Source organism: Neobacillus sedimentimangrovi (genome assembly GCF_010614825.1).
In the GTDB taxonomy this organism is placed as follows: Bacteria; Bacillota; Bacilli; order Bacillales; family Cytobacillaceae; genus Neobacillus; species Neobacillus thermocopriae.
This window is the reverse complement of sequence record NZ_JAAFZF010000012.1, coordinates 1-57,671: the sequence shown is the minus strand read 5'-3', so window position 1 is coordinate 57,671 and position 57,671 is coordinate 1. Positions and strand designations below refer to the sequence as shown.

The window sequence follows — 57,671 nt, the reverse complement described above, 5'->3', positions numbered from 1 at the left end:
ATGAAGATTTTACGCCGATTGGTGGATGATCTTGGTAAAACAGTTGTTATTGTTCTCCATGATATCAACTTTGCTTCGGTCTATTCTGACTGGATTATCGCGTTAAAGGACGGCAGGGTAGTGAAGGATGGTCCGACAGAAGAAATCATTCAATCGTCAGCATTAAAGGAAATATACGATATGGATATTCCGATTCAGGATATGGGTAACTGCCGTATTTGTGTGTATTTTAATTCTTAAATATTTTGAACCTGGTTAAGTAAGCAAATTAACATACAAAATTCTTAAGGAGAGAATTGTAATGAAGAAGTGGAGTTTACTAGGAGTTATATTTTCTATCATTCTTGTATTAGCCGCATGTGGTGGTGCTAAGGAGACATCTCAGCAAGAAAAGTCTTCCGGTAGTAAAGGGAGTGAAACAACGGAAGCAAAAGAAGTTTCGATCCAACATAAATTTGGGGAAGTAGTTGTTAAGAAAAATCCTGAAAAAGTAGTTGTTTTTGACTTTGGTGTCTTAGATACCCTAGATGAATTAGGGGTTGAGGTTGCAGGTGTGCCACAAGCTATGATTCCTAGCTATTTGGAAAAATATGCAGATAAAAAATATACGAATGTCGGAAGCTTGAAAGAGCCTGACTTTGAAGCTATTCATGCCTTACAGCCGGATGTCATTTTTATCTCTGCACGCCAAGCTGAATTATATGATCAATTTGCAGAAATTGCCCCAACTGTTTTTATTGAATTAGACTTTACAAAATATATGGAATCTTTCGAGAAAAACATGAACTTAATTGGACAAATCTTTGGAAAAGAAGAGAAAGTGGCTAGTGAATTAAAAGAAATTAAAGCTGACATTGAAAAGTTAAATCAAAAAGCTACATCTTCGAATCAAAAAGGTTTAATTGTATTAACAAATGAAGGAAAAGTGAGTGCGTTCGGTCCAAATTCTCGTTATGGGTTTGTTCATGATGTATTTGGATTCGGTGCAGTAGATAAAGATATTGAAGTATCTACACATGGCCAAGTGGTAACATTTGAGTATATTATGGAGAAAAATCCAGATGTATTGTTTGTCATCGACCGTAATGTAGCCGTTGGTGGTGAAGCAGGTGCGAAAAAGACAATTGAAAACGAGCTTGTTCAAAAAACCAATGCATATAAAAACAACAAAATCGTTTACTTAGATGCAAATACTTGGTATTTAAGTGGCGGCGGATTAAAATCTATTAAATTAATGGCAGATGAAATTGAAGCAGCCCTATAAGATTACAGGCCAGGCATTTTAGCCTGGCTCTTGTTGTATGTTGATTTGCTACAGTGTAGTGATATTTTATAGTGAAAAAAACACGGAGGGATTTTCATGTTTTATCAAATTAAGAGGATTGTTGTAAAAGAAGGATTTGCCAATCAAGTGGTAGAGCGATTTTCAAAGCGAGGTGGACTATTGGAACAACAAGTCGGTTTTATTGATAAACAAGTTTTGGTGAAAAAGGTGCGTCGCGGTGATGAGGAAGTGATGGTCGTAATTCGCTGGGAGTCTGAAGAAGATTGGAAAAACTGGGAGATGAGTCCTGAACATATTGCTGGTCATAAGGCAAATCGTGGAATCCCTAAACCAGAATATATTCTCGAATCGAGCCAAGATCTTTATTATACAGCAACTAGTGAAGGACAGAACCAATAAAAGATCCCTTACTAATAAGTAGTGTTTTTTCAGATGGTGGGGGCAAAGTTGAAAATAGAAATCATCCATTGAAATAGTGAACAAAAGCTTGGAAGCTCATTATTCCAAGCTTTTTATACATAACAAAAAATGCTTGTTACCATTTGATTGTGCTGGAGATTGTTTTTATTTTGTGTAGCGGTTGGCATAGCTAGAGGCGACGAAGGCGTCTGGTTTGATTTTCGGTTCGACACCCATGGATTCCATTCTTGTAACCATTTCTTTCACAAATTCACTTGTTTTATTTCTTTTTCCTGCTCCGATGTCGATATGACCTTCGATCGTAAAGGAGGCCCCATCATAAATATGTGGAAGAACGAGGTTAATTAATGTATTTTTTCTTTCCGAGGTAAATAAGGAAACGATTTCTTCGGTCAATGACAGTTCTAGAGAAATTCGCTCATGTAATTGCGTCATTTTCCTTGGAACAATGACCTTTCTTATACAGGCCCATACGCCCTTTCCCACATTCTGAATGACAATTCCGGTAATAAATGTGGTTTGGGATTTATGAACCTGTGAATCTGTTCCAATCATTAGGCGATAATTCCCGCATGGGTCACTACTTATAAATTCTACAATTCTCTCAAAAACCTGTTCAAAGGACATCTGTGTTTCTTGAAGATTTTTAAATAAAAGGCCGGTGGCCCTGGGATGATTCATAAGTGATACACCACATCTTTCCCTTTGATGTTTATTACTTTATTTTATGGAAAGAGATTGTTTAGCGTGCAGAGTGATTATCATAGTGCTTGTCCTTGATGATTACTTTAGAGAGATATTGACTAAGTTTACGGAGCAGTAATCGTTTATCTACCCACAATTGTTAACCAATATTAAAATTTGGTTGACAAAATATCTTTCTATTATTATGTTAAAAATATGAAAATTGAATCTGAAGTGGGGTATGAATTATGAAGTTTAGGGCTCTTGATCTAACACTTGTCAGTTTATTTGTTGCACTTATGGCCGTTGGTGCAAATATTACTACGATTGCACCATTTTTACAGGTTGGTGGTGTTCCAATCACCTTGCAAACGTTTTTTGCTATTTTATCAGGGTTAATTTTGGGTAGCCGCTTGGGTGCTATTGCTATGATCGTTTACGCGATGCTTGGAATGGTAGGAGCCCCTGTTTTTGCTGGGTTTTTTGGTGGAATTGGGATTATACTGAGACCTACCTTTGGCTTTATTATTTCATATATATTTGCGGCATATATTACAGGAAAAATTGTCGAAAAGAAAAAAAGTCTACCAGCATTTATTTTGGCAGCATTGATTGGAACAGCCATCAATTATGTGTTCGGTACAAACTGGATGTACTATGCCTACAAGCTTTGGGCAGCTGCTCCAGAAGGTTTTAGCTATAAATTGGCATGGCTATGGATGGTTCCCCCACTGCCAAAGGATATTATTCTATCCATCGTTGCGGGAACTGTAGCGTTCAAACTCGAAAAAAACCTCCTTTCAAAAGGACATTTCAAAACATTAAAAAATGCGTCATAATAAAAGGGGCTGTCCAGAAAGTCGTTTTTTCGTCTTCTGGAAGCCCCTTTTCATCGGAAAGAATGTTTTTCGATTTCTAGATAGGTTTAAGCACCATTTTCCTAGCGGTGTAATCCCCCAATAATCATCATCCCAGTCTCTTTGTATTTCCATTGGACAGAATACAAGCCAAACGTTGCTGTTTAGGATGTGATTTTTGATAATTCTAAAATTTGGTATATTAACATACTTTTTTTACTATATTGGACATTTATACTTTTTGGACATTTTTTAGTAGATAACGCCTAATTGGAAAGTCTATACATTGCCATAATTAAAATAATTTGATAAATTATTACGGTATTTACTAAATAGAGCAAGGGGGAGATGGAATGAAAGTAATAGAAACGTTCATTGGTGAAGCAAACGCGTTACTATGGTCCTATATCTTGATTATTTTGCTAGTCGGTTCGGGTCTTTATTTTACTATAAGAACAAAATTTGTCCAATTTGGGATGATCGGTGAAATGTTTCGCCTGATGGGCGAAGGTTCTAAAGGGGACAATAAAGGTATATCATCTTTTCAGGCATTCTGTATTAGTACGGCTTCTCGTGTGGGAACTGGTAACTTGGCCGGTGTAGCTATTGCTATTACAACTGGGGGGCCTGGGGCCGTTTTTTGGATGTGGCTCATTGCGATCATCGGATCTGCTTCAGCCTTTATCGAAGCAACACTTGCGCAAATCTATAAAGTAAAGGATGGAGACACGTACCGCGGTGGTCCAGCCTATTATATGGAAAAGGCTTTGAATGCTCGCTGGATGGGGATTACATTTGCTGTCTTAATCTCGTTAACATTCGGATTGGCCTTTAACTCAGTACAGGCAAATACGATTACTAGTTCATTAAATAATTCTTTTGGGATTGATAAAGCTTTAATCGCTGTTGTATTATCCATCATTACTGCTATCATCATTTTCGGTGGACTTAAAAGAGTAGCTAAAGTGGCAGAATGGATGGTGCCAGTCATGGCTGGAGCCTATATTCTTTGTGCACTTTATATTATGATTACGAATATTACAGAACTTCCAGGCGTTCTAAAATTAATCTTCGAAGGTGCCTTTGGGTTTAACCAAGTTGCAGGTGGAGCTTTGGGAGCAGCGATGATGAACGGAATTAAACGCGGGCTGTTCTCGAATGAAGCAGGTATGGGTAGTGCACCTAATGCCGCAGCTACAGCAGAAGTTAGCCATCCGGTTAAACAAGGATTGATTCAAGCACTAGGTGTTTTCTTTGATACACTTGTGGTCTGCAGTTGTACAGCATTTATCATCCTTTTATCAGGTTTATATACATCTAAAGAAAGTGACGGTATCGTCTTAACTCAAAACGCTCTTGAAGGTTCATTAGGTTCATGGGCTGGAATCTTCCTTGCTTTTATCGTTTTCTTATTTGCGTTTAGTTCTGTAGTAGGTAACTACTATTATGGAGAATCAAATATTGAATTTATTAAAAATAATAAATTGGTTCTAAATCTTTACCGCACAGCTGTTGTTGGTATGGTAGCATTTGGTTCCGTGGCAGAGTTAAGCTTTGTATGGAATCTAGCTGATTTATTCATGGCACTTATGGCTATTATCAATTTAATTGCCATCTTGTTGCTCGGAAAAATTGCCTTTGCTGCTCTAGCTGACTATAAAAAACAAAAGGCTGCAGGGAAGAATCCTGTATTCTATACAACGAATATAAAAGGTATTAAAAATGTGGAAGCGTGGGAAAACGCTCCAGCTCAGCAGGGCAATAAACAGAACCTGGGTTAAGGACAAAAGAATCTTAGCTACTTTACAAAACTAAAAAGGCATTTCTACCTTTGTTAGGTGGAAATGCCTTTTTCCTTTTTGGCGGGTATGTTGTGGTTGTTTTGCTTGATTTCCTGCTTATTTTTCAGATAGAAGATGGAAGTCATGATTATGGTCAAGCCTCCGTAAAGGGCACACATGAGCTGCAAGCCAATTAGATCTAACAAGAACCCGGTGATGAGAAGAACGATTTGAAAGATGATTCGGTCAAGCATATTACGGAAGGAGAAAAATCTCCCGTGAAAATCTTTAGGAACTTTCGTTTGAAAAATGGTGGCAGCTGTCGGGAAAAAGCAGCCAACCGAAAACCCAAATATGACAAACGCTATTATTGTTATGATTGGGATGTTGGCCAAATATAAAAGAAACTGAGATAACCCAATCAGAAACGCACTGCTAAACAAAATGGTATACGGGGAACTTTTGCTACTAATTTGCTTGATCATAAATGCCCCTAGCATAAAGGATATCCCTTCTGCGGTATAGATCCAGCCCTTGATTGCGGAACTTTCCTGGAGTTCACTGATATTGATGACCAACAGGTTAAAGCCCCCTAAAAATAGTAGAGGAATAAGTGACAAGAGAAGAGTCATAAAGACAATCGGAAGTCCTTGAATAACGGGAAATACGTCTTTAAAGCTCGTTTTCTCTTGAGGACTTGTTTTTTCAAGACGGCTCTCTTCCTTCATCCTTTCAGCTTTTTTCGTTTCTGTCGATAGTGCCTGTTTGGTATTCGGTTCATCAATGTTTAAAAAACAAGTAAGAATGAATAGAATGATATAAGCCACCAAAGAGCCCGTATATATCATTGATAAGGGAAGAGCTACAAGCAATACCCCTGCAAGTGCAGTTCCGATAATCCGTGATAATGTTGCTACATTCATATGAACTCCATTTAACTGAAGTAATTCTCTGTCAGCCACAATAAGAGGGATTGCTGCTTGCAATGCAGGAAAATAGAATGCGGCAGAAGTTTGAATTAAGACAGAAAAGACGAGCATCCACCAAATGGAGCCGGTTGAAATCGCAATAAACATAAAAATGACACTAATGATTCGGACAAATCCGGAAATTAGCATCACCATTTTTTTGCTGATTTGATCTGTCAATCTGCCTGCATATGGTCCAACAGCAATACCAGCAACCAATCCCCCTGCAAGAAGAAGTGATTTTATAAAATCAGAAGGCACCTTCTCCTGCATAAACTCCAAATTCCCAATCACCCCAAGCCATAAACCAAGACCAGCCACAAATTCCCCCGTTAATATAATCCACACATTCCGATTTCTCCACATATCTAGCGCCTCACGTTCATCTATTCTATAACCCTATGCCTTTCAAAGATACAACAATATTCGAAATAATACAATAAAGGTGTCTGGCAATGCTCAGGGACATTTCCTTGTTTTGTCTGTCTAAGGTGGACATGGACTGCCAGTCCAAATCATACATACTATAAAATAATTTGTATTTAGGTTGTTATGTTTTGTCTAATGACATTTGTTGGATAAGAGGTATAATCGGAAGTATCTGAATATTTTTACATCTGAGTAATGGGGTTTTAGTTGGTACTTCAATGCTGGTAAGTTGTCTCCCTGCTGCTTCAGTTCTTTCAGGTGCATGTCTATATGAACTCCTAGAGATTACATGGTAAGAGATAAACGCAGTTTTTATTACCTTATTAAAAAAAGGAGTGTTTTAATCATGCAAAAACAAAAGTTGTTAATTAATGGGGAAAGATTGAAAAAGGAACTGGAACGATTTGCTGAATTTGGAAAGACAGAAAATAATGGTGTAACTAGGCTGGCATTATCAGAAGAAGATCGTAGGGCAAGAGATTATTTCCGCTCTTGCTGTGAGGAATTGGGAATGTCAGTCAAGGTCGATGATATGGGATGTATGTACGCCACGCTTGAAGGGACTGAAAATAAACCACCAATTCTGATTGGCTCCCATCTCGATTCTGTAAAAAAAGGCGGACGGTTTGATGGGGTTCTGGGAGTAGTTGCTGGTTTGGAAGTTGTTAGAACCCTTGTTGAAAACAACATTAAACCCAAAATCCCTATTACTGTTGTGAACTTTACCAATGAAGAAGGTGCGAGGTTTGAGCCGTCAATGATGGCCTCAGGTGTGCTCGCTGGTAAATTTGATAAATCAGTCATGTTGAAAAAGAAAGATGCTTCAGGGACTACTTTTGAGGAAGCTTTAAAAGCCATTGGCTACGCTGGAGAAGAGGAAAATCGTCTAAAAGAGGCCACAGCCTTAATCGAAATGCATATTGAACAAGGTCCAATTTTAGAGGCAGAAGGACTTTCCATTGGTGTGGTTGAGTGTGTGGTAGGTATGGCCTGCTATGAAATTGAAGTGACCGGAGAATCGGATCATGCTGGTACCACTCCTATGCATATGCGTAAGGATGCGCTTTTTGCAGCAAACAATCTTATCAATGATATTCGCAAACGCTTAGGGTCTCTGGATAAAGATTTGGTGTATACCATTGGCCGGGTTAATGTCTATCCAAGTATCCATACGGTAATTCCAAATAAGGTAGTGTTTACACTTGAAGCTCGTCATAAAGATATGGAAATTGTCAACACCGTTAAGGATTTCATTCAAGGGCTTCCAAACCTGGGGATTAACGAGGGCTGTGAGGTAAAAACAACGAAACTATGGGAACGCGATACCGTGTGGTTCAAGCCAGAACTATGTGACCTCGTAGAACAGTCAGCTCAGTCGCTTGGGTACTCACACAGAAGAATGGTCAGTGGAGCAGGACATGATGCACAGTTCATTGCTAGTTTGGTCCCTTCTGTCATGCTATTCGTTCCAAGCATAAATGGTAAAAGTCATTGTGAAGAAGAACTGACCACATGGGAAGACTGTGAAAAAGGAGTAAACGTCGTATTGGATTCCGTTCTAAGTCTTTTATCTAAATAAAATCAATTAAAATTACCAGAATATTTAATGTGTCTAAAGATCGTTTGGGTATTACTCTCAAATAAATATAATAAATAGGTGAATGCGTTTACAGAGATTTTGGGAGTATATTGTGTTTTTTTACAAAATGTTTAAGATGAATCTTGTAATTAGTTTTGCCAATCGTATTTTCAGGAGGATCAACATGATTACAAATATTGCAACAGTAGCTGTTTATGTGGACGACCAACAAAAGGCAAAGAATTTTTGGACAGAAAAGGTTGGATTTGAAGTTAAGGCAGAGTTTCCAATGGGCCCTAATGCCTTCTGGCTTGAGGTCGCGCCTCCTAACGCAGAGTCTCATTTAGTCCTTTATCCTAAATCCATGATGCCGGGTCATGAAAATATGAAAGCATCGATTGTTTTTAAATGCAAAAACATTATGGAACTGTATGAAAACATGAAAGCAAAAGGTGTTCAGTTTAAGGGTGAACCGCAAACGATGCAATGGGGTTCATTCGTCCAGTTTATTGACGAAGACGGAAATGAGTTTTTATTGAAAGAATAATCACTAGAACAGAGGATCAAAGAAACTACAATTCTTTGGTCCTTTTTTTATAAAAAATAATCAAACGTTTGATTAGATAACGGTAGTCTGGGGAATTAAGGATTTTTTATGGTTAATCAAATGTTTGATTAAATTGTTCATTAACCAAACGTTCGATTAAGTTTTTCTTTGCTAATCAAACGATTGATGAAAAAAACTAATAGCCTGTTACTATTAGGCTTAAAGTTGGGAAATAAAAGATATTAAAATTGCGAATTGACAAAAAATGCATTTAATAATACTATAAAATTATTAAGTAAATTAACTTAATTAACTATTAATTGAATTTTGAAAACGTTTCCTAAAAATGTCGTTTTTATCAAAGGGGGAGAAAAATGAAGAAGTGGCTTGGTATTGCTGTGACAGCGGCACTTACTCTTGGTTCATTGGCAGGGTGTGCAAGCGGTAAAGAAGAAACAAACAAAGTCGTTGGGAGAAATGGTGAAAAGATAACTTATTGGGCTCCTTTCTCTGGTGCAGACGGTCCACGTATGAAGCAGATTGTGGAAAACTATAATCAATCTCAAGATAAGTATAATGTGGATTTACAAATTGTTCCACAGTCAGAATATTATAAAACAGTAGACCTTGCCTTGTCTGGTCAAAAAAATGCTCCTGATCTACTAATTATGCATACAGACCAGTTAAAGAATTATGCAGATAAAAATTTGTTGAAAGACTTAAGCGATACGATAGAAAAAACGGGCGTTAAAGAAGAAGATTATTCTGAAACGGCTTGGAATGCTGGAAAAATTAATGGCAAACAGTATTCGATTCCATTAGATATCCATCCATTAATCATGTATTACAATAAAGATTTATTTAAGGAAGCAGGACTAGATCCAGAGAAGCCACCAACCAATCGGGAAGAATTTGTGGAAGCTGCTAAAAAGTTGACAGATCCATCTAAAAATCAATACGGATTTGTGGTACCAACGCTATGGCCAAACCAATTTATTTTTCCAACCATTTTATTTCAAAATGGTGGTGAGTTAATGAAGGATGGAAAGCCAAACTACAATAGTCCGGAAGCAGTTGAAGCATTAACATTCTATCGTGATTTGATTTATAAAGAAAAAGTCTCTCCTAAAAATGTACAGCAAGATGGTGAAGTAACTTTATTCCTTCAAGGGAAAAATGCGATGCATTTAAATGGCCCTTGGATGATGGAACAATGGGATAAAGCTGGTATCAACTATGGTGTTGCGCCTGTTCCTCAATTAGGAACAAAGCAACAAGCTGTTTATGCTAATGGACATAATTTTGTGATCCCTGCCTCTGTAAAAGATGCGAAAAAGTTAAATGGTATTACTGACTTCTTAAAATACGTAGCTGAAAATACGATGGAGTGGGCGAAATCGGGACAAGCTCCAGCCTCCAAAGCGATCTATGAACAAAGTGAAGAATTTAAACAAATGAAGCAACAGCCTATTGTGGCTTCTGAATTTGAATATGCTAAGTTTGCTCCTGTTATTTCTAACTGGGGACAATTATCAGATCCGCTTTGGGCAGAAATTAACCTTGCACTATTAGATAAGAAGGATCCACAAAAAGCATTAGATGATGCCAATAAAAAGGCTGAACAATTATTAAATAAGTAAATCTAAAAGGAGGCGGACGGGTGGTATGAAAACCTGCCTGTCTCTTTTTATTTATTATGAAAGCAATTTTTATCGCAGTTGAAAGGAGGAAAATGAATGAGGAAATCAAGCTGGAAATCCCAATTGACATCAAGCCTTTTTGTTCTCCCTTATTTGTTTTTATTTATTGTTTTTCTTTTAATTCCTATTGGTTATGGTGCTTGGATTAGTTTGCATAATTGGGATTTATTAAATCCAGTTTACCAATTTGTTGGATTCAAAAATTACACTAAAATCTTTGATTCAGATTCCTATTTAAATGACTTATTTTTTGAAGGACTAAAAAATACCTTTCAATTCGTTGTGTATAGTGTTCCTTTATTAGTGGTTGTAGGCTTAGGACTAGCATTATTAGTAAATGCACTGCCTAGTAAAATCAAGGGATTTTTCCGAACGGTTTATTTTATCCCTTATGCTGTTTCTGTTTCCATCGTTGCAATTATTTGGTTATGGATCCTTGATACAAACAGTGGATTAATTAATCAGTACTTGCAAAAATGGAATATTCCGATGATTCCTTGGCTGACGGAAATGCCTTGGGCTTGGGTTTCACTAGTCATGGCAACACTCTGGTGGACGATTGGTTTCAATATGGTCATCTTTATCAATGCATTAAATGATGTTCCAGAGGAGCTGTATGAAGCAGGATCACTTGATGGGGCATCACGCTGGCAGCGATTGATTTATATTACATTGCCAAGCATTAAACCGACCATGTTGTTTGTTTTCATTACATCTACGATCGCCTCCTTTAATATATACGGTCAACCATTCTTGATGACACGAGGAGGTCCTGGCACTGAAACAAAGGTGCTATTAATGAACATAGTAGACGAAGCATTTGAACAGCGACAATTGGGAAATGCAGCAGCTATGTCTATATTAATGGCATTAATCATGATAATTATTTCAGTTTTACAATTTAGAATCTCGAATCGAAAGGAGTAGAACAGCATGGAAAATAAAATGTTAAAGCTTATTATAGTCATTGTTGCAATTATTGTGGGCTTGATTTTTATCGTACCTATATTCTGGATGCTGGCTACTTCCTTTAAAACGGATCAGGAAGCATTTACAGCAGGTGTAAAGTGGTTCCCCAAAGTATTTACTCTTGAAAATTATCAATACATATTGGAAGGAAATACCGATACACCTGTACTGAAATGGATGGGTAATTCCATTTTTGTAGGGATTGTAGGTACTTTAATTGTTCTCTTTGTGGATACACTGGCAGCATACGGCCTTGCTCGCTTAGATGTACCATTTAAGAAAACTCTTATTAGCATTTTTATTGGGTCGTTGACAATTCCGTGGGTTATTACATTTTTACCATTATATATGGAGTTTAGCACTTTAGGGCTATTAGATACTTATGCAGTCTTAATTCTTCCTTACTCGGCTAATGCTTTTGGAGTTTTTCTACTTTATCAATATTTTCGTGGTTTCCCAAAGGAACTGGAAGAAGCAGCATTTCTTGACGGGGCAAATAAATGGCAAGTTTTTGTGAAAGTCGTTCTGCCTTCAGCAAGGCCGGTTATCTGGACGTTAGCAATTTATACGTTTATGAGTATCTATAACGACTTCCTGTGGCCGCTTGTCACAACAAATTCGCCAGAAATGAGAACCATTACAACCGGAATTGCCATTATGCAGCAAGGAAGCTTTGTATCATCTCCTGGAAGGCTGATGGCTTTAACCTCTATTGCAACGATCCCAGCTGTACTATTGTTCATAATTGGACAACGCTCTTTCATTAAAGGTGTCAATCAAACAGGAATTAAATAGGATTAGGAAGGATGAAAAACGTGTCAATACCCCGTAATGAATATCCAAGACCTCAATTAGTTAGAAAAAATTGGTTGAATTTAAATGGTGAATGGCAATTTGCTTTTGATGATGAAAATATAGGTGTAAAGGAAAAATGGTTTCAGATAGTTCATCCGTTTAAACAAAAAATTATAGTTCCCTTTGCCTACCAAACAAAACTAAGTGGAATTAATGATCCATCATTTCATGACCATGTCTGGTACCGTCGTGAATTTACGGTTCCAAAGGAATGGAGCGGTCAAAAAATAATTCTCCATTTTGGAGCAGTGGACTACCGTGCTTGGGTATATGTAAATGGTCAGTATGCCGGATACCATGAAGGCGGTCATGTTTCTTTCTCTTTTGATATTACTGAACTATTAACTTGGGAAACTGAAACAATTGTAGTTAGAGTTGAGGATCCATCAAGGGATGAAACCATTCCTAGAGGAAAACAATTCTGGTTTGAAAAATCTGATTCGATTTGGTATACCCGGACAACTGGGATTTGGCAGACAGTTTGGTTAGAGCCCGTCAGTTCCACGAATATATCAAAATTAAGATTGACACCGGATATAGATCGTGGTGATATCATTGTCGAATTTGAGGTGAAAGGAAACTATTTAAATAAAAAGGCTGAAATTGAAATTGGTTTTAAGGGTGAAAAGGTTGTATTAGACACTATTGAAATATTTGAAGCTTACAATAAGCGTTCTATTAATCTTTATAACCGCCAGATTTTTAGAACATCTTTCCACCATGTGGGTTGGAATTGGACACCTGAATCTCCGAATCTTTTTGATATAAAAATTACTTTAAAAGATGACCAAGAAGTATTTGACGAGATAGATTCTTATTTCGGTATGAGGAAAATTCATATTGAAAATGGGATGGTCTATTTAAATAACAAGCCATATTATCAGAAATTAGTGCTTGACCAAGGATATTGGCCGGATGGATTGTTAACGGCTCCTACTGATGAGGATTTAAAAAAGGATATTGAACTAGCATTAGAAATGGGGTTTAATGGCTGCCGAAAACATCAAAAAGTAGAGGATCCACGTTTCTTTTATTGGGCAGACAAGTTAGGCTTTCTTGTTTGGGGGGAATGTCCCGCATCACCATCCTATAGTGAGGATGCTGCCTCCAGATTAACAAAAGAGTGGATTGAAATTATTGAAAGGGATTATAATCATCCATCGATAGTTGCTTGGGTACCGTTAAACGAAAGTTGGGGAGTTCCTTTTATTAAATTCAACAAACAGCAGCAGCACCATTCGTTAGCCATGTACCATTTAATTCACTCTCTTGACCCAACCCGTTTAGTCATTTCCAATGATGGCTGGGAACTCACGGTGACAGATATTTGCGCGATTCATAATTATAATCATGGATCGAGTGATGAAAAGGAAAAATATGAAGCGTTTAAAGAATCCTTGGCTACTAAGGAAAATCTTCTAAGGTCAAAGCCAGCAAATCGTGGAATTTATGCGGATGGCTTTGAACACAATGGAGAACCAATATTACTTACCGAATTTGGTGGTATTGGATTTAAAGTGGGAGAAAATAATGGCTGGGGTTATACATCTGTTAAGGATGAGCAGGAATTTATTGCTGACTATCGCAGAGTAATGGAAGCTGTCTATGCCTCACAAGCATTGCATGGTTATTGCTATACACAATTAACCGATGTAGAGCAAGAGATTAACGGTTTATTAACTTATCATAGAGAACCAAAATGCGAGTTGGAAAAAATTAGAGAAATTAATGAAATGTGGCATCCAAATGTAGTGAAGTTCTAAAAATGTTCTATCAAAGATTTTTTATTAAGAAAAATTTCTAATAATCCTTTCTCAAAAGCGTTCAGAAATAATCTTTTAATAAAGAGCGTTTTTGGAAAGAATGTTCTTTTGTATTTCTTCTCTAAACGATGGTTTTAACAGGTATTTTTTCATTTTGTGCTATGATGGTCTAGAACGAAACACAGACAGTTTTTTTAAATGAAACTAATTTCACAATACAATAAACAAGGAGAAAAGGGTTGAAGAAATTTGAGTTTCGAGGCAAAAACCGGCAGCTTTGAAAAAATGAAGCAGCTGAATCAATCAACGGTTTTGAACATGATACGTATGAGGGAACCGATTTCAAGGGCAGAAATTGCTAAGTTAACAAAGTTAACTCCCCCAACCGTTAGTTCTTTAGTGAATGAATTGATTCAAAAAAATCTTGTTACAGAAGAAGAAGCCCCTAGTTCCAAGGCTGGAGGCAGAAAACCAATCATGCTTCGTATCAATTATTCTGCCTACTATATCGTAGGTGTCTATGCGGCAGCCGAGATTATTCGTGTCATTTTGACTACCATGGATGGGAAAATTATATCTGATTATTGTAAGGAAATGACTGAACTTCCTTCTAAACATGAATTTTTAAATTTGGTCATAGAGAGTATCCATTATGTGCTTAATCATACAACAATCGATAAAAGTCTAATTTTAGGAATAGGTTTTGCCATGCATGGTTTAGTGAACCCAAATGAAGGTTTAGCGATCTTTTCACCGCATTTGCAATTAGAAAATATTCCAATCAAAGATTGTTTGGAAGAAGAATTTGATATTCCTGTTTTTGTTGAAAATGATGTTCGGGCGCTAGCTTTAGCAGAAAGCTGGTTTGGCCAAGGAAAAGATGTTTCAGACTTCGTCTGTATAAGTGTAGGACGGGGTATTGGTTCTGGCATTTTTATAAATAGTGAAATTTATAAAAGTTCCTTTAATACGGGAGGGGAAATTGGACATACGATTATAGATGTGAATGGACCGAAATGCCAATGTGGAAATCATGGGTGCTTAGAGGCTTATGCATCGGAAACGGCTATTCTTAGTAAGGTTAAAAGTGAACTAAACAATTATCCCGATTCCATTCTTTTTCAATGGGTTAAGAACGGTAAAAAGGAACTTTCTTTAAATTTGGTATTTGATGCAGCAAGGTCAGGAGATGAATTAGCAGCTTCTATTTTGGTTGAAACGGGTCGCTCTTTAGGTTTAGCGGCAGCTAATATGATTAATATTCTTAAACCATCAAAACTAATCTTGGAAGGAAATATTTTTTTAGAGGATAAATATGTTTTAGATCCACTTAAACAGATGATTAACAAATATACCTTTAAAAGTCCTCATGAGGAAATTTCAGTTGTTTGTTCAAAATTAGGGAAAACGGGAATGCCTCTAGGGGCAGTGACTCTAGTATTAAATAAACTTTTTAAGCCGGAAGAATAAAATTAGAAAGAGCTTAATGAGAATAGATTCATTAGCTCTTTTTTTGTGATTTTAGTAAAAGTTTTACTAAAATTATTGAATGATTTTACTGAGGGAAGTAGAATATATGTATAATTAATAGATTGTGAGGGTTGAAAAATGAACATTCTCCCCCTGAACAAAACATTTTTAGACTTATATGGAGTTTTACCAAAACAGGCGTTTTTTGCTCCAGGCAGGATTAATTTGATTGGTGAACACACTGACTATAATGGTGGTCATGTATTTCCTTGTGCCATTACTTATGGAACTTATGCAGTTGTACGGAAAAGGGAGGATCAGCTCGTTCGTTTATACTCAGAAAATTTTCCAAACAAAGGAATTATTGAGTTTCAACTAAACGAGTTGGATTATGACAAAGATCATGATTGGGCCAATTATCCTAAGGGGATGATCCGATATATCATCGAGGCGGGTTATCAGATCCCCAATGGTTTTGAATGTGTGATTAAAGGAAACATTCCAAACGGTGCTGGCCTATCATCCTCTGCTTCGATTGAATTATTAACGGGTGTTCTACTGGATGGTTTGTTCCAATTAGGAATTCCACGCCTTGATTTAATTAAAATTGGCAAGCGGGTTGAAAATGAATTTATCGGTGTTAACAGTGGAATCATGGATCAATTCGCTATTGGAATGGGAAAAGAGAAGGCGGGTATTTTACTAGATTGTCAGACACTAAAATATGTATATGCACCAATTCAGCTTGATCACCACAAAATCATTATTATGAATACAAACAAGCGCAGAGAGTTGGCGGATTCGAAATACAATGAACGCCGTAGCGAATGTGAAGAGGCGCTGAGACAGCTTCAGCAAAAGCTTTCTATTGAAGCACTTGGACAGCTATCTGAACAAGAATTTGAAGACAATAAACATCTTATTACGAATGAAGTGGTTCGCAAGCGTGCTAGGCATGCAGTTTATGAAAATAGAAGAACGATAAAAGCGCTTAAGGAATTAAAAGCAGGGAACTTGGTCGGGTTCGGTCAGCTGATGAACCAGTCGCATCTTTCGTTACGCGATGATTACGAGGTGACAGGTGTCGAATTGGACAGTTTAGTTGAAGCCGCGTGGCAACAACCGGGCGTCCTTGGTGCACGAATGACCGGTGCTGGTTTTGGTGGCTGTGCCATCGCGATTGTAGCTAATGAAGAGGTAGAAAATTTTATCGCAAGTGTAGGGGCGGCATATCGAGAAAAGATTGGCTATGAAGCTGAGTTTTATGTGGCTAATATTGGTGACGGTGCCAAAGAAATCGAAATGGAGGCTGTTGATGAATGAGTATTCTTGTTTTAGGCGGAGCAGGCTATATCGGCTCACATGCTGTATATCAATTAATCGATCAAGGACATGAAGTGGTAGTGATTGATAACTTGCAAACTGGCCACAGGAAAGCTATTCACCCAATGGCTCATTTTTATCTAGGAGATATCCGTAACCGTGAGTTTATGAGGTCTGTTTTTGAAAAAGAAAAGATAGAGGCCATTATGCATTTTGCTGCTAATTCCCTTGTCGGAGAATCGATGATAGAGCCGCTGAAATACTTTGACAACAATGTGTATGGAACACAAATTGTTCTCGAAATGATGAAGGAATATGGCGTGAAGTTTATTGTATTCTCGTCAACAGCTGCTGTTTATGGAGAACAGGAAGTGATGCCAATTTCAGAAAACGCTGTCACACTTCCAACCAATACCTATGGAGAAACAAAACTTGCGATGGAAAAAATGATGGCCTGGTGTGAAAAAGCATTTGACCTTAAGTATGTTTCACTAAGGTATTTCAATGTAGCTGGGGCAAGAGAGGACGGACAAATCGGCGAAGATCACAACCCTGAAACCCATTTAATTCCAGTTGTGTTGGAAGCGGCTTTAGGAAAGAGACCAGCGATAACGGTGTTTGGGGAGGATTATGACACTCCAGACGGTACATGCATCCGTGATTATATTCATGTGGAAGACTTGATTGCTGCCCATATTTTAGCGCTCCAGTACTTACAAAATGGCGGAGAAAGCAATATTTTTAACCTCGGATCAAGTCAAGGGTTTTCCGTAAAAGAGATCATTGAAACGGCAAAAGAGGTTACGGGTATAAATATTCCAGTTCAAGTGGGGGAACGTCGTGCCGGTGATCCAAGTACTTTAATTGCTTCATCTGAAAAGGCGAGACAAATTCTTGGTTGGAATCCGAAAAAGACTTCTATCAATCAAATCATTCGTGATGCCTGGAACTGGCACCAGCACCATCCGAATGGTTATGAGGGGTGAGGAGTATGATTCACGGTCTCATTCAACAGCTCATAAACCAGGCACTTGCCACCCAATTAATCGAGCGGGAAGATGAGATTTATGCAAGAAACCAAGTTTTGGCACTATTACAGATGACGGAGTTTATCGAAAATGATGGAGAAACCAATCTAGAGATTCCCGAATTGTTGGAGAAGATCACGGATTATGCCTGTGAACAAGGAATAATCGAAGATATCTTTGATGAAAAGGAAATTTTCTCAAGCAAAATTATGAATTGTTTCCTTCCTCGACCATCTGAGGTGAACAAGCTTTTTTATGAAAAATATCAGCAGAATCCTGAAGCAGCAACAAAGTTTTTCTATGAACTAAGCAAAAATAGCAACTACATTCAAATGAAGCGGATTCGCAAAAATATGGAGTATCAAGTGGCAACAGAATTCGGTGAGCTGGATATTACCATTAATCTTTCTAAGCCGGAAAAAGACCCGAAAAGCATTGTCCGCGAGCAGGAGGTACAGCAAACAGCTTATCCAAAATGTCTTCTTTGTATTGAAAATGAAGGCTATGCCGGGAGAATGGGACATCCTGCCCGCTCCAATCATCGAATGATACGAGTGAATCTGTTGGACCAGACTTGGTATTTGCAATATTCACCATATGTGTATTACAACGAGCATTGTATCGTCCTATCTGAAAACCATTCTGAAATGAAAATTAATGAAGAAACCTTTTTGCAGCTGTTAACCTTTGTTGAACAGTTCCCGCATTATTTCTTAGGTTCTAATGCGGATTTGCCGATTGTGGGTGGGTCGATTCTTTCTCATGATCATTATCAGGGCGGGAATTATGAATTTGCGATGGCGAAAGCTCCGGATGAGTGGCATTTTGAAATGGCTAGGTTTCCATCTGTTCAATGTGCTGTTGTAAAATGGCCGATGTCTGTTATTCGCCTTCGTTCTAGACAAATAAACCCGCTTGTCCAGGCGGCCGGACATATCCTTTCAAAGTGGAAAAATTATAGTGATGAAGCACTGGATATTATCGCATGGACTGGTGAGACACCACATAATACGATTACCCCGATCGCACGCAAAAAGGGAGAACGATATGAGCTGGACTTGGTTCTTCGCAATAACCGGACGAGTGCCGAGCATCCGTTAGGTATTTTTCACCCTCATGCGGATGTTCATCATATTAAGAAAGAAAACATCGGTCTAATTGAGGTAATGGGGCTAGCTGTTTTGCCTGCGCGCTTAAAGGAGGAGCTAGCAGAAGTCGAAAATTACATCCTAGGAAAATCAAGTTTGGTTGCCGATTATCATAGGGAATGGGCGGAACAGTTAAAAGCTCGTTTTGGTGCATCTGTGAATGAATTCAATGTACAATCCATTGTCAGAGAAGCAGTCGGAAACAAATTTTTAAGAGTGTTGGAGGATGCGGGGGTATTTAAAAGAGATGAAGCAGGAACCGCAGGATTTAAACGGTTTATTCAAGCATTATCTTGATTAAAAAATGGGGTGATAAATCAGTGAAATTGGTAGAGCGGGAATTTGGTCATTACTATGGTGAGCCGGTGATGGAGTATACATTAACGAATGATTCAGGAATGTCCGTTTCTTGTTTGAATTATGGATGTACCATTACAAAGATCATCGTACCTGACCGCAATGGTAAGTTTGAAAATGTAGTTCTTGGTTTTGATACTTTGGAAGAGTATGTAGATTTCTCACCTTACTTTGGGTCAGTGATAGGACGTGTAGCAGGACGGATAAAATATGCTGCGTTTGAGTTGGATGGGGTAGAATACAAACTGGCAGCAAATGAGTTTCCGAATCATTTACATGGCGGAAGAAAAGGGTTTGATAAAAGGATCTGGAAAACTGAACCGGTTGAACAAGAAGATGCGGTTGGCATACGATATACTTACTTAAGTCTAGATGGAGAAGAAGGCTATCCCGGAAATTTGGAAATAAATATTCTTTATCTTTTATCGAATACGAATGAGTTGTGCATTACCTATGAGGCTAGGACGGATCGAAAAACATTGGTAAACTTAACGAATCATTCATATTTTAACCTAAGCGGCAATTTAAAACGAGACTGTACGGATCATATTCTTCAATTAGATAGTGAACGTTTTTTAGAGCTTGGTTATGATTTGATTCCTACAGGGAAAATTATCGAATCAAAGAATACCCCATTTGATTTTAATCAAGGACGCCTATTAAAGTCAGGGATAAAATCTTCCCATCCGCAAAATGTACTGGTCGGAAACGGCTACGACCACCCGCTTTTTTTTGCAAAAAAAGGGGAAAATACCATCACGCTAAGTGAGAAAGAAAGTGGAAGGTCACTTATGATTACAACGGATCAACCATGTGTGGTTCTTTATACAAGTAATCAGCTGAGTGGCTCATTTTCCATATCAGGTGTCCCTGCGAGGAATTATCTTGGGGTATGTCTTGAAACACAAGGTCTTCCGGATGCGATCCATCATCCGAATTTTCCATCCATCATATTAAATCCGGAAGATGTTTATCAATCTACAACAAGGTATCGTTTTTTTGCTAATACAATAGGAGTTTGATTATGGCGACCATTAAAGATATTGCTAAAAAAGCAGGCGTGTCAATTGCTACCGTATCAAGGGTGCTGAATTATGATACGACGCTTTCTGTCAGTGATGAAACGAAAAAAAGAATTTTTGAGGCGGCAGAAGAACTAAATTATAAGAAAAAATCCGGTGTGCGCAAATCGGAATTTGGAAAAATTGCGCTCATTCAATGGTATACCGAAAAAGAAGAGCTGGAAGATTTGTATTACATGTCGATTCGGCTTGGGGTGGAAAATCGCTGCCGTCATCATGGTATACAATTGGTAAAATATTTTTATGACAGCCTTGAAGAATTAAAAGAGGAAGAGATTCAAGGTCTCATTGCAATCGGAAAATATAGTAGAAAGCAGGCCGAAGAACTATTTGCCTTATCGAGAAATCTAGTGTTTGTTGATTTTTCACCGGATGAGGATCAATATGATTCCGTAGTTACTGATTTGGATAGAGCTGCTGTGAAGGTTTTACATTATTTTCTGGAAAAAGGTCACAAACAGATTGGCTATATTGGGGGAAGAGAAGAGTTTAAAGACCAAACCTCTATGATTGAAGATCCAAGAGAACGGGCATTTAAGCGTTATTTAACAGAAAAAGGGCTATGGAATAACGCATTTATGTATGTAGGAACTTTTTCAGTGGACCAAGGCTATTCCCTTATGAAAAAAGCGATTCAAGATCATGGGGACAACCTTCCAACGGCATTTCTGGCTGGAAATGACCCGTTGGCCATCGGGGCGCTTAGAGCACTGTTGGAAGAGCAGATACCAGTACCTGAACGTGTAAATATTATTGGTATCAATGACATAAGTGTATCAAAATACGTGTTTCCTTCTTTAAGTACAGTAAAAGTTCACACGGAGTTAATGGGTGAGACAGCTGTTGATACACTGTTAGAAAGAATCGAAGGAAGGAAAATAGTCAAAAAAATCAATATCGCCACAGAGCTAATGATAAGAAACAGCAGTTTTTGAGTTAGTTTACTTTAAGATCTAAACCAAGTTAATAAGATAGAACCAACAACAAACCAATTTAAAACCTGAACGATGAAGGCTGACTTAAAAGGTCCTTAAAAAAACGACTTTATTAGGGTTCAGCCTATTTTTTTAGAAGATGTATTGGATATTTATCGGTAAATCTCGGGCCTCTTTGCAGGAGGCAATTTGTCAAGGGACCCCTAAAATTTATCTTTTTGTTCGGGTTTTTCCAACATGGACAATACGTATGTCAAAGCTTCTTTTTTCGGTTATTATCCTCTTCCTTCCATTGTTGGCGTTAATGATGTTCTGTATAATATTGGTATTCATCTGAGAGTGGGGGATACTTATGAGCAGATTGTCGATTACAGCCTATGTTGTAGGAATTGTGTGTTTTATAGTTAGCTGCTCGTTTGCGGTTTTTTACGGATATAAAGTCGTTACCCATCAGCTTCCAACTGAAGAAAAAGAGCTAAATAACGATCGATACCATTTTGTTTTGATTCCAGAAGAGTTAGATAATGATTATTGGAGATTAGTAGAAGAAGGAGCTAGGGCTGCTGCAAAGAAGTATGACGTTTTACTTGAATACACGGGACCACGTCAGGCAAATTTTGATGATCACCTTAAAACGATTGAAATGTCAGCAGCTGCAAAAGTGGATGGGATCATGACTCAGGGATTAAGTGATGAACAATTTAGTCCATTAATTAATCGAATTGTGGAAAAGGGGATACCCGTTATTACGGTTGATACTGATGCTGCTAATAGCAAGCGTTTGGCCTATATTGGAACGGATAATTATTATTCTGGATTTTTGGCTGGGAAAGCGCTGATTGCTGATACAAATGGACAAGCTAATGTAGCGATCATTACGGGGAGTTTTAATAAGAACCATCAAAGGCAGCGAGTCCAAGGCTTTAAAGATGCCATCCAATCGGAAAAGGGAATTCGAATTGTGGCCATAGAGGAATCTCAAATCAGCAGGGTACGTGCTTTTGAAAAAGCATATCAAATTCTTCAGGAGCATCCAGAGGTCACCGCCTTTTTCGGGACGAGTGCTTTAGATGGGATTGGTGTAGCAGAAGTAGTCGAAAAATTCAATAAACAAAAACGAATTTATATCATAGGATTTGATTTGCTGAAAGAAACACAGAAATATATCCGGAAGGGGACCATCCAGGCTACCGTTGTCCAGGAACCATTTGAAATGGGATATCGTGCTGTAAAGATGATGATTGAACTACGTGAAGGGAAAAAAGTGCCTTCAATCATTCATACAGCTACACGGATTTTGAGAAAAAATGATTTACCTCCTTATATGAACAATATTAAGGGGGTCAGATAAATGTTATTCCAAATTCGAACGAAACTACTCTTTTATTTTATCATTCTAGTTATTTTATTAACCTCTGTTGGTTTATTTTTTTACAAAAGCAGTGAAAAATTAGTGACAGAGTATGAAGACAGCTTTGAGCGTTTTCTATTACTTAATGATATTTCTCAAAGAACCAATTTCATAACCGAAAAATTGCATGCATATATTCTAGATCAAGATATGACTTATCTAGAAGGCTATCGAAAAGAAAAACTAAGATTGATTAAGGACCAGAAACGCCTTGAGAAAATTATGGATTCGAATGATTTGACATTAAAAAATTATAAAAATTTAATTGATAGTTTCTTAGATGAATGTGATGCAACACTTGGCACTTTTCAAAAAGGTGAGATCAATTTATATTCGGAACATTATAATGAAGTGTTGAAAATTGCCTCTTTTCTTCATGAAAGCACATTAGTTCTATTAAATAATAAACTTACTGATTATCAAAAGTTCTTCAATCAAATGGAGCAGCAAAATGAATATTATCGGCGAATGTCTTTTTCTCTGTTTGCGGCAGCGTTTTTTCTAAGTGCCTTACTAGCATTATGGATCTCCGGAGGGATTACAAAACCTATTCGCTTACTATCTGAAGCGGCAAAGGAAATTTCAACAGGGAATTTGGCTGGGGAAGATATTAAAGTCACCACCAAAGATGAATTAAAACCGTTAACAGAGACGTTTAACCAAATGCGAGCAAACCTTCGTCGGCTTGTATTGGAAATTAAACAGCAATCGGAATTGGACCAGCTGCTGAAAGAATTAGAATTAAGAAACTTGCAAAATCAAATTAATCCGCATTTTTTGTTCAATACATTGAATACGGTTTCAAAAATGGCTTATTTGGAAGAAGCGGAAGAGACATCACGATTAATTGAAGCAGTAGCAGCGATTCTTCGATACAATCTTGGTGACATTAATCAGGCTACTTCCCTCCGCGAAGAAGTGAGAATTGTAAATGAGTATTTTTTTATTCAAAAAACAAGATTTGGGGAACGGATTCAATTTAAAACAAGTATTGAGGAAGATTGTTTGGATTTTGAGATTCCAAGACTAATATTGCAACCTCTCGTTGAGAACGCCTTCATTCATGGAGTAGAGTCCTATGAAGAAAATGGGGAAATTCATCTTAAAATCTACCGGAAAGATGACCGGATTCACATTGAAGTGATGGATAATGGACGGGGGATGGAGGAGTCTGTGAAAAGAAAGCTGCTTCAATTCATGAATCGTACGTCAACGGAGGGAACCTATGACCAATCAGAAACATCTAGAGGAAATTCCACTGGTATAGGGGTAAGAAATGTAATTAGAAGACTACAGCTTTTTTATCAGCAAAATGATTTGGTTGACATTGAATCCGAATTAAACCAGGGGACGAATTTTAGACTGATGATTCCTGTCTCTGATGAAGGGGGGAAAGACGATGTTAAAAATTCTAATCGTGGATGATGAGGTTCTTGAACGGAAAGCCTTATCGAAAATCATCAGTAATTCGAAGAAGGATGTAATGGTAATAGGGGAAGCTCCTAATGGAAGAATAGCCATTGAAATGGCTGATCAGTATAGACCCGATATTATTTTTATGGACATAAAAATGCCTGGAATCGATGGTGTACAAGCAGTAAAAGAAATAAAAAAATTTGCTCCTGACATTCGGTTTATTATGGTTTCCGCCTTTAATACATTTGAGTATGCAAAAGAGGTGATGCAACAAGGTGTGAAGGAATACATATTAAAACCTAGTAGAAAGGAGGATATCCTTTCTAGTTTACAGCGTGTGGCCGATGAGATCCTATTAGATCGCAGGAAAAAAGAGGAACAGGAGGAATTACGAAAGAATCTTGAACGAGCTGTATCGATTGCTCAGAAAGAGTGGGTTTCTTCTCTATTATTGAGCAGGGTGCAAGATATTTCTTTGGAAGAATGGGGGCAATTGTTAGGGGTAGAAATTACTTCGGCTTATATTATGTTATTTTTCATACAGCGACCAGGGGAAGCAGAGCTTAGCACTGCTGAAAAAGAGGAATGGTATCAGTGGCTAAAAAAGACTTTAGACTTGATGAAAACCGAGCATGAGTTTATGGTAGGGCCTTTAACAGAGAATCAAGTCCCTGTTTTATGCCTATGTAAAAAGACTGTTGAAAGGACTTCCTTTCGAACAAATGCCCAAAAAATCATTGACCATATGTTCCAGCTTTTTCAAAAGAAATCCTTTAAAGGAAATTTACGGATTACGGTAGGCAATCCATATAATCAGGCCTACGAGTTAACTAAGTCCTACCATGAGGCGATGGAAGCATTAAAAACTTTATTAAAAAAGTCTGGCCGAAGTTATTTATTTTCTGGAAAACTGGGAGCCAATGAATCACAATCCGTTTCCGGAGTCCTAAAAGTGGAAAAACAGTTACTTGATGCAATACGGCAAGGAGATATGAATCAGGTTTTACTCTTGTTCAATTCCTATATTAAGGGACTGAAGGATCACAATAAGTTGGAGAGGAACCAGTTGAAAAAATCGTTTGATGAAATGTTTGTTTTGATTTCCCGAATGCTCCATGAACTGGGAATTCCATATGAAACAACACCTGTCATGGATGAATCATGGGAAACCGAGGTGGCTCTAGAAAAAGGGAAAAATTACATATTAGAGGCTGCCCGTCATGTCCAAGTTTGGAGGAACAATCATGCAAAGGGTATGTTACATATGGCTAAGGAATTTATAGAAGCCCATTTTGCTGAGTCGATCACTTTGGAACAGGTGGCCGAATATGTAGAACTCAGTCCCTATTACTTTAGCAAACTATTTAAGGACCGATTTGGTATGACCTTTATTGATTATTTGACAGAATTGAGAATAAAACAGGCTAAAATGATGATTGTTGACCAAGGAAAGAGTTTGAAGGAAATTTGTTATTCGGTTGGATATAAAGATCCTAATTATTTTAGCCGGGTATTTAAAAAGCATACTGGGTTATCTCCAACAGAGTATCGCAAAGCCATCATATATGAATAAAGTCGGGAAAAAATGAGCATGGATGCCTAATCTTGAAAGGGTTCGGTAATTTTTTTTACTTTGAGACTTGACTAGCTCCAGCGCCCTAGCGGCGAGACGCCTTCGGTCTCCGCCCTACGATAAGTAACATCGAATCGCCTTTCGTCTCTTCGTGTTTCCTTTATCTCAGTTGGAGGCCCTCCATGTCATACGCCGCTAAGCAGGGCGCTTGCGCTTTTCCTATAAGATAGGAAAGGGGATAGGACTTTGAGAAATGTCTAGCTCCAGCCTCCTAGCGTCTAGTATCCTTCGCTCTCCGCCCTACGATAAGTCAACATCGAATCGCCTTTCGTCTCTTCGTGTTTCCTTTATCTCAGTTGGAGGCCACCACAAGGAAGGCCCCGGCAGCATAAACATCGCACGACCGAAAGCGGTAGCTTTTGGGAGGAGGCTATACGCCGCTGAGCAGGAGGCTTCCGCTTTTCCGATAAGATAAGAAAGGGGATAGGACTTTGAGAAATGTCTAGCTCCAGCTCCCTAGCGGCTAGTGCCCTTCGGTCTCCGCCCTACGATAAGTCAACATCGAATCGCCTTACGGTTCTTCGTGTTTCCTTTATCTCAGTTGGAGACCCTCCATGTCATACGCCGCTAAGCAGGGCGTTTGCGCTTTTCGAATGCAAAATAATCTAGAAATTCACAATATTATGCTAGACTTTAGACCTATGGATCGAAGTACTCCCATGATACTATTTTTGTAAGGGATTACATGGAAGGTAAGTTGAGCGTACCTAAATATTTAAAAGGAGAAGGGTGAAAAGATGAAAAAGAAAAAAGGATTGATTCTATCATTAACAGTGGCGTCTAGTATTCTATTAGCTGCTGGCTGTAGCAGTTCTACAGGTGGTTCAAGTGAGTCTGGTAAGGAAAAAGAAGGTCTTCCTGCTGTCGGTGCAACCATTTACAAGTTTGATGATAACTTTATGTCCTATGTCCGTCGGGCAATGGAAGATACAGCAAAAGGGAAAGTAAATCTTATGCTGAACGACTCTCAAAACGACCAAGCAAAACAAATTGAGCAGATTGATACTCTTATTGCTAAGGGCGCAAAATCGCTAGCAATTAATCTAGTAGATCCAAAAGCAGCACAAACAGTTATCGATAAAGCAAAACCTAAAAATATTCCAGTTATCTTCTTTAACAAAGAGCCAGATGAAAGCGTATTAAAAGGATATGATAAGGCTTACTATGTAGGAACTACTTCTTCTGAATCTGGTGTAATCCAAGGAGAATTAATTGCTAAAGCTTGGGAAGCGAATAAAGACAAATGGGATAAAAACGGTGACGGCAAAATCCAATACGTATTATTAAAAGGTGAGCCTGGACACCCAGATGCCGAAGCACGTACAAAATTTGCAGTAGATACGATTAAGGAAAAAGGCATTCAAGTGGAAGAATTAGCCCTTGATACAGCCATGTGGGATGCGACAAAAGCGACAGAAAAGATGGATGCTTGGATTTCCAAATACAATGATACGATAGAATTTGTAATCGCTAACAATGATGGTATGGCATTAGGTGCCATTGCTGCTCTTGAAAAAGCAGGCTACTTCTCTGGTGACAAATTTATGCCAGTTGTAGGCGTAGACGCAATTCCGGAAGCACTTGAAATGATTGAAAAAGACAAGATGGTTGGAACCGTCTTAAATGACGCGAAAAACCAAGGGAAAGCAACGATTGAACTGGCAACGAATGCGGCAAATGGCAAGGATGTATTAGAAGGAACAGAATGGAAGCTTGATGACAAGAAAGCTGTTCGCGTACCTTACGTTGAAATCACAAAAGAAAACATCCAAGTTGGTAAAGACGCTTATAAGTAAGATGAATAAGGAAAAGAGGCAGCGCCTAGTCCGGGGATGTCAGATAGCCCTTTGGCGCTCCTCGAACGAAGGAAAAGATCATGCTTTTCCTTCGTTCGGGGCATTGCTTTAAGGACAAATGTTAGTAAAAAGGGGACACACGAATGAAGTCCTTCTCATTATTTTTAGATGGATCGGCGAGGAGGTTCGCTCATGTCAAATATTCTTGAAATGATTAACATAACGAAACGATTTCCCGGTGTTGTCGCGTTAGATCGTGTATCACTTAAAGTGAAGGCGGGTTCGGTCCATGCCTTGATGGGGGAAAATGGGGCAGGAAAATCGACATTAATGAAATGCTTATTCGGCATTTACTCCATGGATGAAGGAAAAATCATTTTGGATGGGAAAGAAGTGTCGTTTGCGAATTCCAAACAGGCGCTTGAAAATGGTGTGTCCATGGTCCACCAGGAACTGAATCAAGTACGTCAGCGAAATGTAATGGATAATATTTGGTTGGGACGTTACCCGAAGAAAGGCATTTTCATTGATGAAAAGAAAATGTATGAGGACACGGCAGCTATTTTTAAAAGCTTGGACATCAACATTGATCCCCGCAGGAAAGTAAGCAGCTTATCCGTTTCAGAAATGCAGATGGTAGAAATAGCAAAAGCGGTTTCCTATGATTCAAAAGTCATCGTCATGGATGAGCCGACATCCTCACTGACTGAAAAAGAGGTTGCTCATCTATTTAAAATTATCCGAACACTGAAAAGCAAAAATGTCGCCATCATTTATATTTCTCACAAGATGGAAGAAATTTTGAAAATATCCGATGAAGTAACTATAATGCGCGATGGTCAATATATCGCAACTAAAAGTGCAAAAGATTTAACCACAGATGAAATTATTAAGCTGATGGTTGGGCGTGACCTGTCTCAGCGTTTTCCTCCTAAGGTGAACAAACCAGGGGATGTGATTCTCAAGGTTAAAAACCTGACAGCAGAAATGCAGCCTTCGTTTACGAATATCAATTTTGAATTAAGAAAAGGCGAGATATTAGGGATTGCGGGGTTAGTTGGCTCTAAACGGACAGAAGTGGTTGAGGCATTGTTTGGTTTGAGAGCGATCCAGTCTGGAACGATTGAACTTCATGGTAAAGAAGTCATCAATGATTCCCCGCAGCAAGCGATTAAAAATAGTTTTGCCCTTGTAACAGAGGAAAGACGTTCGACAGGGATTTTTCCAGGGTTAAGCATTAGTTTTAATTCAATTATTGCTAATTTACCACAGTATCGGCAAGGGATTTTTTTGTCAGAAAGCAAAGTATATGACGATACACAATGGGTCATCGATTCTATGAAAGTTAAAACACCTTCTCAGAAAACAGCGATTGGAACTCTTTCCGGCGGTAACCAGCAAAAAGTCATTATTGGACGCTGGCTGTTAACCAAGCCAGATGTATTATTGTTGGATGAACCGACACGGGGAATTGATGTTGGAGCAAAATTTGAAATCTATCAACTTATTAATCAACTGGCATCTGAAGGGAAAGGAATTATCATGATTTCTTCTGAAATGCCGGAATTGTTGGGAGTAACTGACCGAATTTTAGTAATGAGTAATGGAAGAGCAGCTGGAATTGTAGAGACAAAGACAACTTCACAAGAAGAAATCATGCGATTGGCAGCGTTGTACTAGGAGGGGATTCAAATGAATAATGAGGCCAAAAAAGGTTCGAATATCATAAAATGGCTGTTTGATAATGTGATTTATGTCTTTTTAGTTTTGTTGGTGATTGGAATCATCATCGCGTCTCCGGATTTTCTATCCATGACGAACTTTATTAATATTCTTAGCCAGTCATCTTCAAGGATTATTATCGCCCTTGGAATTGCGGGTATCCTAATTCTCGGCGGTACAGACTTATCAGCTGGACGTCAAGTAGGACTTGCAGCGGTTATTTCAGCTTCATTGTTGCAGGCAGGAGATTATGCTTATAAGATGTATCCCAATTTGCCAGAACTACCTTTATTCGTTCCGATTCTTATTGCCATGGTGATTACGGGTCTATTTGGAACATTAAATGGCTGGATTGTTTCGAAATTCCATGTACCTCCGTTTATTGCCACACTCGGTATGATGATAGGTGTGTATGGGATTACTTCCATTTATTTTGACCGACCTCCATATGGTGCACAGCCAATTGGTGGTTTAAGTGAAGCTTTCACAACTTTTGCTCAACGAGGAATTAAAATAGGTCAATATGAGTTTCCATATTTAATTTTTTATGCCGTTATTGTTTCTATTCTAATTTGGATTATTTGGAACAAAACGCAGCTGGGGAAAAACATGTATGCGATTGGCGGAAATCCGGAAGCAGCTAAGGTTTCGGGTGTAAATGTTGCGAAAAACATGATTATTATCTATATGATTGCCGGACTTCTATATGGTTTTGCTGGTACACTTGAAGCTGGTCGTGTCGGTAGTGCGACGAATAATACCGGGAACATGTACGAACTTGATGCGATTGCTGCTGCTGTAGTTGGTGGGGTGTCCTTATCAGGTGGTATTGGAACCGTAGCCGGGGTTATTACAGGGGTTCTGATTTTCCAAATCATCAACTATGGACTAGCTTTCCTCGGTGTCAGCCCTTATATTCAATTCATTGTCAAAGGTGCGATTATCGTTGTTGCCGTTGCTTTTGATATGCGCAAACATGCAAAAAAGAAATAAGCTGGTCGTTTATTGGGCAGTCCTCTTTTGGGGATTGCCTTTTTTTTATTTCTTTTGTGATGATGAAAGTTAGTATGGCTATTAAGTGAGGAGAAAAGTCGTTCATCGGGTGAATGATTGATATTTTCATCATGTGAGAGATATGAAAGGTCCTTCATCGGTATTATGAAGGACGTTTTCTTAATATACCTTATTATTTGTTTCCACCCGACATTGGAATCGAATATGTCCTTTTAATTGCTTCTATGAGACATTTTCACCCAGTTTTAAACCTTTCTAGTTCTTCCATTTACGCTTAAGCACTATTGCATAAAAACTATTACAAAGGAATTTTTAAAAAAACCTTTCTTTTTACCAACGGATGGAATATAATACGAACTGTATTATGAATAATAGTACAGTTAATACAGATTGGGGGTCCGTTATGTTCGAATTAGACATGAGGAGCCGAAAGCCGATATATGAGCAGCTGGTCGAAAAGATTAAGGAGCTAATTATGAATGAGGTGCTCAAAGCGGATGAACAGCTGCCATCGGTAAGAGCCTTGGCCACCGAACTTACCATTAATCCAAATACAATACAAAAGGCATATCGGGAACTTGAGAACCAAGGTTTTATTTATTCCATTAAAGGAAAAGGCAGTTTTGTAAACCCGAACAATCAAACAAGGGACATTGAAAAAATACAATCCGTAAAAAAGGACCTCGAAAAATTAGTCTTGGAGGCACTGTACCTTGGAATTCCGGCACAGGAAATCATCAAGCTTGTTCAAGACTTGGATGCTTCAAAAGGGGGAGGCGAAAGCCATGATTGAAATGAAAAACGTGAGAAAATCGTTTGACCGTTTTACCGCTATCGAAAACGTGAACTTACGTATTCAAAAAGGCTCCATCTACGGATTAATTGGATCAAACGGAGCGGGAAAAACAACCATCATTAAGCTGTTGGCAGGAATTTATCTTCAGGAGAAGGGCGAGGTCATGATTGACGGACAGCCAGTTTTTGAAAATGTAAGACTCAAGCAAAAGCTGTTTTATATACCAGACCAGCCGCACTTTTTCTCTCAATATACGACCAAACAAATGGCTCGCTTTTATAAAAGCTGCTACCCAACCTGGGATGAGAGGAGATTCCAGAATTTAATAAATGCGTTTGAGGTCGATATCAACAAAAAGATTCAAACTTTTTCAAAAGGGTGGCAAAGACAAATTGCCTTTATTTTGGCCTTATCCGTTAAACCGGAAATTCTTATACTTGATGAGCCGATGGATGGTTTAGATCCGGTTGTGCGGAGGAAGGTGAAGAATCTAATGATTCACGATGTCGCAGAAAGAGAAATGACCATCTTAATATCTTCCCACAATCTACGGGAGATTGAAGACATTTGTGATCATATTGGCATTATCCATAAAGGAACACTAATCATGGAAAAAGAACTTGATGAACTGAAGGCGAATGTTCATAAGGTTCAGGTTGCTTATAAGGATGGAGTTCCGGATCAGTTGCTCGCCAAATTTAATCCACTTCATTCGGAAAAACGAGGAAGTGTTCATCTGTTGATTGTTAGAGGAGAAGAAGAAATCATTGCCAAACACATTCGCCAAACTAATCCGGTCATTTTCGACTTGCTCCCACTTACGCTTGAAGAAATTTTTATTTATGAAATGGGGGATATCGGCTATGCCATCAAAAATGTCATTGTTTAATAAGGAATTAATCTTTCAGATTGGACGAAGTATGGGCTGGGTTTCTTTGATCTATTTTTTCACTTTGTTCTTTATTCTTCCAATTAAAATGTTAATGATTCTCCATTCAAAGGAAGATCTTCAATATTACCAGGCGAAAACTAGTCTTTTTGAATATGAATATCAGATTCAAATGGGTTTAATGATCGTTATACCAGTACTTCTGGCGGTACTATTATTTCGTTTTTTGCATGTTAAGCAGGCAAATGTCCTAATACACAGCCTCCCAATTAAAAGGGATAAAATCTATCATCATTATGCACTAGCCGGAATTTTCTTGTTGGTTGCTCCTATATTACTAAATTCAATCATTTTATTATTTTTGTATTCTTTCTATGATATTGAAACCCTATTCACGGTGAATGATATCATTTATTGGGCCGGTACCACCCTTACTATTAGTCTACTTCTTTATACAGCTAGTGTGTTTATTGCGATGATGACAGGGATATCGGCAGTCCAGATCGTTTTAACTTATATTTTTGTCTTGTTTCCAACTGGTTTTATCCTTTTGTTATTTACTAATTTAAACATACTGCTCTACGGTTTTCCAAGTAGTTATTTTTTGAGAAAGCAATTGGAAAATTTATCTCCCATTACCTTTGCGGCAGAGCTGGAAGGAAGAATTACTTCATGGAAGATTTTGATTGTGTACGTAATATTAGCAGTGGTTCTATATGGATTAGCCTTATTTTTCTATAAAAGAAGAAAGCTGGAAACAGCTTCTGAAGCCATTTCTGTTGCAAAATTACGGTCCATTTTTAAATATGGTGCATCTTTCTGTTTCATGCTTTTTGGGGGAGCATATTTTCATGTGATTTCCTACGAAAACATCGGTTGGACAGTGTTTGGCTATGTGGTGGGAGCTGCTTTTGGCTATTTTGCAGCAGAAATGGTTCTTCAAAAAACATGGAGAGTTTTTACAAAATTTAAGGGTCTGGCTATCTTTCTAGGGTTCATTGCCTTTCTAGTGATAGGGAGTCAAGCTTTCGGATTCTATGAAAGAAAAGTCCCTGAGCAATCTGAAATTAAACGAGTCTTGGTAGGTGATAATCCTAGTTTTTACTTTGATAGTCAAGATGGGTTTACCGACAACTTTAATAATCCGAAACCATTGAAGGACCCACAAAACATTGCGGCGGTTAGAACGCTACATGAACAAATCATTGCTGATAAAGAAATTCTAAAGGAAAGCAAGAATGATTCAGGTACTACCATCTTTTTTATCTATGAATTGAAAAACGGTAAAAAGGTGGTTCGCGAATATCATGTGATGATGGAGTTATATAAGGATCTCTATAAACCTATTTATGAGTCAGAGGAATTTAAAAGAAATTCAAAAGAGATTTTTATGGTCGATGAAACGAAAGTCAAGAATATTGTTATCGCGGCAAGTGGGTCGGTTAGAAAGGAAGTAACGTTGTCGGATCCAAAGGATGTACAAAAAGCCATTTCATTAATAAAAGAGGATGTGCTGGCCGAATCCTTTGAGGATAGCGTGTATTTCCAGTTCGGGGGATCGACCATGGAACTGCAATTGGGCTTGGAAAATTCGTTAATATTCGAATTAAAGCCAACTTATGTAAAATTTTATGAATGGTTAAAGGAAAAAAATCTGTTTGATCAAGCAAAAGTTACTGCGAAAGATATTTCAAAAGTCGTGGTAGCAAAAGGTGAATTTTCACCTATGGATTCGGAGGAAGTAAAAAGAAAAGTAGAACAAAACGGAGATTCCTTGAAAATAACCGATAAAAAACAGATCGATCGTGCATTAGAAACAGCAGGGGGTAATTATGAAGAGCAATACAGCTATGTGGCAGTCTTTTATTATAATAATGGGGAGGATTATGAAGTTCTCTACTTTGACGAGGAGCATGTTCCGGATTTTGTCAGAAGCCACTTTAAGTAAGGTTACTCATGATGGATAAAAGGGGTGGAGATGTGAAAGCGGCTGAATTTAATCAACTTTATACCAAATATGCAAAGCGTCTTCTATATATTGCTTATAAATATACGAAAGATCTCCACCAGGCGGAAGACATCGTTCAGGAGTCTTTTCTAAAGGCATATAAGAAAATTCATACAATCGAAGATAAGACTAAATTAGGAGGGTGGCTGTCCGCCATTACCGCTCGGACCGCCATCGACTTCCTTCGGTTGGATAAAAGAAGGAATTGGTTCCTCATTGACGATTCCATGCTGGAACCGCTGATGGGGGGAAATGTCTATGAAATAAGCACAGAAGAAACAGTTCACCTCCGACTATTCAAAGAAACTATTAGCGACTCCTTAAAAAACCTATCAAAAGAATTCCAAGAAGTACTTGTCCTAAAAATACAATATGGTTTGAAAGAAAATGAAATCGCCAGCCTCCTCGACATGAAATCAGCCACTGTCAAAACCCGCCTATACCGGGCGCGTAAACAGCTGAAGCAGCTCGTTGGTGCCTAATCCTTTTTTTTAATAGGTATTGATTTTTATATAGAGAGGTGTTTTCTTATTATAAGAAGGCATCTCTTTTTGAATCATTTTATGTAAGTTAACTAGAGAAGGTTGGAGTCATGTTGGTTCAATGATAAATTCTTTGTCGGGTTTCTGGTTTCCCTTATCCTAACAATCAATGGATGAACCAGTCGACTGGAGGGATTGGTGTTTTTAGAGGAAAAAATGAGTAGACGGTTTTTTGGGGAGGTCTGTTATTTTGATTTTTAAGGGGACATTGAAGAAAGCAGGAAAAACGACTGAAACGCCATTTGAAGTAAGGAAATTAACGATGGATGATTTGCCAGAAATTTTGCAAGTTCAGGATGTTGTTTATCAACGACTGGAGAATAAAGAGGTGCTTCAACCGCTCACCAAGGAGGAGTTTCAGTTTATTTTAGAAGGAAATGGTTTTATGCTTGGTGCATTTGCAGAGGTCGGACTGATCGCCTTTCGTGCCATGCTAGTGCCGCATATAGACGCCGAGCATCTGGGCTGGGATATTGGGTTGTCAGAAGAACAATTGAGGCAAGTCATTTATCAGGAAATCTCGAATGTGCTACCGGAATACCGGGGCAATCGCCTGCAGCAATTATTAGCAAAGTTAATCATGAGGGAACTGGGGAAGGAAGCTCCCTCTTACCGTTATGTGTGTTGTACCGTTGCCCCGTTTAATATCCCGAGCTTAAAGGACAAATTCGCTCAAGGAATGCAAATTGCTGCTCTCAAGGAAAAATATGGTGGTCTTTTGCGTTATGTATTTGTAAAGGATTTGTTCGAGGACGAGGACCTGCCTTGGAAGGAAGTCGAAGCCATTAAAATGAGTAATACAAGAGGCCAACAAGAAAAACTTAAACAAGGCTGGCGCGGTTTCAAAATGGAACAAAGAAACAACGAAATATGGGTGTATTACGGAAGAAGATAAAAAGCATGAACCATTTCTCGATCAAGGGGAATGAAATGGTCCATGCTTTTTTCCATGGTTTATTTGCCTTATTGGCTGCAAACTTATGTCAAGGGATAGGGGTGCTCTCATTTTAAAACGAATCAAACGTTTGATTAATCATGTTATGACGCTACTTCTAATTTTATTCGCTTCCGCCTGTACACCATTTTCGACAGAAGTAAGCTACACTCATAAAGAAAAAGCAGTGGGATGATGACAAGGATGTCAGATAGAAAGTCTGGTGGTGTAAGTAGAACAGCTGTTATAAGTAAAACGAAATAAGAATATTTTCGATTTTTTTGTAACTGGTAAGGCTTCAGCATACCAAGGCTCGTTAGGAACATGATCACTATTGGGAGTTCGAACAAAAAGCCAAAAGGAAGGGTCATGTGAATGAGAAATCGGAAATATTTTTCCGTTGTAAAAAAATTAATAAACATTCCATCTGATAGGGATAGCAGGAAATCAAAGACAAGCGGAAAAATGACAAAATAGCCAAAACTGATTCCACAAATAAATAAAAGGAATAATGCCGGAATATAGGCTAAAGTCACATTCCGCTCCTTTTTCGTCAATGCTGGACGTACAAACAACCATACCTGACAGGCAGCCATTGGAATGGTCCCAGCTATTGCAACAACAGCGGCTAATAGGAAATACATCCATAAAATATCACTAGGACCTAATATAGCCAATTTGATTTCTAATTCCTTAATCAGCCACCGATAAATATCCTCTACATAGACAAAAGCCGCAATAAAAAATAAAATAAATGTGCCCAGCACAACCATCAACCGCTTTCGCAATTCCTCCAAATGGCCAACGAAATCCATATCTTGGCTATTCATGTTAGATACCTCCTTGAAAAAAGAAGATGCAAGCAACACTGGCCGCTTACATCATCGGAATGAAAAATTTAAATGGTTTTTTCCTTATTGATGGTTGTCATGACTTTTCCTTGATCTTCATCTGAAACCAATTCACGTGTCGATTTTTTAAATTCTTTCAGAGTCGAACCGACGGCCCGGCCTAGCTCTGGCAGTTTGGAAGGACCGAAAATGATTAAGGCAATAACCAGGATAAGAATTAAACCGGGGATCCCAATGTTTTGTAACATAGGTTGACCTCCATTAAATGACTTGTTTTATATGTTTTCGCTGTTGTGAATAGTTAAAGAGTTTATACTTTGCTCGGCTTCGGCAAAATTCACAACGGGTACCGACCCCCGCTTCAGGTACTGTTTGAACATGAGGGATATAAATCAATTTCAACGCATCTTTCACGTGTGAGGGACAAACTAAAATCATCATTATCCACCTTCTATTCACTAGGGACGGTCCGTCCTCGTTAAACTTATTTAAACTTTCCGCCTTGAATGGCTACTAAGGCAGAACGTCCAAAACTTTGACCAGGATATGGATTCCATGTTTCAGGATGCTGAATATCTAAAAATAATGTACGTTCATCCGGTGTCAACCATGGTCCTGTACATTCGCTACCCTTTGGTCCAGAGGCAAATTGCTGTGGCTTTCCATAATTTTTTCCATCCGTAGGAACGAGGAAAACACCGCAATTTTTATAAGCTGCATAAACATTATCCTCTGTAGCACTAAAATCCTCGACGACCCATAGGTTGCCCTTACTGTCAAAGTGAAGGTTATCTGGGCAGGTGATGCCGCTTTTCTGTCCGCCGGCAACAAATACTTCAAAGGTAAAAGAATCGCTGCCATGGTCACCGTCTGGAGGGACAAATCGAATGATCTGTCCATGGAAATTCCCGTGGCCAGAATTATTGGTTAATGATAGAAAAACAGAACCATCCAGTGGATGAATTTCCACATCCTCAGGGCGATCCAGCTTTGTACCACCAACAGCACGAGCCGCTGCACGGGCATTGGTCAGAACTTCCGCTTGGTCAGCAAACTGCGCTTTCAAGGTAGGGTTGCTCTCATGGTCAAGGGCAATCCATTTTTGTTTACTGAGGTCTGCAACATATAAGGTCCCCTTTTCTAAAAGATCAAAGTTTGCCTCACGGTTAACTGGATTGAACTTTTTCTCACTAATAAATTTATAGAAACATTCATCCCCTTTGTCATCACCCATATATACGACGACTCTTCCATCATTCGTTAGCCCCATAGCTGCATTTTCATGGGCAAAGCGTCCAAGTGCCGTATGCTTTCGAACGGGACGCTTCGGATCAAACGGGTCCACTTCCACGACCCAGCCATAATGCGTGTCATTAAAGTTTGGCCACCCATAATCATGCCCATATTCTGTATTTTCCTCACAGGATAACACTGTATTCCATAAAGTGCGACCGCCGCTGCAGTTTCCGAGCGTGCCTTCCACTTTCACGGCGCCATTTACTGCTTTGCTGCCGCGGGCTGGGCCTGTTAACTCAATGGGTGTTGTCCCATCCACACGGCGATTATATGTATCATCTTGAACCAATTTCCACTCGCCTTTTTCTTTTTTGACATGAATTACGGAGCCGCCGACCGCTTCTTTCTCCATTTTTAAAAGGTGGGGGTAGTTTGCTAGGTTCTCTTTTTTAAAATTTGCCGGATCCAATCCTAGTAATTTCATATAGTTGGCAGGTTCAGGGAATTCATGGTTTACCCAAATCAATCCTTCTTCGGAATTGTTACCACCTTTTAAACTATCAATTGGAAAATAGACAGTAAGATCTACGGAGTCTCCAAATTTTTCTCCTTTCGAGTTAATGACATCACCATATGAAGCAATGATATTGTAGTGATAGCCTTTAGGCAGGACTAAATCATTCTCCCATGTACGCTGAATCGGTTTAAATGATACCGTAAGAGGTTTGCCTTTTCCGGAAGGTTTTCCATTCATCAAATGATTGGCTGCCATCGTGTTTTCGGTTAATGCTGCAATCCCAGATGATGCGGCAACCAAGGCAGCGGTACTACTTCCTACATAGGTTAAAAAATGACGACGATCCATTAAAGTTTCTCCCCCTTTTAAATGGTTTGGGTCATTCACAAGTTTGATTATAGAGGGGGAATGTAGAATAGAAGTTAAGGGAATGTAAAAAAAATATTAAGAAAATTTAAATGATTCGTAAAGTGTAAATTTGAGTTGGCTTTGTATCTTATGTAACACAATAAATATTTCTTATTGTATTTTATAAAAACAATGAAATTTATTTATTGAACTAATAGGAATATATTGTACAAAGGAGGTGGAAGAAATGGAATTTGTCCTTCTTTACTTGATTGGTATCTGTGCAACAACGCTTGGGACGCTGGCTGGAGGAGGAGGGCTGATCAGTCTCCCAGTTATGTTGCTAATGGGAATGCCTGTCCATTCAGCCATTGGTGCCAACAAAGTTTCGAATACGATTAGCTCCTTTTCAAGCTTTTATCATTTATATAAAAAGAAAGAAATCTCTCTTAAAGAATCCTTATGGATGATCCCTGTAAGTCTTGGAGGAGGGATAACGGGAGGTTTTATTGCTTCTAAATTATCTGGGGACAAGATGTATATCATTGCGATCATTTTATTAATTTTTGCTTTCATTACGTCATTTAAAGGAAAGAAACATTTTTCTGGAACCGAGCCTTTAAGGATGAATCGTGTCAGCATTCCAGGACTATTTGGAATTGGAATGTATGACGGACTATTCGGACCTGGACAGGGGACACTGATGCTCTATTTGTTTGGTTATATGAATATTGCCTATATTCGTGCTGTTGCTTTGGCTCGGTTAGCTACCTTTTCAAGCTGCTTCGGTGCAGCAATTACTTATATTGCAGCTGGTAAAATCCTTTGGCCAATGACGCTAGCCCTCCTTTTAGGTTCCCTTACAGGTGCTCAAATTGGTGTTCGTATGGCAGAAAGATTAAAACCGAAATATGTGCAACCTCTATTACGGATGGTTACCGTTGCCCTTATGATTCAGATCTTGGCAGAAAAAGTATTTTAGATCAAAGGGCAATCGAATGGAAAAGTGAATAAGCACTCACTTTTTATTGGTGAGTGCTTCAAACTATTGGTAATAGGAGAATTTGGCCTGGATGGTCGCGGTAATTTTTCTTTTACCAGGCTGGATGGGGGGAACGGCTTCGCTTTTGGCGTACAGAGAGGTTTGAAAAGGAACGATTGGTGGAGTTTGGTTGATTTCCTGAATCCAAATTGGAATCCTATTTAATTTTACTCCCATCTCTATTGTTAATTCTGTCGCTTTCAATTGAGCATCCTTTAAGGCAAGTGCTAATGCTTGATTGTAGTAGACTTGTGGATTTTTTAGGTTGAATTCAATGTTAGAAACGGTATTTGCCCCATTATTAACTGCAGTATCGACGATCAGTCCTGTGCGATCGACTGTATGATTGATAACCTCTAATATATGGACGACTCTATACCCACGTAGAGTTTGTTTCCCGTCTATATAATCATAGACCATCTCGATTCGGTAATCTGCTGTTTTAATATCTTCGTTAGGAATCCCAATGTTTATTAAGGCCTGGATGACTTTTGCTGTCTTTTCATTATTTTCTTGCTGGGCATCGGATAAATTTATCCCTTCTGAAATGACCCCTAAGGTAATAGTGGACATGTCGGGTGATACATATACAGATCCTTCCCCCGTTACTTTTAAAATATTAAAGTAATGTCGCACATTGGAAGTCCATTCTGTATGTGTCCGTCCCCATGGTTGTGGATAATACATAGAAATACTCCTCCTCCCATACGAATACCTCTCGACTTATTGTATGACAGAGTTATTTTATGATTCCTTCTGCCTAAAAAAACAAGATCAAATTACGGTGTGGTAAAGGAAGACTATCTGTACTAAACAGAAATGACAACCCATATATTTTATTAAAACGTATAAGGGAGGGGATTGTTTGGAGTTTCATCAAATGTATGACCCGATGGGAAATACGTTTCTTTCTACACTATTAGCAGCTGTGCCCATTTTGACATTGTTGTATTTTCTTGCAGTCCACCCACATAAAGATAAACTAGGAAGAAGGCACCATGGGATTGCTGCACCAAAAGCTGCTTTTATAGCAGCGATCGTCACCATTTTGATGGCGATATGGCTTGTCGACATGCCTGTGTCCTCGACATTGGCTGCATTTGGTTATGGATCTTTATTTGGTATCATGCCGATCGGATGGATTATTGTTGCAGCGATGTTTTTGTATACGATTACATTAGTGACCGGTCAATTTGATATTGTCAAATCATCGGTTGTTTCCTTATCATCTGATAGGCGTATTCAAACGCTTCTTATTGCATTTTCTTTCGGGGCATTTATTGAAGGGGCAGCTGGTTTTGGAACTCCGGTTGCGATTGCTGGGGCACTGATGGTTGGTATGGGCTTTCGGCCATTGGTGGCGGCTGTTTTGTGTTTGATTGCTAATACGGCACCTGTTGCTTTTGGTGCGGTGGGAACACCAATTATTACCTTAGCCAATGTAACGGGACTGCCTGAATCTGCTTTATCTGCAATGGCAGGCCGTCAGCTTCCATTCTTCTCCATTATCGTTCCATTTTGGTTGATTGCGACCATGGTTTTCATGCATAAAGGAAAATGGAAGCAAGTCATAGAAGTTTGGCCGGCTATTGTTGTAACAGGTGCTAGCTTTGCCCTTACCCAATTTGCTGTTTCTAACTATATTGGTCCGATGCTTGTAGATATTGTGGCCGGTATTGTCTCCATGCTTGCATTAATTTTACTTCTTAAAGTTTGGCAGCCAAAGAATAAGTTTTATCTTCCTGGTGAGGAAGAAGAGATGAAAACACTGGAAGTACAGGAATCCCAATATAGCCGTGGCCAAGTGGTTAAGGCTTGGACGCCTTGGGCATTTCTTACTTTATTCGTATTTTTGTGGGGATTGCCTCAATGGAAAACCTTCTTAAATTCATTAAACTTCTTTGGTCTTAAGTCTATATATAATATTCCTGTCCCTTATTTAGACCGGTTAGTTTTCCGTGGTCCTCCGCTTGCAAAAGAATCGGCTCCCGAAGCTGCGGTATATGCTTTGAACTGGTTATCTGCAGCAGGAACAGGTGTATTTTTTGCTGCCATATTAAGCGGTTTGTTCCTCCGGTTAAGTAAAGAACAGTGGAAATTGTCGGTTGTACGTACGGCACAAAGAATGAAAACTCCTTTAATTACCATTGCATTGGTATTAGGCTTAGGGTATACGACCCGCTATTCCGGATTAGATGCAATACTAGGTCTTGCATTCACGAAAACGGGCGATCTTTATCCATTCTTCGCCGCTATGTTAGGTTGGCTTGGAGTCTTTTTGACAGGCAGTGATACCTCTTCGAATGCCCTATTTGGAAATATGCAGCGAATTACCGCTGATCAATTGGGGCTTGATCCCGTCCTGATTGCTGCATCCAATTCAACGGGTGGGGTTATGGGTAAAATGATTGATGCTCAAAGCATAGTTGTAGCGACCGCTGCCTGTTACGAGGATCGAAATGAAGGGGCTAATGCAGTAGGACCTATATTCCGAGCTGTCATTTTCCACAGTATTGCTTTAGCTGTTTTAATGGGAGTCTTAGTCATGCTGCAAGCCTATATGTTCCCTTGGATGATCCCAACTTATACCTTGTAAGCACAAAAGAGAGGGGAATTACTCTAAGTAGTTCAGATAACGTAGAGAAACAATAAAATTAGCAGTACAAATCGAGTATGAAATCGCAAAGGTTTCATACTCGAATTTTTATTGGTATGTAAAAGGTTCTCCTCCGCTTTCGTTATTGAATTAACAAGTGATATATCATACTAATTAACAGAGTGACAACAAATATTGTCACTTCGTATTTTAGGTGCGATTAAGGTTGTCATTTGAGGTGTTAAAAATAAACAAAAGGAATAGGAAATTTATGTTAATCTATAAAGAAAAGCAAAATTGTTCTTGTTCCATTAACGGGCAGTTAAATGGAGTAATTACAAACCTAAATGAAAAGGGTGATGTCAAATTTTATTGGTAGGTTTGTATCAGAATGAAAGGGGGAGGAGGGATAGAGTGAAATATTTTTTTGATTTTATTCTAGCAATACTGGTTTTTCTTATTACATCGCCAGCTCAGTTCTTAGAAATGGATTGCTTTTTTGGCAAGCATTAATCATTGGATTCTCTGTTGTTTCACTAGGGGCTTTGACTGAAACCTTGGGAAGTCCAATGTGGTTAATAGTATTAGTTCCATTTCCAGTAGGGATGTTCTTACTTTACTTATTCCTTAATGTAACTGTTTCTCAATGGTTACTGACATATATAATTACTCTTGCAATATACACAGTTATTCATATACCTATGAGTTATTTCTTTCATTTCCATTCTTTAATTCCAGCGTGGAAACTATCTTGAGTCATTATTCAATAATCTTGGTCTTTAATGCAGTAAGCCCCGTTCAAAAGAGAAGCTCAGAGTTTACAATTGATTTAACTACTCTGAGCTTTAGTGTGTTATTTACTGTGTGAATGATCTTGTGAATTCTAATGTTATTTTGCCTGTTATTATTTTAGGTTTTCTCCACAATAACTGAACTACTAGAAATACTTCCCTCTTTTATTAAAACGATTGGTTTGATTCCTTACCTTTTATGCATGCTGCCGAGTTCTTTTACTGCTACGTTGTGCTTCGGCTTCACTTTTTAATCCTTTCAATAGGGAGTAGCACATGATCACCATAATAATGGCAAAGGGAAGAGCGGCTGCGATGGAAGCAGTTTGCAATACGTTCAAACCGCCGGCTAAAAGCAATACAGCTGCTACAGCGGATTGGATAACCCCCCATGTCATTTTGATTTTATTAGAGGGATTTAATGTTCCACCTTCACTAAGCATGCCTAGTACAAACGTGGCGGTATCAGCAACAGTAATATAATAGATAGCTATGACCGCAAATCCAAAAATACTTAATACGGAACTTAATGGAAGATGATCAAAGAATGTAAAGATGGACAAGGATATATTTTTCGTAATAAATTCTGCCAAGCCTGAGTTTCCTGCGTCTTGAACCATTTTTAGCGCCGATCCACCAAATATGGACATCCAAAGGCAGGTTCCTAGTGTAGGAGCAATTAGCACCCCAATGACAAATTCCCTTATGGTTCGTCCTTTAGAAACCCGTGCAATAAACATACCGACAAATGGAGCCCAGGCGATCCACCATGCCCAGTAAAATAATGTCCATGATGCAATCCATTCTCCTTCGCCGAAAGGTTTCAGACGTAGACTCATATGTATAAAGTCATTAATATAGAGTCCTGTTGTATTAAAGAAAACCTTAATCGTCGTTAAGGTTGGTCCAACAATTAAAATCAGAAGCATGATGGCGAAAGAAAAAATCATGGCGGCATTCGATAAGTATTGGATTCCTTTTTCTAAACCTGTGTTAACAGAGATCATGAAAAGAACAGTAGCGACGATTATAACGATTAGTTGGATCCATAACTCATTAGGAACCCCAAATAAGTCATGCATGCCGGCCGTTACTTGCATGGCACCAAGTCCTAAAGAGGTAGCAATACCGAATACTGTGGCGAAGATGGATAGAATATCAATGGTTTTTCCTATCGGTCCGTAGATTCTATCGCCTAATACGGGGTAGAAGGCCGAACTGATAGATGCTGGAAGCTTTTTATTATATTGAAAAAAGGCTAGGGCTAATCCGATTACAGTGTAAATGGCCCATGGATGTAGTCCCCAATGAAAAAAGGTATATTTCATCGCTGTGTTGGCAGCCTCAATCGTATAACCTTCTCCATAAGGAGGCTTGGTGTAATGGGTGACTGGCTCGGCAACACTCCAGTATACAATCCCGATTCCCATACCAGCACCGAACAACATTGCCAGCCAAGATCCCGTGTTGAAATCAGGCCGGTCCGTTTTTTTGCCAAGACGAATATCACCGTATTTCGAAAAAAGTAAATAAACCGAGAAAATGACAAAGAAAAAGGTAGCTCCTACATATACCCATCCGAGGTAGTCAATGGAACCTTGATAGATGGTATCCGTGACTTTTGCAAGATTATCTGTAAAAAAGACTCCCCAAATGATAAAAATGAGGGTAAGTATGATTGATGTGATAAAGACCGTGTTTTTTCTATCCATAAAAACCTCCTCGTATAGTGGAAGACTAATGATCTTGTGAATATGGTGAAAGATCATTTATCAAGTAGATTGTATAGAAATTCCCATTTATCGGGGTCCATCAATTCTTCTTGAGATACCTCTAAACCGCCTCCTAGGTAGACTGTTTGTCCCTTGATGGCCACCACCATTGCTTCAAATAATTCATCCCGATCCTTCTTTAAATAAATGTCGCCAATCGATGGCAGTAGTCCGCTAATTGGATGAGGTATTTGTTCCAGATCTGTATCCTGCAGGTTTTCTGCGGCAGCTCTTTCAATATCTTTATATTCAATAGGGTTGCTATCACTGGCCCGGCCTGGAACCATGAGCAAATACTCATTATGCTTAATACCTTGGGAATTACTCGTAATGACCCCTTTTTTATCTGCTGTTTCCACCACTTCAATTTCATTTAATGAATACGTATCCAGGGAATCAGGCATGGGGTTGTGAATTAATATAAAATCACCTGGTTCGGCCTGCCGATCGTTTCTGAGCGTGTATACCCTATGATTAAAAATAAAACTGTCCCGTTCTTTTGGTTTATATTTCTCTACACTTGCTGCTGTCGTTAAATGCTGGGTTAAATCCCTCAGCCTGATAAGATGAACGGATTGTTTAAACATTGGTTTGACTCCATAGACTCTATGTAACTCATTGTTGTAATAAACAAATTGCCCTTTTCTTACTTGATATAGTTTCACAAATACATCTCCTTTCTCGCACTGGCAAATAGGATGGAATCCTAGAAAGCCGATTATTCATTAGAATGCCTTTTTTGAAAAAAAAACATGAAGGAAGAATGGAAGTACACCGAGGTGTTTGATAAAAAGTTATGCAACCGCTGCAGAATCCACGAGTTGTCTAGTGTATGCGGACGTTTAAAGGGAATTCATACACTACTATGTCATAAATAGCGAGATAGGTCAAAAATGGTCGAGGAAATAATAGAGGGGAGCGGAAAATGGAATAGTAATTTAATTCCATTTCTCCGCAGTGAATTTAGTTGTCTGAAGTTCTCATTGATGCTAATATTTCATCTATTTTTTTGGCTACAATTGGATAGAAATGGGTCTTTGCTGCGGTGGTGGAATTGCCACCAAAGAAGGCTGTCCCGGGGCAGGATTTCACATTATAGTCTGGAGCATTATCAAGCACACGTTCACCTGTTCTCAAATCCCACCAGTGATGATAGGTGATTGTATCAATAGAGGGAGTCAGCCCAAATTTGATACAAAGCAAGGCAGTGAGATAAACAATGGTTTCTCTTTGTTCCGCTGTCATGACATCGTGGCCAGCATCAAAGTTTCCAAGGTTTTCAATGGTTAATCCTGTTGCGTTTGCTTTAGGACCGATCGTTCCTTCAGGAGCCACATCAAATGGTCGTGAGACAGCAATTTTTCCATCTGGGAAGGTGGTGATGTTTTGGGCGATATTACTCCATCCCATTTTTGTCATATGGTAATTTCTCATACTCTCCAACAACTGAAAATGATTGGAACCATTAAAGTGTTTATAAGAGGGAGCCCATGTATGGTGCTGCTGTATGATATTGATTTTTCTCTTAAATGTTTGATCGAACAGCCAGTTTCTAAATTCCTCCCGGGTCATAAGTATATGCTGCCCTGAAGTGACACCATATTTTTTTGTTGTTACAGGTCTGTCATTTCTATTAGCGGAAATGGGACAAACAAGGAGAGATAGGCTTAAGAACATAACAGATATCATTGCTATCCATTTCTTCAATTTGATTTATCCTTTCCAGATCATTGATTTCTACTACTAGTTTGCAGAAGTGTCATTGAAATATTCCGAGTAGTTCACTTCAATGGTTTCTTGAAAAAATTGTCGATAAATCAGTCTGATAGGGAGGGCAAATGTTGTTATTTATTTAATAAATTTCATTCCTTTAGCAACAATAAGTGCAAACTATTTCGTTTGCAATGATGGTCTTTTAGCCCTCCTTTTCATATTTTACATTTATCTTTAATTGATATATTTTTAATATGAGATAAATGTGTGTACTAAAGAAACGGGTCATTAATTTTGGGAGGAAACAGTGATGAATAATGAACAATCCGGCATGGAAATTGGTATCTATACGTTAGGGGACTTGGTCCCGAATCCTTATACCGGAAAGACCATTCCTGCGGGACAGCGGTTGAAGGAAATAGTGGAAGCAGCAAAATTAGCGGATGAAGCAGGTTTGGATGTATTTGGTGTTGGTGAACATCATCGGTTGGACTATGTCGCATCGACTCCTCCCGTCATCTTGGCAGCTGCCTCGCAAGTAACGAAGCGAGTGAAATTGGTAAGTACGACGACCGTACTGGGCACCGTTGATCCTGTCCGTCTTTTTGAGGATTTTGCAACGTTAGATTTATTGTCCGATGGACGTGCTGAAGTCATCGCCGGTCGCGGAGCTTTTGTCGAGTCTTTTTCCTTGTTCGGTTATCATTTGGATGATTATGATGGATTATTTGATGAAAATATTGATTTGTTTTTAAAATTGAATGCCCATAAAAGAGTGACTTGGAGCGGTCGCTATCGTTCTCCATTAAAGGATGCAGAAATTGCTCCAAGGCCTGCTCAAAAAGAGATTCCTTTTTGGGTTGGAGTCGGTGGTTCTCCGGAAAGTGCTGAACGTGCCGGCAAATATGGGGTTGGTTTAACGATGGCCATTCTTGGTGGTGCGCCAGAAAGATTTACAGCACTTGTAGAGCGATACCGACAATCCGCAGCAGAAGCCGGGCATCCAACAAGTAATTTAAAAATGGCAGTAACTGGCCATGCCTATATTTCTAGTACAAATAAGCAGGCGAAAGACGAGTATTATCCTTATTATGCGAATTATCGGCAATTCTTTAATCGGGAACACTCTGTAGGACAAATGTCCAGGTCAGAGTTTGAGCAGCTTGCTGGTCCGGATACGGCTCTTTTTGTAGGTAGCTCCCAGCAGATTATTGAAAAAATTCTTCACCAATATGAACTCTTTGGTCATCAAAGGTTTCTCGCTCAACTGGATATCGGGGGAATGCCATTTAAAAAAGTCGCTGAGAATATCGAGCGACTAGCGGTGGAGGTTGCGCCTGTGGTACGGCGTGAAACTAGTAAGTCCAAAAAATAGTTTTGTTTATCAGCATTATGTGATCTTTCCATCAATGCTGAGGAGGTAGGTACCGGTTATCACGGATATGGAGTGTGTCTGTGTAACCGGTTTTCTTATAAGTGGAAAGAAAAATGGTTATGTTGAGGTCAAAAAGGATTGACAGTAATTAACAATTATAATATTATCATTATTGATAATGATAATATTAATAGAGAGGGAAAAGGGGGAAATTCCAATGGTAAGCTCGGCTACACTGGCTTCGATGGTGGCTATGATTGTTTTTTCAATGGTTTTATTTATCGGACTGATATGGTTTTATAGAAAAAGAACGGGGATTGCGATTAAACCGATGATTGTTGGGGCAGTGGGGTTTGTTGTTTTTACGCAAATATTAGAAAAGGTGTTGCATGTGGCCGTTATCACTAAATTCCCGAATTATGCCGAACATCCATGGGCATTTGGGACGTATGGTGCTTTAGCCGCTGGTGTATTTGAAGAGCTAGGCAGGTTCCTGTTGTTTGTCTGGCTTTTGAAAAAATACCATGACTATAAAAGCGGTATTTCCTTTGGCATCGGCTGGGGTGGCATCGAAGCCATTCTCCTTTCACTGATCATAGCCGGGCAAAGGATTATATTGTCACTTTTGTTAAATGCAGGCGTATTGGAGGCGGCAGTGGGAGCGCAATTTCCTGCTGACCAGCTGGCAGCCGTCAAGGACGAGCTTGTAAGTAAAGGGGCATCTTTTTATTTACTGGGCAGCTTGGAACGATTCTTTGCTGTTTTCATCCAAATAGCATTAAGTTTACTAGTATTAATTGGTGTAGTAAAGAAGAGATTTTCTTTGGTAGTGTTAGCGATTCTCATTCATGCAGCAATTGATTTCCCGGTCGTATTTTTTCAAACCGGCCACATAAAACAACTTTGGATCATTGAAGTTTATGTTGCGATGATTGGGATCTTATCCTTTTTCTTTATTAAAAAGGCGAGAACCTTCCTGCCAGATATTCCAACAAAATCGTAGAAAGCTTTCAGGAAAAATATTCATTTAATTTGTAAAAAGGTCGGCAAAATGAAAGTCCTTCTATTAAAATAAAGGTAATATTAAATGTGTTAGGAGGAGCTGACGTGAGAGTAGCCATTTGTCAATTATCCAATGGTGTCGATAAAGCTTCTAATTTAAAAAAGGCCCTGCAATATATTGAGAAGGCAAAGAAAAAGGGAGTAGATATTGTAATTTTACCTGAATTTTATATGGCGCTAGCGACTCCAAAGTCTGGCGTCCTGCCAGCGGAAGTGGCTGAACCGTTGGATGGTCCATTTGTTACAGCGCTTAAAGAGGCTGCCCGTGAAAACGATATTTACGTGGTATGCGGAATGTATGAAACAAAAGAAGATGAAAACAGTCGTGCCTATAATACTACGGTATTCATTAACCGAGCTGGGGAGCTTGTTCATTCTTATCGGAAGACTCATTTATATGATGCATTTAATTATAAAGAATCTGATACGATTATCCCTGGGGAAAATCGGTATAAGGTTGTTGAAACAGAGTTTGGAAAGATCGGCTTAATGGTATGTTATGAACTAAGATTTCCGGAGATTGCTAGACAATTTGCGCTTCAAGAAGCAGATGTTTTGCTAGTTCCAGCAGGATGGATGGCGGGACCGATGAAAGAAGATCATTGGCAAACATTGATTCGTGCGAGAGCCATCGAAAATACGATGTTCGTCTGCGGGGCCAACTTAGTTGGTACTGAATTTACTGGTCGTAGTGTCGTGGTCGACCCGATGGGGGTTGTCATGGCAAGTGGCGGTGAAGAAGAAACATTGATTGTGACAGACATTGATTTAGAACGGATTCAACAAGTAAGAGCAAAGCTACCGAGTGTTCGCGATCGGAAGCCAGAATTTTATTGTTAAGATCATGGAATACCTACCATTCTAGTTTTTTACTAAAAAGCGGGGCTGTCCGGAAAGTGGTATTTCAGCCGAAATCTTTATAAAAGCAAAACCCAAGAATGCTGTTAAATCAACATTCTTGGGTTTTTAATTTAGGTTCATTTTTCTCTTAAATGGACTTTTTAGACAGCCCCGTTTGTCTATTTTTTCATTAATAAATAGATAAAATATGGTGCACCAATGAGAGCGACCATGATGCCTGCTGGAATGCCTTCAGGATCGACGGCATTTCTTCCTATCGTATCAGCAAGTAATAATAAAAACCCGCCAAGGAGTAATGCAATTGGAATGGACAATTGGTGTCTTGGTCCAACCAAGGCTTTGGCAATATGTGGGGCTAATAGGCCGATAAAAGCGATTTCTCCTGTAACGGAAACGGCTGAGGCGGCAAGGGCAATCGCTGTCAGCATTAAAGTTAGCCGTTCTTTTTCAAGCGAGACGCCAACACCAATGGCTACAGGTTCGCTCAGACTAAGTAGATTCAAGCGATTGGCCTTAAAAAGTGTAAACGGGATTAATACCACCAGCCAAGGGAGAATCGCCCAAATAAACGGCCAATCGGTACCCCAAATGTTTCCGGCCAGCCATTTGGCAATAAAATCAACCTTTTGCCGTTCAGCAGATGAAATTAGAACGATCATTGCACCGGAAAAGGCGAATGAAAACCCAATACCTGTTAATACTAGGTTAACTGGCTGAAGACCTGATTTTCGTTTGTATGAGAAAAGATAGATTAATAATGCTGTAACTAATGCACCAATGAAGGCAACGAGCGGCAATATGTAAACAAATGAACCTACCTCAATAGGAAAGTACAAAAAGAATACGGTAATTGCCACCCCTGCTCCTGAATTGATACCAATAATTCCAGGTTCGGCTAAATCATTGCGGGTTATCCCCTGTAAGATCGTACCAGAAAGGGCAAGGGCCATGCCCGCTAACAAGGTAATGATCATCCTTGGAAGCCGGATGGAGAATAAGACGAACTCTTCTTTAAATGTTCCTTGTCCGAGTAAGGTTGGTAGCAGCCGATCATAGGAAAGAGCAGCGGACCCCATGCCGAGTCCAATGATGCCAGTAAGGGCAATTAAAATGAATAGAATGAAAAGAATGATTCTTTGTTTTCTAATTAATGCTGGTTGAATCATGAGAATGCTTTTCCCCCTTTACGCACAATGATCAGGAAAAAGGGAAGTCCAACCATAGCGATAATGGCCGCAACAGGTGTTTCATAAGGAGCATTAATGGTTCGGCCTAGTGTGTCAGCCAATAGCATAAAGATCGCACCAGTAATCGCGGTCATCGGTATAATATAGCGGTAATCCGTTCCAACGATGGCTCGAACGATATGCGGGACCATTAATCCGAGAAAAGCCATATTTCCGACAAGAGCAACAGAAGCACCGGCTAGCAAAATGATCACGATAAATAGAATGGTTTTTATTCGGGTGATATTTTGCCCAAGTCCGACGGCCACTTCTTCACTCAAACTAAGAATGGTTAACTGTCTGGAAAAAAGGAGTGAAACAGTAATACCAATTACAATAAAAGGAATAATGACTTGGAGCTGGCCCCAAGACGTACCGACCATTCCTCCAGAAGTCCACATGGTTACGTCTTTAGAAATTTTAAAATAAATACCAATTCCTTCAGCCACTGCACGTAGGAATAATGATACCGCGGCACCGGCAAGAACAATGCGGAGCGGGGAAAAGCCGCCTTTTTTCATAGCACCGATCCCGAATACCATTAGTGTTCCGGCAGCTGCTCCGATAAAACAGACAATGGTAATCGTAAAATAGTTGGCGGAAGGGATGAAAGCAATGGTAATGGCTAGAGCTGCATTGGCGCCAGCTGTTAGCCCCAAGAGACCAGGATCAGCAAGTGGATTTCTCGTCAAACCTTGCATAATGGCTCCGGCAACAGCGAGTGCAGCCCCAACTAAAATAGCGGCAACTTCCCTTGGAAAGCGGATTTCCCGAAGCATTAAAATCGTTTTATTTTTCTCAGTAGATGTAAGTGCCAGCCAAACATCTTTAATGGATGTTTCCGCTGCCCCTACGACCATAGCAATGATAAACATGGCAATAAAAGCAAGAATTCCTGCTACCAGTATAAAGATAAAGGGGATGGAACGTTGATTCTCTTTCTTCATCAGTCTCACATCTTCTCTTTCGTAAAAATAGGGAAGAGGAATTCTTATATCAAGAATTCCTCCACCGGTTAATTGTTTCCAAGAAATGATTTTTTAATAAATTCTAATTGATTTTCTAAAGTGATTGGGTCGCTGAAGGAAGCACCTTCGCCTCTCATTTCAAATACATGTCCATTTTTAACAGCAGGAATGTTTTTGTAAGTTTCTGTTTCTTGGAATGAGACATCTGCATCTTGGTATTTGCTTAAGATCAGATAATCACCGACATATTCAGGTAACACTTCAGCAGAAAGCGCATAATATCCATCTTTTAAAGCCATTTCTTTTACTTTTTCCGGCATTTTCAACTTCATAGATTGATAGAGAATTTCGGTACCGCGTGCCCAGTTGTCACCGAAGACATAAAGATCCTTGCCATAGCTTTCGATGACAGTGACCGTTGCATCTTCCCCGATTTTTGTGCGGATTTCTTCTCCAGCAGCTTCAGCCCGTTTTTTGAAGTCTTCTACCCAAGCACGGGCTTCTTTTTCTTTGTTTAATAGTTTACCAATTTCAATATGTTGGGTTAAATAATCCAATTTTCCCCATGTATATGTAACGGTAGGGGCAATCTGTTTCAATTTATCAATGTTTTTAATATTGGATAATCCAATAATTAAATCTGGCTCTAATTCGATAATTTTTTCAATATTTTCATCAGAAACTTCAGCAACATCTTTTAATTCATCTTTAAAAGTAGGGTTATTTTTAGACCAAACATCGACACCAACGACATTGACGCCTAATTGTAGGACATTACCTGTATATCCGGAAAGCAAAACCACTCGTTTCGGGTTGGCTGGGACTTCAACAGGACCATTCTCAGATTGATAGGTAATTGTTTTTGGTTTATCCTCTTTGACAGAGCTGCTTTCTTCCTTGCTAGAATTGTTGTTGTTGCTGCAAGCGCTAATAATTAACACTAACAGCAGAATAAACGGGAACAGCAGTTTTTTCATGTTTGTAGTCTCCTTTTATAAGATTGTAAGTAATGCACATTGGTTTGTTGGTTCGCGGATCTCTTCCGATTTCCGCATCGATTTGAAAAACTTTTCTAAGCACATCGCGGGTAATGACTTCTTCACAGGTACCTGCTTTGACAACCTCGCCATCTTTTAAGGCAATAATATAGTCGGCAAATCGTGCTGCTTGGTTTAAATCATGTAAGACCATAATGATGGTACGCTCTTGTTCTTTGTTCAGTTTTTGCAATAATTCTAAAACCTCAAGCTGGTGGGCCATATCCAAATAGGTGGTTGGCTCATCAAGGAAAATGATATCGGTTTCTTGCGCGAGTGCCATGGCAATCCAAACTCTTTGTCGCTGGCCGCCGGAAAGGGCGTCAACGGGATGAAACTTAAAATCAGCGGTTCCTGTGACATCAAGAGCCCATTCAATGACCTCATAATCTTTTTTCGTTAATCGGCCGAAGCCTGATTGATATGGAAAGCGGCCGTAAGATACAAGTTCACCGACGGTTAGTCCGCTTGCACTTTCAGGTGTCTGGGGTAGGATCGCCATTTTTTTGGCGAGTAGTTTTGTGTTTACTTTTGAAATATCTTTCCCATCTAGGACAACGGATCCAGACTGTTGTGAAATAATCCGGGTAATTGCTTTTAATAGGGTGGATTTCCCACAACCGTTCGGACCGATAATGGTCGTAATTTTTTTGTCTGGAATTTTCACACTGAGATTTTTTACAATATGGCGTTCACCATAGCCAATATTCAAACTTTCTGTATAAAGGCGAGTCATTACCTGACCTCCGCTTCTGATTGATAATGATTATCAGTGTCATATTCGTAATTAAATATACCGCCCTATTGACTTTTTTGTCAATATAAAATTTATATTGCCAAGACAATGAGAATAGTATATGATTTTAATGAGAATGATAATCAATTACGCCTGATTGTGGGAGTGAACAGTATGGATAAACTTGAACTTTTTGATGTGACGATAATTGGAGGGGGACCAGCTGGATTATATTCTGCGTTTTACAGCGGTCTAAGAGAAATGAAGACCAAGATTATCGAATACCAGCCTTATTTAGGCGGAAAGTTGCATGTTTATCCGGAAAAAATGATTTGGGATGTTGGAGGGCTAACACCTATACCAGCTGCAAAGCTGATTGATCAGCTAGTACAACAAGGATTAACCTTTAATCCCACAGTGGTATTAAATGAAAAAGTAGAGTCGATTTCGAAAAATAAAGAGGGAATTTTTGTTTTAACGGGATCCTCAGGCCAAAAGCATTATTCAAAAACCGTTATTGTCGCAGTTGGGAGCGGAATCTTGAAGCCGCATAAGCTCGATATAGAAGGAGCAGAACGGTTTGAGGTCACCAATTTGAATTACACAGTGAAATCATTAAAGCGTTTTAAAGATAAAACAGTGATTATTTCTGGTGGCGGTAATTCAGCTATTGATTGGGCAAATGAGCTAGAACCAATTGCAAAGCAAGTATATGTAGTCTATCGGAAGGAAGCTCTGAACGGGCATGAAGCCCAAGTTTCTCAGCTTTTAAATAGTTCGGTTATTTGTTATTTTAATACCTCAATTACTAAATTAATGGCTAGTTCTAATCATGAAGTGATCGAACAGGTGGAATTGACTAACCAGCAAACAGAGGAAACTTTGTATTTGCCGGTTGACGAGGTGATCATCAATCATGGGTATGAGCGAGATGCTTCCTTACTAAATAATAGTGAAGTAGAGATCTCCATGGCAGATGATTTTTACATTGAGGGAAATGCAAACAGCGAAACTTCTGTCCCAGGAATTTACGCAGCGGGGGATATCTTAAAGCATGATGGGAAAGTTTATTTAATTGCTGGTGCCTTTCAGGATGCTGCCAATGCCGTTAACAGGGCAAAGCAATTTATTCAACCTGATGCGGAAAAATATGCGATGGTTTCTTCTCATAATGAGAAGTTTAAAGAACAAAATAAAGAGCTTGTTAAACAAATGATGAATTGAATAAATGTAAGGTTGAAAATAATCAAAAAGGGAAACCAAAAGTTTATGGGGTTTCCCTTTTTGATTAACTAACGAACTTAAAGTGGTGGATTTTCTACTCCTAAGTGAATCCAATCTTCTTTTGGGGGTCCATAAACCCCAAAAGGCTTAATTCCAGCTTGACGCATGAGTACGGTAGCTTGTCCACGATGATGAATAATGTGCTTAATGAGCCCCATCAATATTTGAGCATTTGTTTCTTTTCTTCCAAACGCGATTTGCACTTCCTTTAAGGTTTCATCCGTCCATTGTTCTTCAATGGCTTTAGCTGCAGAAGAACTGATCTGCTTAAAAGTTTCTACTATTTCTTTCGCAGAGGTAGGGATCTTTTCTGCATATTCTATTTCATCCATTTTCAGCCCGAAATGAGCTAAATACTCTGGAATATTGGTTGTAAAATGCCAAACAATTCTTCCTAATGTACGACCTTCTGGGTACACTTTTTGACTTAAAGAATCATCTGTTAAGCCTTCTAAAACCTTTTGAGTTAACGATGCCTCCCAATTCCACTCTCGAATAAAGTCTGCAATCGTTATATACATCCACGATCCCCCCAAAACATTTATGAGAATATAGTATAAAACATTTGTTCGTATGTTTCAATTTATCGCTTTTATGGAGTTATTGCTGCCCATTGAACATTGACAGTCCTAAAAGGCTCTATGTGTCTTTCAAGTACAAATCATGTTTCATTGGCTCATTCGTGCTTTGATTCATGCCTTTTACAACAAGGAAAACCTATTTCATTAGATAATTACTTTTACACCATCCATTGCTTGCCATACAAAGTGGATATAAAAAAGGGGGCAGGTGCCCCGTAAATAGAAAGAATAACTAAATCTCAATAATAATTGGCAAAATCATTGGTTTTCTCTTTATTTGTTGGAACAAATATTGTCCCACGGTTTTTTTGATGGTTTGTTTAATGATATTCCATTGGCGGATATTTTCCACGAGCAATTCCTCAACAGACTTTTTCACCAAACCATTGATCTCTTGTAGTAGGTTTTCGGAATTTTTCACATACACAAATCCTCGAGTAATGGTGTCGGGACCTTGGATGATTCTTCCGTCATGCTTACTCAATGTTAAAACAAAAACGAGCATGCCATCTTCAGACAACTGCTTTCGATCTCGGAGCACCACGTCACCGACATCTCCAACACTTATCCCGTCAACATAGATATCTCCAGCCGGAACATTCCGAGTTTGTCGGGCAATTCCACCTTGAATATCCACGACATCACCATTTCGGATAATAAAGGTATTTCCTTTCTCTACCCCAACTGACTCTGCAAGCTGCCGGTGATGGTGTAACATCCGATACTCCCCGTGAATGGGTATAAAGTATGTTGGTTTCATGAGGGTAAGCATCCATTTCAAATCTTCCTGATAGCCATGACCGGAAACATGCATTCCGGTCGTGCTGCCGGAACCATAGATGACACGAGCCCCAAGCTGAAAAAGTTGGTCAATAATCCGTGAAACCGCTTTTTCGTTGCCAGGTATTGGGGAGGCTGCCATGATCACGGTATCTCCCGGATTTATCGAGGCATCGCGGTAGTTTCCAGCGGCCAAGCGGGCAAGAGCGGCGTTGGGCTCACCTTGACTGCCCGTGCATAAAACAGCGATCTTTTCTGAAGCATGTTTTTCTATCTCACTTGCTTCAATGACCAATCCTTCCGGTACGGACAAATACCCGCGTTCCATTGCTACCTCTAACACATTCACCATACTCCTACCCAACAACGCCAGCTTCCGGTTTGTCTTAATGCAGGCTTCGACTACTTGCTGTACCCGGTTTACATTAGAAGCAAAGGTTGAAACAAAGATTTTCCCGTCCGCTTTTAAAAATGCCTCCATTAGATGGTTTGCAACCATTTGCTCTGAAGGGGTGAATCCCTTTCGTTCTGCATTGGTGCTCTCCGATATTAAGACGAGCACACCATTCTGTCCGATTTCGGCCATTTTATGAATATCAGAATTTTGGTTATTGGCAGGCGTTAAGTCGAATTTAAAGTCTCCGGTATGAACCACATTTCCTTCTGGTGTGTGAAAAACAATACCTAAACAATCAGGAATACTATGGCTGACTTTGAAAAAAGACACTCCAATTTCTCCAAACTCTAGTCGTGTATCCGCATCGATGGCAATGAGTTTCGTATCACCTTTTAGTCTATGTTCCTCTAATTTTAATTCTATTAGCCCGAGGGTAAACCGTGTCGCATAAATCGGTACATTGATTTTTTTAAAAAAGTAAGGAATTCCACCAATATGATCCTCGTGGCCATGGGTTACAATTAGAGCTTTGATTTTATCTCGGTTTTCCTCTAAATAAGACACATCAGGTATAATCAGATCAATTCCTAGCAAGCTTTCGTCCGGGAACATACCGCCACAGTCGATGACCACGATCTCATCGCCATATTGCACCACATACATATTTTTCCCGATTTCGTTGACGCCTCCAAGGGCAAAGATGGATAAGGTATTTTGATTGGTTGTCAAGTCGATACCCTCCCGTATTCGATAAGATGTTCCTAGTATTTCCTTTTTGAAAATTAAAAATTCTAACAATAAAGAATAGGGAGTACTATAAATAGTCGAATCATTTCTTTTATACAATCTGGTAAATTAGTTTATTGGTAGTATACAAATGTGTTTTATGGAAAAAAAGTCCAGTAGAACAAAATGGCTCTACTGGACTTATCATGTGCGCCCGGCATGGGTGTAATCTATAGGGTGAAAGTCCCGAGCTGCGAAGGCAGAAGTAGCAGTTAGCTTAACGCAAGGGTGTCCGTGGTGACGCGGAATCTGAAGGAAGCGAGCGGCAAACTTCCGGTCTGAGGAACACGAACTTCATATGAGGCTAGGTATCACTGGGTGAGTTTGCATGACAAAACAAAGCCCTTTCTGCCGAAGGTGATACAGAGTAA

General features: G+C 39.1%; 49 protein-coding genes (1 of these 49 running past the window's edge). 34 read left to right on the top strand and 15 right to left on the bottom strand.

What is annotated here, in order from left to right; genetic code table 11:
* The 3 genes from GZA11_RS06455 to GZA11_RS06445 all read left to right on the top strand — a co-directional run.
* Positions 1 to 240: the 3' end of an iron ABC transporter ATP-binding protein gene (locus GZA11_RS06455; protein WP_038538964.1), read on the top strand. Its footprint begins 522 nt before the window's first position; the window shows 240 of its 762 coding nt (coding positions 523-762); the start codon falls outside the window, past its left edge; its stop codon occupies positions 238 to 240.
* Positions 241 to 301: 61 nt separating this feature from the next.
* Entirely contained in the window at positions 302 to 1,264 is a 963-nt protein-coding gene (locus GZA11_RS06450; RefSeq protein WP_163183248.1) for a siderophore ABC transporter substrate-binding protein, read from the top strand.
* 96 nt (positions 1,265 to 1,360) lie between these two features.
* On the top strand, positions 1,361 to 1,684 hold the full coding sequence (locus tag GZA11_RS06445; RefSeq protein WP_038538968.1) for an antibiotic biosynthesis monooxygenase family protein: 324 nt from the start codon (positions 1,361 to 1,363) through the stop codon (positions 1,682 to 1,684).
* 165 nt (positions 1,685 to 1,849) lie between these two features.
* Here the strand turns inward: GZA11_RS06445 and GZA11_RS06440 are convergent, their stop codons facing one another.
* Positions 1,850 to 2,386 carry a ribonuclease H-like YkuK family protein gene (locus GZA11_RS06440; protein ID WP_235924895.1) on the bottom strand — a complete coding sequence of 179 codons (537 nt, stop codon included), beginning with the start codon at positions 2,384 to 2,386 and terminating at the stop codon, positions 1,850 to 1,852.
* Positions 2,387 to 2,637: 251 nt separating this feature from the next.
* Between GZA11_RS06440 and GZA11_RS06435 the strand changes: the two genes are divergently transcribed.
* Positions 2,638 to 3,228, top strand: coding sequence for a biotin transporter BioY (locus tag GZA11_RS06435; protein WP_038538972.1), 591 nt, complete (start codon positions 2,638 to 2,640; stop codon positions 3,226 to 3,228).
* 371 nt (positions 3,229 to 3,599) lie between these two features.
* Complete coding sequence (locus GZA11_RS06430; RefSeq protein ID WP_038538974.1) at positions 3,600 to 5,027, top strand: alanine/glycine:cation symporter family protein; 1,428 nt, start codon at positions 3,600 to 3,602, stop codon at positions 5,025 to 5,027.
* A gap of 53 nt (positions 5,028 to 5,080) precedes the next feature.
* Here GZA11_RS06430 and GZA11_RS06425 read toward each other — a convergent pair whose 3' ends face one another.
* Positions 5,081 to 6,361, bottom strand: a complete 1,281-nt coding sequence (locus tag GZA11_RS06425; protein ID WP_038538976.1) for an MFS transporter — start codon at positions 6,359 to 6,361, stop codon at positions 5,081 to 5,083.
* Positions 6,362 to 6,770: 409 nt separating this feature from the next.
* Between GZA11_RS06425 and GZA11_RS06420 the strand changes: the two genes are divergently transcribed.
* The 23 genes from GZA11_RS06420 to GZA11_RS06310 all read left to right on the top strand — a co-directional run bounded on the left by GZA11_RS06420 (position 6,771) and on the right by GZA11_RS06310 (position 35,302).
* Positions 6,771 to 8,003, top strand: a complete 1,233-nt coding sequence (locus tag GZA11_RS06420; protein ID WP_163183247.1) for a Zn-dependent hydrolase — start codon at positions 6,771 to 6,773, stop codon at positions 8,001 to 8,003.
* 184 nt (positions 8,004 to 8,187) lie between these two features.
* Positions 8,188 to 8,550, top strand: coding sequence for a VOC family protein (locus GZA11_RS06415; RefSeq protein WP_038538980.1), 363 nt, complete (start codon positions 8,188 to 8,190; stop codon positions 8,548 to 8,550).
* 374 nt (positions 8,551 to 8,924) lie between these two features.
* Positions 8,925 to 10,190 (top strand): ABC transporter substrate-binding protein, encoded by a 1,266-nt coding sequence (locus GZA11_RS06410; protein ID WP_163183246.1) that lies wholly within the window; start codon positions 8,925 to 8,927, stop codon positions 10,188 to 10,190.
* A gap of 96 nt (positions 10,191 to 10,286) precedes the next feature.
* Positions 10,287 to 11,177, top strand: a complete 891-nt coding sequence (locus tag GZA11_RS06405) for a carbohydrate ABC transporter permease (RefSeq protein ID WP_163183245.1) — start codon at positions 10,287 to 10,289, stop codon at positions 11,175 to 11,177.
* Between the two features lie 6 nt (positions 11,178 to 11,183).
* Positions 11,184 to 12,014 carry a carbohydrate ABC transporter permease gene (locus GZA11_RS06400; protein ID WP_231313998.1) on the top strand — a complete coding sequence of 277 codons (831 nt, stop codon included), beginning with the start codon at positions 11,184 to 11,186 and terminating at the stop codon, positions 12,012 to 12,014.
* A gap of 11 nt (positions 12,015 to 12,025) precedes the next feature.
* Entirely contained in the window at positions 12,026 to 13,837 is a 1,812-nt protein-coding gene (locus GZA11_RS06395; RefSeq protein ID WP_204317747.1) for a glycoside hydrolase family 2 protein, read from the top strand.
* Between the two features lie 249 nt (positions 13,838 to 14,086).
* Positions 14,087 to 15,307, top strand: a complete 1,221-nt coding sequence (locus GZA11_RS06390) for an ROK family transcriptional regulator (RefSeq protein ID WP_163183244.1) — start codon at positions 14,087 to 14,089, stop codon at positions 15,305 to 15,307.
* 138 nt (positions 15,308 to 15,445) lie between these two features.
* Entirely contained in the window at positions 15,446 to 16,630 is a 1,185-nt protein-coding gene (locus GZA11_RS06385; RefSeq protein ID WP_163183243.1) for a galactokinase, read from the top strand.
* A complete protein-coding gene (gene galE / locus GZA11_RS06380; RefSeq protein ID WP_038538984.1) occupies positions 16,627 to 17,616 on the top strand; it encodes a UDP-glucose 4-epimerase GalE in 990 nt (329 codons plus the stop codon). Before GZA11_RS06385 ends, galE begins: the two co-directional genes overlap by 4 nt.
* A gap of 5 nt (positions 17,617 to 17,621) precedes the next feature.
* On the top strand, positions 17,622 to 19,103 hold the full coding sequence (gene galT / locus GZA11_RS06375) for a UDP-glucose--hexose-1-phosphate uridylyltransferase (protein ID WP_163183242.1): 1,482 nt from the start codon (positions 17,622 to 17,624) through the stop codon (positions 19,101 to 19,103).
* Between the two features lie 23 nt (positions 19,104 to 19,126).
* Entirely contained in the window at positions 19,127 to 20,185 is a 1,059-nt protein-coding gene (locus tag GZA11_RS06370; RefSeq protein WP_235924892.1) for an aldose epimerase family protein, read from the top strand.
* A 2-nt stretch (positions 20,186 to 20,187) separates the two neighbouring features.
* Positions 20,188 to 21,180, top strand: a complete 993-nt coding sequence (locus GZA11_RS06365) for a LacI family DNA-binding transcriptional regulator (RefSeq protein WP_038538990.1) — start codon at positions 20,188 to 20,190, stop codon at positions 21,178 to 21,180.
* Between the two features lie 352 nt (positions 21,181 to 21,532).
* A complete protein-coding gene (locus GZA11_RS06360; RefSeq protein ID WP_051968252.1) occupies positions 21,533 to 22,531 on the top strand; it encodes a sugar-binding protein in 999 nt (332 codons plus the stop codon).
* Positions 22,532 to 24,016, top strand: coding sequence for a sensor histidine kinase (locus GZA11_RS06355; RefSeq protein WP_038538992.1), 1,485 nt, complete (start codon positions 22,532 to 22,534; stop codon positions 24,014 to 24,016).
* Entirely contained in the window at positions 23,991 to 25,580 is a 1,590-nt protein-coding gene (locus GZA11_RS06350; RefSeq protein ID WP_163183241.1) for a response regulator, read from the top strand. The genes GZA11_RS06355 and GZA11_RS06350 overlap by 26 nt, the downstream gene beginning before the upstream one ends.
* 797 nt (positions 25,581 to 26,377) lie before the next feature.
* On the top strand, positions 26,378 to 27,436 hold the full coding sequence (gene mglB / locus GZA11_RS06345; RefSeq protein WP_038538996.1) for a galactose/glucose ABC transporter substrate-binding protein MglB: 1,059 nt from the start codon (positions 26,378 to 26,380) through the stop codon (positions 27,434 to 27,436).
* Between the two features lie 192 nt (positions 27,437 to 27,628).
* Positions 27,629 to 29,116: a galactose/methyl galactoside ABC transporter ATP-binding protein MglA gene (gene mglA / locus GZA11_RS06340; RefSeq protein ID WP_163183240.1), complete on the top strand. Its 1,488-nt coding sequence runs from the start codon at positions 27,629 to 27,631 to the stop codon at positions 29,114 to 29,116.
* A gap of 12 nt (positions 29,117 to 29,128) precedes the next feature.
* Complete coding sequence (mglC, locus tag GZA11_RS06335) at positions 29,129 to 30,151, top strand: galactose/methyl galactoside ABC transporter permease MglC (RefSeq protein WP_163183239.1); 1,023 nt, start codon at positions 29,129 to 29,131, stop codon at positions 30,149 to 30,151.
* 424 nt (positions 30,152 to 30,575) lie between these two features.
* Entirely contained in the window at positions 30,576 to 30,965 is a 390-nt protein-coding gene (locus GZA11_RS06330; protein ID WP_038539002.1) for a GntR family transcriptional regulator, read from the top strand.
* Positions 30,958 to 31,857 carry an ABC transporter ATP-binding protein gene (locus GZA11_RS06325; RefSeq protein ID WP_163183238.1) on the top strand — a complete coding sequence of 300 codons (900 nt, stop codon included), beginning with the start codon at positions 30,958 to 30,960 and terminating at the stop codon, positions 31,855 to 31,857. Before GZA11_RS06330 ends, GZA11_RS06325 begins: the two co-directional genes overlap by 8 nt.
* A complete protein-coding gene (locus GZA11_RS06320) occupies positions 31,832 to 33,805 on the top strand; it encodes a DUF6449 domain-containing protein (RefSeq protein WP_163183237.1) in 1,974 nt (657 codons plus the stop codon). Before GZA11_RS06325 ends, GZA11_RS06320 begins: the two co-directional genes overlap by 26 nt.
* 8 nt (positions 33,806 to 33,813) lie before the next feature.
* Positions 33,814 to 34,347, top strand: coding sequence for an RNA polymerase sigma factor (locus GZA11_RS06315; protein WP_081905119.1), 534 nt, complete (start codon positions 33,814 to 33,816; stop codon positions 34,345 to 34,347).
* Between the two features lie 247 nt (positions 34,348 to 34,594).
* On the top strand, positions 34,595 to 35,302 hold the full coding sequence (locus tag GZA11_RS06310) for a GNAT family N-acetyltransferase (RefSeq protein WP_144243012.1): 708 nt from the start codon (positions 34,595 to 34,597) through the stop codon (positions 35,300 to 35,302).
* A 143-nt stretch (positions 35,303 to 35,445) separates the two neighbouring features.
* Here GZA11_RS06310 and tatC read toward each other — a convergent pair whose 3' ends face one another.
* From tatC to GZA11_RS06295, 3 genes are all read right to left on the bottom strand, one after another.
* On the bottom strand, positions 35,446 to 36,171 hold the full coding sequence (gene tatC / locus GZA11_RS06305; protein ID WP_163183236.1) for a twin-arginine translocase subunit TatC: 726 nt from the start codon (positions 36,169 to 36,171) through the stop codon (positions 35,446 to 35,448).
* Between the two features lie 68 nt (positions 36,172 to 36,239).
* Entirely contained in the window at positions 36,240 to 36,440 is a 201-nt protein-coding gene (gene tatA / locus GZA11_RS06300) for a twin-arginine translocase TatA/TatE family subunit (protein ID WP_163183235.1), read from the bottom strand.
* A gap of 236 nt (positions 36,441 to 36,676) precedes the next feature.
* Positions 36,677 to 38,293 carry a PhoX family protein gene (locus GZA11_RS06295; protein WP_163183234.1) on the bottom strand — a complete coding sequence of 539 codons (1,617 nt, stop codon included), beginning with the start codon at positions 38,291 to 38,293 and terminating at the stop codon, positions 36,677 to 36,679.
* 247 nt (positions 38,294 to 38,540) lie between these two features.
* Between GZA11_RS06295 and GZA11_RS06290 the strand changes: the two genes are divergently transcribed.
* Positions 38,541 to 39,275, top strand: a complete 735-nt coding sequence (locus tag GZA11_RS06290) for a sulfite exporter TauE/SafE family protein (protein ID WP_163183233.1) — start codon at positions 38,541 to 38,543, stop codon at positions 39,273 to 39,275.
* 63 nt (positions 39,276 to 39,338) lie between these two features.
* Here the strand turns inward: GZA11_RS06290 and GZA11_RS06285 are convergent, their stop codons facing one another.
* Entirely contained in the window at positions 39,339 to 40,022 is a 684-nt protein-coding gene (locus GZA11_RS06285; protein ID WP_163183232.1) for an SIMPL domain-containing protein, read from the bottom strand.
* 178 nt (positions 40,023 to 40,200) lie between these two features.
* Here GZA11_RS06285 and GZA11_RS06280 point away from each other — a divergent pair, with 178 nt between their 5' ends.
* Entirely contained in the window at positions 40,201 to 41,931 is a 1,731-nt protein-coding gene (locus tag GZA11_RS06280; RefSeq protein ID WP_204317746.1) for an L-lactate permease, read from the top strand.
* Between the two features lie 988 nt (positions 41,932 to 42,919).
* On the opposite strand, the gene GZA11_RS06275 is transcribed toward GZA11_RS06280, so the two are convergent.
* The 3 genes from GZA11_RS06275 to GZA11_RS06265 form a co-directional block, all read right to left on the bottom strand.
* Positions 42,920 to 44,434, bottom strand: coding sequence for a glycine betaine uptake BCCT transporter (locus GZA11_RS06275; RefSeq protein ID WP_038539025.1), 1,515 nt, complete (start codon positions 44,432 to 44,434; stop codon positions 42,920 to 42,922).
* 53 nt (positions 44,435 to 44,487) lie between these two features.
* Positions 44,488 to 45,159 carry a hypothetical protein gene (locus GZA11_RS06270; RefSeq protein ID WP_038539027.1) on the bottom strand — a complete coding sequence of 224 codons (672 nt, stop codon included), beginning with the start codon at positions 45,157 to 45,159 and terminating at the stop codon, positions 44,488 to 44,490.
* A gap of 298 nt (positions 45,160 to 45,457) precedes the next feature.
* Entirely contained in the window at positions 45,458 to 46,201 is a 744-nt protein-coding gene (locus GZA11_RS06265; RefSeq protein WP_231314015.1) for a peptidoglycan recognition protein family protein, read from the bottom strand.
* 316 nt (positions 46,202 to 46,517) lie between these two features.
* Here GZA11_RS06265 and GZA11_RS06260 point away from each other — a divergent pair, with 316 nt between their 5' ends.
* The 3 genes from GZA11_RS06260 (at position 46,518) to GZA11_RS06250 (ending at position 49,484) form a co-directional block, all read left to right on the top strand.
* Positions 46,518 to 47,582, top strand: coding sequence for an LLM class flavin-dependent oxidoreductase (locus GZA11_RS06260; protein WP_038539030.1), 1,065 nt, complete (start codon positions 46,518 to 46,520; stop codon positions 47,580 to 47,582).
* Between the two features lie 217 nt (positions 47,583 to 47,799).
* Positions 47,800 to 48,585 (top strand): YhfC family intramembrane metalloprotease, encoded by a 786-nt coding sequence (locus tag GZA11_RS06255; protein WP_051968255.1) that lies wholly within the window; start codon positions 47,800 to 47,802, stop codon positions 48,583 to 48,585.
* A 104-nt stretch (positions 48,586 to 48,689) separates the two neighbouring features.
* Positions 48,690 to 49,484 (top strand): carbon-nitrogen hydrolase family protein, encoded by a 795-nt coding sequence (locus tag GZA11_RS06250; RefSeq protein WP_038539032.1) that lies wholly within the window; start codon positions 48,690 to 48,692, stop codon positions 49,482 to 49,484.
* A gap of 179 nt (positions 49,485 to 49,663) precedes the next feature.
* Here the strand turns inward: GZA11_RS06250 and GZA11_RS06245 are convergent, their stop codons facing one another.
* The 4 genes from GZA11_RS06245 to GZA11_RS06230 all read right to left on the bottom strand — a co-directional run bounded on the left by GZA11_RS06245 (position 49,664) and on the right by GZA11_RS06230 (position 53,472).
* Positions 49,664 to 50,671, bottom strand: a complete 1,008-nt coding sequence (locus GZA11_RS06245) for a FecCD family ABC transporter permease (protein ID WP_163183231.1) — start codon at positions 50,669 to 50,671, stop codon at positions 49,664 to 49,666.
* Entirely contained in the window at positions 50,668 to 51,678 is a 1,011-nt protein-coding gene (locus GZA11_RS06240; protein WP_163183230.1) for a FecCD family ABC transporter permease, read from the bottom strand. Before GZA11_RS06240 ends, GZA11_RS06245 begins: the two co-directional genes overlap by 4 nt.
* Positions 51,679 to 51,746: 68 nt before the next feature.
* A complete protein-coding gene (locus tag GZA11_RS06235) occupies positions 51,747 to 52,676 on the bottom strand; it encodes an iron-hydroxamate ABC transporter substrate-binding protein (protein WP_163183229.1) in 930 nt (309 codons plus the stop codon).
* Positions 52,627 to 53,472 carry an ABC transporter ATP-binding protein gene (locus tag GZA11_RS06230; protein WP_038539040.1) on the bottom strand — a complete coding sequence of 282 codons (846 nt, stop codon included), beginning with the start codon at positions 53,470 to 53,472 and terminating at the stop codon, positions 52,627 to 52,629. The genes GZA11_RS06235 and GZA11_RS06230 overlap by 50 nt, the downstream gene beginning before the upstream one ends.
* Positions 53,473 to 53,646: 174 nt before the next feature.
* Here GZA11_RS06230 and GZA11_RS06225 point away from each other — a divergent pair, with 174 nt between their 5' ends.
* Positions 53,647 to 54,696 (top strand): NAD(P)/FAD-dependent oxidoreductase, encoded by a 1,050-nt coding sequence (locus GZA11_RS06225; RefSeq protein WP_163183228.1) that lies wholly within the window; start codon positions 53,647 to 53,649, stop codon positions 54,694 to 54,696.
* Positions 54,697 to 54,773: 77 nt separating this feature from the next.
* Here GZA11_RS06225 and GZA11_RS06220 read toward each other — a convergent pair whose 3' ends face one another.
* Positions 54,774 to 55,277, bottom strand: coding sequence for a DinB family protein (locus GZA11_RS06220; protein ID WP_163183227.1), 504 nt, complete (start codon positions 55,275 to 55,277; stop codon positions 54,774 to 54,776).
* Between the two features lie 292 nt (positions 55,278 to 55,569).
* A complete protein-coding gene (locus GZA11_RS06215) occupies positions 55,570 to 57,177 on the bottom strand; it encodes a ribonuclease J (protein WP_407938540.1) in 1,608 nt (535 codons plus the stop codon).
* Positions 57,178 to 57,671: the final 494 nt, after the last annotated feature.

What these genes read in the sequence shown, in the direction of transcription:
- GZA11_RS06355 (WP_038538992.1), top strand. Translation starts at nt 22,532, where the DNA reads ATGTTATTCCAAATTCGAACGAAACTACTCTTTTATTTTATCATTCTA.
- GZA11_RS06295 (WP_163183234.1), bottom strand. Translation starts at nt 38,293, where the DNA reads ATGGATCGTCGTCATTTTTTAACCTATGTAGGAAGTAGTACCGCTGCC.
- GZA11_RS06215 (WP_407938540.1), bottom strand. Translation starts at nt 57,177, where the DNA reads ATGTATGTGGTGCAATATGGCGATGAGATCGTGGTCATCGACTGTGGC.
- GZA11_RS06330 (WP_038539002.1), top strand. Translation starts at nt 30,576, where the DNA reads ATGTTCGAATTAGACATGAGGAGCCGAAAGCCGATATATGAGCAGCTG.
- GZA11_RS06285 (WP_163183232.1), bottom strand. Translation starts at nt 40,022, where the DNA reads ATGTATTATCCACAACCATGGGGACGGACACATACAGAATGGACTTCC.
- GZA11_RS06315 (WP_081905119.1), top strand. Translation starts at nt 33,814, where the DNA reads ATGATGGATAAAAGGGGTGGAGATGTGAAAGCGGCTGAATTTAATCAA.
- GZA11_RS06395 (WP_204317747.1), top strand. Translation starts at nt 12,026, where the DNA reads ATGAAAAACGTGTCAATACCCCGTAATGAATATCCAAGACCTCAATTA.
- GZA11_RS06435 (WP_038538972.1), top strand. Translation starts at nt 2,638, where the DNA reads ATGAAGTTTAGGGCTCTTGATCTAACACTTGTCAGTTTATTTGTTGCA.
- GZA11_RS06225 (WP_163183228.1), top strand. Translation starts at nt 53,647, where the DNA reads ATGGATAAACTTGAACTTTTTGATGTGACGATAATTGGAGGGGGACCA.
- GZA11_RS06385 (WP_163183243.1), top strand. Translation starts at nt 15,446, where the DNA reads ATGAACATTCTCCCCCTGAACAAAACATTTTTAGACTTATATGGAGTT.
- GZA11_RS06255 (WP_051968255.1), top strand. Translation starts at nt 47,800, where the DNA reads ATGGTAAGCTCGGCTACACTGGCTTCGATGGTGGCTATGATTGTTTTT.
- galT (WP_163183242.1), top strand. Translation starts at nt 17,622, where the DNA reads ATGATTCACGGTCTCATTCAACAGCTCATAAACCAGGCACTTGCCACC.
- GZA11_RS06230 (WP_038539040.1), bottom strand. Translation starts at nt 53,472, where the DNA reads ATGACTCGCCTTTATACAGAAAGTTTGAATATTGGCTATGGTGAACGC.
- GZA11_RS06290 (WP_163183233.1), top strand. Translation starts at nt 38,541, where the DNA reads ATGGAATTTGTCCTTCTTTACTTGATTGGTATCTGTGCAACAACGCTT.
- GZA11_RS06420 (WP_163183247.1), top strand. Translation starts at nt 6,771, where the DNA reads ATGCAAAAACAAAAGTTGTTAATTAATGGGGAAAGATTGAAAAAGGAA.
- GZA11_RS06425 (WP_038538976.1), bottom strand. Translation starts at nt 6,361, where the DNA reads ATGTGGAGAAATCGGAATGTGTGGATTATATTAACGGGGGAATTTGTG.
- GZA11_RS06320 (WP_163183237.1), top strand. Translation starts at nt 31,832, where the DNA reads ATGCCATCAAAAATGTCATTGTTTAATAAGGAATTAATCTTTCAGATT.
- GZA11_RS06260 (WP_038539030.1), top strand. Translation starts at nt 46,518, where the DNA reads ATGAATAATGAACAATCCGGCATGGAAATTGGTATCTATACGTTAGGG.
- mglB (WP_038538996.1), top strand. Translation starts at nt 26,378, where the DNA reads ATGAAAAAGAAAAAAGGATTGATTCTATCATTAACAGTGGCGTCTAGT.
- GZA11_RS06445 (WP_038538968.1), top strand. Translation starts at nt 1,361, where the DNA reads ATGTTTTATCAAATTAAGAGGATTGTTGTAAAAGAAGGATTTGCCAAT.
- GZA11_RS06405 (WP_163183245.1), top strand. Translation starts at nt 10,287, where the DNA reads ATGAGGAAATCAAGCTGGAAATCCCAATTGACATCAAGCCTTTTTGTT.
- GZA11_RS06220 (WP_163183227.1), bottom strand. Translation starts at nt 55,277, where the DNA reads ATGTATATAACGATTGCAGACTTTATTCGAGAGTGGAATTGGGAGGCA.
- GZA11_RS06400 (WP_231313998.1), top strand. Translation starts at nt 11,184, where the DNA reads ATGGAAAATAAAATGTTAAAGCTTATTATAGTCATTGTTGCAATTATT.
- GZA11_RS06350 (WP_163183241.1), top strand. Translation starts at nt 23,991, where the DNA reads ATGTTAAAAATTCTAATCGTGGATGATGAGGTTCTTGAACGGAAAGCC.
- GZA11_RS06275 (WP_038539025.1), bottom strand. Translation starts at nt 44,434, where the DNA reads ATGGATAGAAAAAACACGGTCTTTATCACATCAATCATACTTACCCTC.
- GZA11_RS06240 (WP_163183230.1), bottom strand. Translation starts at nt 51,678, where the DNA reads ATGAAGAAAGAGAATCAACGTTCCATCCCCTTTATCTTTATACTGGTA.
- GZA11_RS06360 (WP_051968252.1), top strand. Translation starts at nt 21,533, where the DNA reads ATGAGCAGATTGTCGATTACAGCCTATGTTGTAGGAATTGTGTGTTTT.
- mglA (WP_163183240.1), top strand. Translation starts at nt 27,629, where the DNA reads ATGTCAAATATTCTTGAAATGATTAACATAACGAAACGATTTCCCGGT.
- GZA11_RS06410 (WP_163183246.1), top strand. Translation starts at nt 8,925, where the DNA reads ATGAAGAAGTGGCTTGGTATTGCTGTGACAGCGGCACTTACTCTTGGT.
- GZA11_RS06245 (WP_163183231.1), bottom strand. Translation starts at nt 50,671, where the DNA reads ATGATTCAACCAGCATTAATTAGAAAACAAAGAATCATTCTTTTCATT.
- GZA11_RS06440 (WP_235924895.1), bottom strand. Translation starts at nt 2,386, where the DNA reads ATGAATCATCCCAGGGCCACCGGCCTTTTATTTAAAAATCTTCAAGAA.
- GZA11_RS06415 (WP_038538980.1), top strand. Translation starts at nt 8,188, where the DNA reads ATGATTACAAATATTGCAACAGTAGCTGTTTATGTGGACGACCAACAA.
- tatA (WP_163183235.1), bottom strand. Translation starts at nt 36,440, where the DNA reads ATGTTACAAAACATTGGGATCCCCGGTTTAATTCTTATCCTGGTTATT.
- mglC (WP_163183239.1), top strand. Translation starts at nt 29,129, where the DNA reads ATGAATAATGAGGCCAAAAAAGGTTCGAATATCATAAAATGGCTGTTT.
- GZA11_RS06325 (WP_163183238.1), top strand. Translation starts at nt 30,958, where the DNA reads ATGATTGAAATGAAAAACGTGAGAAAATCGTTTGACCGTTTTACCGCT.
- galE (WP_038538984.1), top strand. Translation starts at nt 16,627, where the DNA reads ATGAGTATTCTTGTTTTAGGCGGAGCAGGCTATATCGGCTCACATGCT.
- tatC (WP_163183236.1), bottom strand. Translation starts at nt 36,171, where the DNA reads ATGAATAGCCAAGATATGGATTTCGTTGGCCATTTGGAGGAATTGCGA.
- GZA11_RS06430 (WP_038538974.1), top strand. Translation starts at nt 3,600, where the DNA reads ATGAAAGTAATAGAAACGTTCATTGGTGAAGCAAACGCGTTACTATGG.
- GZA11_RS06450 (WP_163183248.1), top strand. Translation starts at nt 302, where the DNA reads ATGAAGAAGTGGAGTTTACTAGGAGTTATATTTTCTATCATTCTTGTA.
- GZA11_RS06365 (WP_038538990.1), top strand. Translation starts at nt 20,188, where the DNA reads ATGGCGACCATTAAAGATATTGCTAAAAAAGCAGGCGTGTCAATTGCT.
- GZA11_RS06235 (WP_163183229.1), bottom strand. Translation starts at nt 52,676, where the DNA reads ATGAAAAAACTGCTGTTCCCGTTTATTCTGCTGTTAGTGTTAATTATT.